41 protein-coding genes and 1 pseudogene are annotated in these 45,343 nt (G+C 72.8%); 20 read left to right on the top strand and 22 right to left on the bottom strand.

What is annotated here, in order from left to right; genetic code table 11:
* Positions 1-121: 121 nt before the first annotated feature.
* On the bottom strand, positions 122-970 hold the full coding sequence (locus ACI797_RS15855) for a patatin-like phospholipase family protein (RefSeq protein ID WP_456859670.1): 849 nt from the start codon (positions 968-970) through the stop codon (positions 122-124).
* A 71-nt stretch (positions 971-1,041) separates the two neighbouring features.
* On the opposite strand from ACI797_RS15855, the gene ACI797_RS15850 reads away from it, so the two are divergent.
* The gene (locus ACI797_RS15850; RefSeq protein ID WP_456859669.1) at positions 1,042-2,787 is read left to right on the top strand and encodes a class I adenylate-forming enzyme family protein; all 1,746 of its coding nucleotides are present in this window, start codon (positions 1,042-1,044) and stop codon (positions 2,785-2,787) included.
* Between the two features lies 1 nt (position 2,788).
* On the opposite strand, the gene ACI797_RS15845 is transcribed toward ACI797_RS15850, so the two are convergent.
* Both ACI797_RS15845 and ACI797_RS15840 read right to left on the bottom strand, forming a co-directional pair.
* The gene (locus ACI797_RS15845) at positions 2,789-3,274 is read right to left on the bottom strand and encodes a dirigent protein (protein WP_456859668.1); all 486 of its coding nucleotides are present in this window, start codon (positions 3,272-3,274) and stop codon (positions 2,789-2,791) included.
* 27 nt (positions 3,275-3,301) lie between these two features.
* The gene (locus tag ACI797_RS15840) at positions 3,302-3,775 is read right to left on the bottom strand and encodes a hypothetical protein (protein WP_456859667.1); all 474 of its coding nucleotides are present in this window, start codon (positions 3,773-3,775) and stop codon (positions 3,302-3,304) included.
* Positions 3,776-3,946: 171 nt separating this feature from the next.
* On the opposite strand from ACI797_RS15840, the gene ACI797_RS15835 reads away from it, so the two are divergent.
* Genes ACI797_RS15835 through ACI797_RS15820 form a run of 4 tightly spaced genes read left to right on the top strand, consistent with a single transcriptional unit; the run spans position 3,947 to position 7,641 of the window.
* On the top strand, positions 3,947-4,144 hold the full coding sequence (locus tag ACI797_RS15835) for a hypothetical protein (protein WP_456859666.1): 198 nt from the start codon (positions 3,947-3,949) through the stop codon (positions 4,142-4,144).
* Positions 4,145-4,147: 3 nt separating this feature from the next.
* Complete coding sequence (locus ACI797_RS15830; protein ID WP_456859665.1) at positions 4,148-5,899, top strand: histidine kinase; 1,752 nt, start codon at positions 4,148-4,150, stop codon at positions 5,897-5,899.
* A complete protein-coding gene (locus ACI797_RS15825) occupies positions 5,896-6,570 on the top strand; it encodes a response regulator (RefSeq protein WP_456859663.1) in 675 nt (224 codons plus the stop codon). The genes ACI797_RS15830 and ACI797_RS15825 overlap by 4 nt, the downstream gene beginning before the upstream one ends.
* A gap of 24 nt (positions 6,571-6,594) precedes the next feature.
* Positions 6,595-7,641, top strand: a complete 1,047-nt coding sequence (locus tag ACI797_RS15820) for a potassium channel family protein (RefSeq protein WP_456859673.1) — start codon at positions 6,595-6,597, stop codon at positions 7,639-7,641.
* Positions 7,642-7,699: 58 nt separating this feature from the next.
* On the opposite strand, the gene ACI797_RS15815 is transcribed toward ACI797_RS15820, so the two are convergent.
* Positions 7,700-9,196, bottom strand: a complete 1,497-nt coding sequence (locus tag ACI797_RS15815; protein WP_456859662.1) for an adenylate/guanylate cyclase domain-containing protein — start codon at positions 9,194-9,196, stop codon at positions 7,700-7,702.
* Positions 9,197-9,345: 149 nt separating this feature from the next.
* On the opposite strand from ACI797_RS15815, the gene ACI797_RS15810 reads away from it, so the two are divergent.
* Positions 9,346-11,085, top strand: a complete 1,740-nt coding sequence (locus tag ACI797_RS15810) for a DUF2207 domain-containing protein (protein WP_456859661.1) — start codon at positions 9,346-9,348, stop codon at positions 11,083-11,085.
* 4 nt (positions 11,086-11,089) lie between these two features.
* On the opposite strand, the gene ACI797_RS15805 is transcribed toward ACI797_RS15810, so the two are convergent.
* Positions 11,090-12,004 (bottom strand): diguanylate cyclase domain-containing protein, encoded by a 915-nt coding sequence (locus ACI797_RS15805; RefSeq protein WP_456859660.1) that lies wholly within the window; start codon positions 12,002-12,004, stop codon positions 11,090-11,092.
* Positions 12,005-12,367: 363 nt separating this feature from the next.
* On the opposite strand from ACI797_RS15805, the gene ACI797_RS15800 reads away from it, so the two are divergent.
* The 4 genes and pseudogenes from ACI797_RS15800 to ACI797_RS15785 all read left to right on the top strand — a co-directional run bounded on the left by ACI797_RS15800 (position 12,368) and on the right by ACI797_RS15785 (position 17,195).
* A complete protein-coding gene (locus tag ACI797_RS15800; protein WP_456859659.1) occupies positions 12,368-14,173 on the top strand; it encodes a BCCT family transporter in 1,806 nt (601 codons plus the stop codon).
* The gene (locus ACI797_RS15795) at positions 14,170-15,231 is read left to right on the top strand and encodes an FUSC family protein (protein WP_456859658.1); all 1,062 of its coding nucleotides are present in this window, start codon (positions 14,170-14,172) and stop codon (positions 15,229-15,231) included. Before ACI797_RS15800 ends, ACI797_RS15795 begins: the two co-directional genes overlap by 4 nt.
* A gap of 21 nt (positions 15,232-15,252) precedes the next feature.
* A complete protein-coding gene (locus ACI797_RS15790) occupies positions 15,253-16,692 on the top strand; it encodes a thioredoxin family protein (RefSeq protein WP_456859657.1) in 1,440 nt (479 codons plus the stop codon).
* Positions 16,677-17,195: pseudogene (locus ACI797_RS15785) on the top strand (UGSC family (seleno)protein). The gene ACI797_RS15790 and the pseudogene ACI797_RS15785 overlap by 16 nt, the downstream one beginning before the upstream one ends.
* A 28-nt stretch (positions 17,196-17,223) precedes the next feature.
* Here ACI797_RS15785 and ACI797_RS15780 read toward each other — a convergent pair.
* Positions 17,224-18,606, bottom strand: a complete 1,383-nt coding sequence (locus ACI797_RS15780) for a hypothetical protein (protein WP_456859656.1) — start codon at positions 18,604-18,606, stop codon at positions 17,224-17,226.
* Between the two features lie 38 nt (positions 18,607-18,644).
* Positions 18,645-19,439, bottom strand: coding sequence for a creatininase family protein (locus tag ACI797_RS15775; protein ID WP_456859655.1), 795 nt, complete (start codon positions 19,437-19,439; stop codon positions 18,645-18,647).
* A 181-nt stretch (positions 19,440-19,620) separates the two neighbouring features.
* Between ACI797_RS15775 and ACI797_RS15770 the strand changes: the two genes are divergently transcribed.
* Entirely contained in the window at positions 19,621-20,064 is a 444-nt protein-coding gene (locus ACI797_RS15770) for an Lrp/AsnC family transcriptional regulator (RefSeq protein WP_456859654.1), read from the top strand.
* Positions 20,065-20,074: 10 nt separating this feature from the next.
* On the opposite strand, the gene ACI797_RS15765 is transcribed toward ACI797_RS15770, so the two are convergent.
* Entirely contained in the window at positions 20,075-21,277 is a 1,203-nt protein-coding gene (locus ACI797_RS15765) for a 3-deoxy-7-phosphoheptulonate synthase (protein ID WP_456859653.1), read from the bottom strand.
* Positions 21,278-21,541: 264 nt separating this feature from the next.
* On the opposite strand from ACI797_RS15765, the gene ACI797_RS15760 reads away from it, so the two are divergent.
* Complete coding sequence (locus tag ACI797_RS15760) at positions 21,542-21,700, top strand: hypothetical protein (protein WP_456859652.1); 159 nt, start codon at positions 21,542-21,544, stop codon at positions 21,698-21,700.
* 264 nt (positions 21,701-21,964) lie between these two features.
* Here ACI797_RS15760 and ACI797_RS15755 read toward each other — a convergent pair whose 3' ends face one another.
* From ACI797_RS15755 to ACI797_RS15735, 5 genes are read right to left on the bottom strand one after another with little or no spacing between them, the layout of a single operon-like run.
* Complete coding sequence (locus ACI797_RS15755) at positions 21,965-22,825, bottom strand: ABC transporter permease subunit (RefSeq protein ID WP_456859650.1); 861 nt, start codon at positions 22,823-22,825, stop codon at positions 21,965-21,967.
* A complete protein-coding gene (locus tag ACI797_RS15750) occupies positions 22,822-23,784 on the bottom strand; it encodes an ABC transporter ATP-binding protein (protein ID WP_456859649.1) in 963 nt (320 codons plus the stop codon). The genes ACI797_RS15755 and ACI797_RS15750 overlap by 4 nt, the downstream gene beginning before the upstream one ends.
* Positions 23,781-24,806, bottom strand: a complete 1,026-nt coding sequence (locus ACI797_RS15745) for an NAD(P)-dependent alcohol dehydrogenase (protein ID WP_456859647.1) — start codon at positions 24,804-24,806, stop codon at positions 23,781-23,783. The genes ACI797_RS15750 and ACI797_RS15745 overlap by 4 nt, the downstream gene beginning before the upstream one ends.
* Complete coding sequence (locus ACI797_RS15740; RefSeq protein WP_456859645.1) at positions 24,803-25,555, bottom strand: DUF4386 domain-containing protein; 753 nt, start codon at positions 25,553-25,555, stop codon at positions 24,803-24,805. Before ACI797_RS15740 ends, ACI797_RS15745 begins: the two co-directional genes overlap by 4 nt.
* A gap of 29 nt (positions 25,556-25,584) precedes the next feature.
* Positions 25,585-25,845, bottom strand: coding sequence for a hypothetical protein (locus tag ACI797_RS15735; protein WP_456859644.1), 261 nt, complete (start codon positions 25,843-25,845; stop codon positions 25,585-25,587).
* 266 nt (positions 25,846-26,111) lie between these two features.
* Here ACI797_RS15735 and ACI797_RS15730 point away from each other — a divergent pair, with 266 nt between their 5' ends.
* On the top strand, positions 26,112-27,344 hold the full coding sequence (locus ACI797_RS15730) for an MFS transporter (RefSeq protein ID WP_456859643.1): 1,233 nt from the start codon (positions 26,112-26,114) through the stop codon (positions 27,342-27,344).
* An 8-nt stretch (positions 27,345-27,352) separates the two neighbouring features.
* Here the strand turns inward: ACI797_RS15730 and ACI797_RS15725 are convergent, their stop codons facing one another.
* Complete coding sequence (locus ACI797_RS15725; RefSeq protein ID WP_456859642.1) at positions 27,353-29,992, bottom strand: LuxR C-terminal-related transcriptional regulator; 2,640 nt, start codon at positions 29,990-29,992, stop codon at positions 27,353-27,355.
* A gap of 188 nt (positions 29,993-30,180) precedes the next feature.
* Entirely contained in the window at positions 30,181-30,774 is a 594-nt protein-coding gene (locus ACI797_RS15720; protein WP_456859640.1) for a helix-turn-helix domain-containing protein, read from the bottom strand.
* Between the two features lie 91 nt (positions 30,775-30,865).
* Here ACI797_RS15720 and ACI797_RS15715 point away from each other — a divergent pair, with 91 nt between their 5' ends.
* The 6 genes from ACI797_RS15715 to ACI797_RS15690 all read left to right on the top strand — a co-directional run bounded on the left by ACI797_RS15715 (position 30,866) and on the right by ACI797_RS15690 (position 34,417).
* Positions 30,866-31,159 (top strand): hypothetical protein, encoded by a 294-nt coding sequence (locus ACI797_RS15715; protein ID WP_456859639.1) that lies wholly within the window; start codon positions 30,866-30,868, stop codon positions 31,157-31,159.
* A gap of 70 nt (positions 31,160-31,229) precedes the next feature.
* Complete coding sequence (locus ACI797_RS15710; RefSeq protein WP_456859638.1) at positions 31,230-31,706, top strand: FAD-dependent oxidoreductase; 477 nt, start codon at positions 31,230-31,232, stop codon at positions 31,704-31,706.
* Positions 31,707-31,952: 246 nt separating this feature from the next.
* Complete coding sequence (locus tag ACI797_RS15705; RefSeq protein WP_456859637.1) at positions 31,953-32,153, top strand: hypothetical protein; 201 nt, start codon at positions 31,953-31,955, stop codon at positions 32,151-32,153.
* 144 nt (positions 32,154-32,297) lie between these two features.
* Positions 32,298-33,020: a hypothetical protein gene (locus ACI797_RS15700; protein WP_456859636.1), complete on the top strand. Its 723-nt coding sequence runs from the start codon at positions 32,298-32,300 to the stop codon at positions 33,018-33,020.
* On the top strand, positions 33,017-33,796 hold the full coding sequence (locus tag ACI797_RS15695; RefSeq protein WP_456859635.1) for a DUF2306 domain-containing protein: 780 nt from the start codon (positions 33,017-33,019) through the stop codon (positions 33,794-33,796). Before ACI797_RS15700 ends, ACI797_RS15695 begins: the two co-directional genes overlap by 4 nt.
* A gap of 159 nt (positions 33,797-33,955) precedes the next feature.
* Positions 33,956-34,417, top strand: coding sequence for a hypothetical protein (locus tag ACI797_RS15690; protein ID WP_456859634.1), 462 nt, complete (start codon positions 33,956-33,958; stop codon positions 34,415-34,417).
* A gap of 500 nt (positions 34,418-34,917) precedes the next feature.
* Here ACI797_RS15690 and ACI797_RS15685 read toward each other — a convergent pair whose 3' ends face one another.
* The 7 genes from ACI797_RS15685 to ACI797_RS15655 all read right to left on the bottom strand — a co-directional run bounded on the left by ACI797_RS15685 (position 34,918) and on the right by ACI797_RS15655 (position 44,356).
* Positions 34,918-35,976, bottom strand: coding sequence for a restriction system modified-DNA reader domain-containing protein (locus ACI797_RS15685; RefSeq protein WP_456859633.1), 1,059 nt, complete (start codon positions 35,974-35,976; stop codon positions 34,918-34,920).
* Positions 35,973-36,560: a hypothetical protein gene (locus ACI797_RS15680; protein WP_456859632.1), complete on the bottom strand. Its 588-nt coding sequence runs from the start codon at positions 36,558-36,560 to the stop codon at positions 35,973-35,975. The genes ACI797_RS15685 and ACI797_RS15680 overlap by 4 nt, the downstream gene beginning before the upstream one ends.
* Positions 36,553-37,143 (bottom strand): PD-(D/E)XK nuclease family protein, encoded by a 591-nt coding sequence (locus ACI797_RS15675; RefSeq protein WP_456859631.1) that lies wholly within the window; start codon positions 37,141-37,143, stop codon positions 36,553-36,555. The genes ACI797_RS15680 and ACI797_RS15675 overlap by 8 nt, the downstream gene beginning before the upstream one ends.
* Positions 37,144-37,268: 125 nt before the next feature.
* Positions 37,269-37,862: a hypothetical protein gene (locus tag ACI797_RS15670; protein WP_456859630.1), complete on the bottom strand. Its 594-nt coding sequence runs from the start codon at positions 37,860-37,862 to the stop codon at positions 37,269-37,271.
* Positions 37,863-38,229: 367 nt separating this feature from the next.
* Positions 38,230-41,649: a DEAD/DEAH box helicase family protein gene (locus tag ACI797_RS15665; protein WP_456859629.1), complete on the bottom strand. Its 3,420-nt coding sequence runs from the start codon at positions 41,647-41,649 to the stop codon at positions 38,230-38,232.
* Between the two features lie 65 nt (positions 41,650-41,714).
* Positions 41,715-42,824 (bottom strand): restriction endonuclease subunit S, encoded by a 1,110-nt coding sequence (locus ACI797_RS15660; protein ID WP_456859628.1) that lies wholly within the window; start codon positions 42,822-42,824, stop codon positions 41,715-41,717.
* On the bottom strand, positions 42,821-44,356 hold the full coding sequence (locus tag ACI797_RS15655) for a type I restriction-modification system subunit M (RefSeq protein WP_456859626.1): 1,536 nt from the start codon (positions 44,354-44,356) through the stop codon (positions 42,821-42,823). Before ACI797_RS15655 ends, ACI797_RS15660 begins: the two co-directional genes overlap by 4 nt.
* Positions 44,357-45,123: 767 nt before the next feature.
* On the opposite strand from ACI797_RS15655, the gene ACI797_RS15650 reads away from it, so the two are divergent.
* Positions 45,124-45,264 (top strand): hypothetical protein, encoded by a 141-nt coding sequence (locus tag ACI797_RS15650; protein WP_456859625.1) that lies wholly within the window; start codon positions 45,124-45,126, stop codon positions 45,262-45,264.
* The last annotated feature ends 79 nt before the right edge of the window (positions 45,265-45,343 follow it).

The raw sequence follows: 45,343 nt of genomic DNA, 5'->3' as shown, positions 1-45,343 counted from the left end.
GGCCCCACCACCCCCCCACCCCCCGCGCCCCCCCCCCCCCCCCCCCCCCCCCCCCCCCCCCCCCCCCCCCCCCCCCCCCCCCCCCCCCCCCCCCCCCCCCCCCCCCCCCCCCCCACTCCGCTCACGTCCAGACGGCGGCGACGCGGTCGGCGACCGTCTTCGCCTGGGCCCGGCCGGCCCGCGCCGAGGGTGCGCGGGCGGCCGGGTCGAGCACGTTGCGGCCGATCGCCGCGCGGCTGCCCTCGTCCGGCGTGACGACGGCGGCCTGCGCGCCCAGCGCGCCCACCTGCGCGTCGACGGCGGTCAGCGGCCCCACCCCGCGGGCGATGGGCGCCAGGACGACGACCCGCTCGTAGCCGCGCGCCAGGTCGGCGTTGGACGCCGAGCGCATGCCGCCGTCGACGTAGCGCCGGCCGTCGATGGTCACCGGCGGGTAGACGCCGGGCACGGCGCACGACGCCGCGACCGCCCGCGGCAGCGGGACGCCGGAGTCGCGGTCGAGCGGCCGGAACTCCCCGGTGAGGGCGTCGACCGCGGTCACGACCAGGCGCCGCTCCGGCCACTCCCTGCTGAGCAGCCGCGAGCCGATGACGTCGAGCCGCTCCTGCTCGGTCGGGGTCAGCCCGGCCGCCTCGGCCCTGAGCGCCAGCGCGCCGACCCGGCGGCGGAACTCGACGTCCCGGCCCCGGCTGGCCAGCATCGCCCAGCCGTAGCGGGCCAGGTTCGCCCGCGTCATGCGCGCGACCCGCTCCGCCGACGGCGGCTCGAGCTGCCGCTCGAACAGGAACTCCGGGGCGCCGCCGCAGGTCACCTGCGCGCCCACCACCGAGCCGGCCGACGTCCCGACGACGAGGTCGGCACCGGTCAGGTCGACGCCCGCCTCGGCCAGCCCGGCCAGCACGCCGATCTCCCACGCGATGCCGGTGATGCCCCCGCCGCCGAGGACCAGCGCGGTGCGCTGCGACGCCATCCCTCCCCCTCCCGCCCGTGAGCTGCGTCACGCTAACGTGCCGGTACCCGCCCGTATCGGAGAGGACCAGCATGACCGCCACGCAGCCCGCCCCCGCCACCGCCGCCAGCTGGCCGCCCGGGCTGCCCCGCACCCTGGACTACCCGCAGGTGCCGGTCGGGTCGATCCTGCGCGCCGCCGTACGCCGGTGGGGCGACCGGACGGCGTTCGTCGACCACGACGTCCCGCTGACGTACACCGAGCTGGGGCAGCGCGCGCACGCGGTGGCGAACTGGCTCGCCGAACACGGCGTCGGCCGCGGGGACGTCGTCGCCGTCCACATCCCGAACTGCCGCCAGTACCCGGCCGTCTACTACGGGATCCTGCTGGCCGGGGCCACCTTCTCCCCCACCAACCCGCTGCTGCCCGCCCCCGACCTGGCCGCGCAGCTCACCGACGCCGGCGCGACGGTCGTCGTCACCTGGGACAAGGTGCTCCCGTTCGTCCGCGAGGCCCTCGCCGCGACCCCGGTCGAGACCGTCCTGGTCACCGGCGAGGCGCACATCCTCGACTTCGCCGCCCGCCTGCCCGGGCTGGCCGACACCGACGTCGACCTGGCCGACCTGCTGGCCGCCGACCCCGCCGACCGGCACCTCGACGCCGGCGTCGACGTCGCCGCCGACCTCGCCCACCTGGCCTACACCGGCGGCACCACCGGCGTGAGCAAGGGCGTCGAGCTGCCGCACCGCAACGTCGTCACCAACGTGCTCCAGGCCCAGTGCTGGACGTCCGGCTCGCTGCCCGCCCTCGACGAGGCCGGCGACGTGACGCTGCAGCAGGTCGGCAGCGCCGAGGAGTTCCCCACCCGGCTGGGGACGGGCGTGCTGGTCAACCTCACGCCGTGGTTCCACGCGATGGGGGTGATCGGCTACCTCAACAGCCTGGTCATGAGCGGGACGACGGTCGTGATCCACATGCGCTTCGACCCGGCCGCCTACCTGGCCGACGCAGTGCGGCACCGGGTCACCGCCATCGGCGGGGCACCGCCGGTGTTCGTCGCGCTGCTGCAGGTGCCGGGCATCGAGACCGCCGACCTGTCCAGCGTGCGCGGCATCTCCAGCGGCGCCGCCCCGCTGCCGGTGCCGCTGATCGAGAAGCTGAAGGCGCTGCTGCCGGACGCCGTCATCGGCGAGGGCTACGGCCTCACCGAGGTGACCATGATCGCCACCGGCAATCCCTCGTTCGTCTCCGGCACCCGCAAGGCCGGCACCGTGGGCGTGCCGGTCTTCGACACCGAGATCTCGATCCAGCCGCTCGGCGGCGGCGCCCCGCTGCCGCCCGGCGAGCGCGGCGAGGTGTGCATCCGCGGCCCGCAGGTGATGCGCGGCTACGCCCGCCGCCCGGAGGCGACGGCCGAGGCGATCGACGCCGACGGCTGGTTCCACTCCGGCGACGTCGGGATCCTCGACGAGGACGGCTACCTGTCGATCGTCGACCGGACCAAGGACATGCTGCTCTACAAGGGCTACAACGTGTTCCCGCGCGAGCTCGAGGAGATCCTGTTCGGGCTGCCGGGGGTGGCCGGTGCGGCGGTGGTCGGGCGCCCCGACGAGGAGGCCGGGGAGCTGCCGGTCGCCTACGTCGTCCGCAAGGCCGACGACGCCGGCGCGGGGCTGACCGCCGAGTCGGTGATGGCCGCGGTCAACGAGCGGGTGGTGCCCTACAAGCGGTTGCGCGACGTCGTGTTCATCGACGCGATCCCCGTCTCGGCGGCCGGCAAGGTGCTCAAGCGCGAGCTCGCCGCCCGCGAGCGGGCGGCGAGCTCGGGAGTGCAGTAGGTCAGCGGAGCCGGATCTCCAGGTCGACGGCGTCGAACCCGTCGACCTGGTCGTCCCGGAAGGTGCCGGTCGCCTCACCGCTCGCGGCGCGGTAGCGACCGGTGCCGCCGGTGACCGCCCAGCGGAACTCGGTCGGGCCCACCGACGGGTCTTCGTCGAAGCCGCCCTGCAGGGTCAGCGACGAGCCGTTGTCGAAGAGCACGGTGGCGGAGCAGTACGCCGACAGGCTGGTCTCCGAGAAGCTGGTGATCGTGCACGCGCCCTCCGCGGTGCCGACGCGGCGGCCGTCGCGCTGCCGCACCTCGTCGTGGAACACCTGGGTGTCGCCGGGCCCCGGCTCCCCGGGGGCGAGGTCGAGGTCGGTGTTGCCCGAGGCGATGGTGGTGAGGCGCAGGGTCTGGTCGGCGGCGGCGGGCACGGTGCCGAGCACGGTGGCGCCGGCGACGACGGCGGCCAGGGCGAGGACGGTGCGGCGGGTGCGGGACATGGCGGTCTCCTGAGGGGGTCGGTGCGGTCAGCCGGTGACGGCGAGCCAGCCGGCGGACAGGACGGTGAGGACGGCGAGCGCGACGGCGACCGCCGCGGCGGGCGGGGTGCTGCCCCGGCGGGACCGGGCGTCGGCGGCGAGGCCCAGGGCGCCGGCGGCCAGGACGGCGGGCAGCGCCGTCCAGAAGACGACGAGGCTGAGCACCCCGACGACGGCGAGCCCGAGCGCGCGGCGGGCGGTCCGCCCCGGCTCGCGACCGCGGGCCGCGGCGGTGAAGGCCGTGGTGGCGAGGGCGCCGACGACCACGAAGCCGACCAGGGCGGCCAGCGCGGCCCAGCCACCGTTGTCGTGGAAGCCGACCTCCCAGCGGCCGGCGGTCTTCCACGGGGTGCCGACGTACTGGCCGACGAGGCCGAAGGCCAGGCCGGCGACGGCGCCGCCGGCGACGAACGGGTCGGGGCGCAGGCGGGTGGGGCGCTGGGTGACGGAGTCGACGGTCATGGTGGGCCTCCTCGGATCGGGATCGGCCGGTGTTCCCGGCCGGGCTCACCGTCCCGATCCCGGGCGTCCCCGCGCCTGAGCCGGGAGCAGGCACCCGGCCGGGACGGTTTCCCGGTCGATCCGGGACACGAGGAGGGCCACCCGGGACGTCCGCGGCCGCAGACTGTCGCCGTGCGCCTCCGCCGGTCCGGGACCGCCGCCGCCGTCGCGGCCACCGCGCTCTGCGTCGCGGCGCTGGGGCTGGCCGTGTGGGTGAACGCGCACGTCCCCGGGGCACCGCACTCCGTCGTCGGCGGGGTGTGGGCGGTGCTCACCGCGGCCGTGGGGGCGGGGGTCGTCGCGGCCCGGCCGGGCAACGCGGTCGGCTAGGTCGTGGTCGCCAGCGGGCTGCTGCAGGCCGGCAGCGTCGGGCTGGGCGCGTACGGCGGCTACGGCGTGGACGTCGCCGATCCGCAGTGGCCGCTGGCGCGGTACGCCGCGCAGGCCGGCTCGATGCTCTGGATCCCCTCGCTGCTGCTGCCGGCCACCGTCCTCGTCGCCCTCTACCCGACCGGCCGGCTGACCTCGCGCTGGACCCGCTGGCCGGCGTGGGCGGCCGGCGCCGGCCTGGCGGTGCTCACGGTCCTGGCCAGCTTCGACCCGGCCGCCTACGACGACTTCGTGTCCTCCGGTCCGCCCCCGCTCACGCTCCCCTCCTGGTGGCCCACGACCGCCGTCGCCGTCGTCGCGGCGGCAGCGCTGGCCGGCGGCGCGGTGGCGATCTGGATCGGCGCCGGCGTGCGGCTCGCCCGGGCCCGGCCGCCGGAGCGGCAGCAGCTGGCCTGGTTGGTGTGCGTGGTGCTGCCGCTGCTCGTGGTGATCTTCCTCGTGCCGGCTCCCGAGTGGCTGTTCGGGTTGAGCGCGGTGCTGGTCCCGGTCGCCCTCGCCGTCGGGGTGGTGCGGTACCGGCTGCTCGGCATCGTCGTCACCCGGGCGCTGGTCTACGGCGTGCTCACCGGCGCCGTCCTGCTGGCGTGGCTGGCGCTCGCGGCGGTCGCCGCCGCGGCCCTCGGCCGCACGCTCTCGCCGGTCCCCGGTGCCGTGGCCGCGGCCCTGGTGGCGGTGGCGCTGAGCCCGGCGCGGTCGCGGCTGCAGGTGGCGGCCGACCGCCTCGTCTACGGCGAACGGCGGGACCCGGTGGCCGCGGTGGCCCGGCTGGGCGACCGGGTGGCCGACGTCGAGGAGGCCGACCTGCTGCCCGCGGTCCTGGAGACCGTCACGGCGGCGCTGCGCGCGCCCGGCGCCGCGGTGCTGGACCCCGCCGGCCGGACGACGGCGGCGACCGGTGACCTCGTGCCCGACGACGCGGTCCGGCTGCCGCTGCGCGTCGGCGGCCGTGCGGTCGGCACCCTCGCCGTCGCGCGCCGGGGCAGCGGCGAGGCGTTCACCGCGGGCGACGAGCGGCTGCTCGCGGTGCTGGCGCCGCAGGTCGCGGCCGTCCTCCGGGCGCTGGAACTGGCCGACTCCCTCGAGCGCGAGCGCGACCGGGTGCTGACCGCGACGCACGCCGAGCGCGACCGCATCCGCCGGGACCTGCACGACGGGCTGGGTCCGTCGCTGGCCGGGATCAGCCTCGGCGTGCAGGCGCTGCAAGGACAGCAGGCCGCCTCCCCCCTGCTGGCGCGGCTGCGCGAGGAGGTCGACTCGGCGGTCGGCGAGGTGCGCCGCATCATCGACGGGCTGCGCCCCGCGGCGCTCGACGACGTCGGGCTGGTCCCGGCCATCGAGCGCCACGCGCAGGCCGTGTCGGCCTCGGTACCGGTGCGGGTCTCCGCCGGTGAGCTGCCGCCCCTGCCGCCGGACGTCGAGACCGCTGCGCTGCGCATCGCCCAGGAGGCGCTGACCAACGTCGCCCGCCACTCGGGCGCGGGTCGCGCCGAGGTCGGCCTGCGGGCCCGGGACGGCCGGCTGGAGCTGACGGTGTGCGACGACGGGGCCGGCATCTCCGGGAACGGCGGGCGCCCCGACGGGGTCGGGCTGGCGTCGATGCGGACGCGGGCCCGCGCCGTCGGCGGGGACCTCACGGTCACCAGCGGTCCCGAGGGCACCCGCGTGGTGGCGGCCCTGCCGGTGGGCACGCCGTGACGGCGGTGCGGGTCGTCGTCGCCGACGACCACCCGATGTACCGCTTCGGCCTGCGCGCGGTCCTGGACGCCGCCCCCGAGGTGGACGTCGTCGGTGAGGCCGCGGACGGGCAGGAGCTGCTCGCCGTGGTCGCCCGGCACGCCCCGGACGTCGTGCTCACCGACCTGTCGATGCCCCGGCTGTCGGGCACCGCGGCGATCGCCGAGCTGGCCCGGCTCGCCCCCGGCACCGGGGTCCTGGTGCTCACCATGCACGAGGACGACGCCTCGCTGTTCGCCGCCCTGCGGGCCGGGGCCCGCGGCTACCTGCTGAAGGGGGCGGACCAGGAGGAGATCGTCCGCGCCGTGCTCACCGTCGCCCGCGGGGACGCCGTCTACGGCGCGGCCGTCGCCCGGCGGATCGTCGACTTCTACACCGGGGTCGCCGCGGACTACCGCGTGACGGCGTTCCCGCAGCTCACCGAGCGGGAGCGCGAGGTGCTGGAGCTCCTCGCCGCGGGCCTGCGGAACGGGGAGATCGCCCGGCGGTTGGTCCTGTCGGAGAAGACGGTGCGCAACCACGTCTCCGCCGTCCTGGTGAAGCTGCAGGTCCCCGACCGGGCCGCGGCCGTCGCCCGTGCGCGTGACGCGGGACTCGGCGGTCCGGCGTCCACCGCGAAGCGGGACCGCTGACCGGTTATGGTCCCGCCCGTGTTCATGGGCAACCGGGCGGCCGAGCGCCGGGAGGACCCCCACACCGGGGTCCACCTCGCGCACGTCGAGGAGTCGCCGCTGCGCCAGGTGGGGCGGCGCGTGGTCCTGGCGGTCGTCGTCCTCGTGGTCACCGTCGCGATCATCTACCTCGACCGGGACGGTTACCGCGACGGCGACGCCGTCGGGCTCTCCCTGCTCGACTCCCTGTACTACGCGACCGTCACGCTCTCGACGACCGGGTACGGCGACATCACGCCGATCACGCCGGGCGCGCGCCTGGTCAACATCTTCGTGATCACGCCGCTGCGGATCGCGTTCCTGCTCATCCTCATCGGGACGACCCTCGAGGCGCTGACCGCGCGCTCGCAGGAGGAGTTCCGCATCCGTCGCTGGAGGTCACGCGTGCGCCAGCACGTCGTCGTGTGCGGGTACGGCACCAAGGGGCGCAGCGCGATCCGCTCGCTGCAGGCCACCGGGACGCCGCCGGAGCAGATCGTCGTCGTCGACCCGAACCCCGCCGCGGTCGAGGAGGCCACGGCCAGCGGGCTCACCGGCATCGTCGGCGACGCCGGCCGCACCGAGGTGCTGCGGCGGGCCGCGGTGGAGAAGGCGCGGTCGGTGATCGTGGCCGCCAACCGCGACGACGCCGCGGTGCTCATCACGCTCACCGTGCGCCAGCTCAACCCGGGCGTGCCGATCACCACCAGCGTCCGGGAGGAGGAGAACGCGCAGCTCCTCCGGCAGTCCGGCGCCGACACGGTCATCACCACCTCGGCCACCTCCGGGCGGCTGATGGGCCTGTCGACAGCGGCCCCGCGCGTGGTCTCGGTGGTCGAGGACCTGCTCACCTCCGGCCACGGCCTCGACCTCAACCAGCGGCAGGTCAAGTCCGGCGAGGTCGGGCTGGACCCGCGGCAGCTGCGCGACGTCGTCCTCACCGTGACCCGGGGCTCGCAGACGTTCCGCTTCGACGACCCGCTGATCGGCAACCTCGAGACCGGCGACGTCCTGGTCGTGGTCAAGGCGCACGGTCCGCAGTCCGCCGCCTGAGGAAGGACCCCGTCCTCCCCACCCCTCGCAAGCTCGGGGCGGTACCCGGGACGGGGCCTCAGCTGCGCACCCAGGTGCCGGTCGCCTCGCCGCGGCCGCGCAGCTCGACCTCGCCGTCGCGGACCCAGTGCTCGCGCTCGCCCGGCGCGGCGGCGAGCACCGTGGGCTCGCTGGCCACCACCCGGCCGGCGTGCTCCTTGGCCAGCTCGGTCAGCCGCGCCGCCTCGTTGACCGGGTCGCCGATGACCGTGTACTCCAGCCGGCTCGCCGCCCCGACCTGGCCGGCCCACGCCTGGCCGCAGGCGACGCCGACGCCGATGTCGACCTCGCCGGCCGCCTGCACCCCGTCGCAGATCCGCCGCGCCGCGCGCAGCGCCGCACCCGCCGGGTCGGGGTGCTCGGTGGGTGCGCCGAAGACGCACAGCGCCGCGTCGCCCTCGAACTTGTTCACCAGCCCGCCCTCGGCCTCGACGGTCTCGACGACGACCTCGAAGAAGCGGTTGAGCAGCCCGACCATGCGCTCGGGGCCGGTGCGGCGGACCAGCGAGGTCGAGCCGACGATGTCGACGAACAGCGCCGCGACCGTGCGCACCTCGCCGCCGAGCTCCACCCCCGCGTCCAGCGCCCGCTGCGCCACCGTCGTCCCCACGTGCCGGCCGAACAGGTCGCGCAGCCGCTCCCGCTCGGCCAGCCCGGCGGCCATGCTGTTGACCCCCTCCTGGAGCAGGCCGATCTCGCCGGCGTCGTCGACGACGACGCTGGCGGTGTAGTCCCCACCGCCCACCCGCTGCACCGCCCGGCGCAGGTCGCGCAACGGCTGGCCGACGTAGCGCGCGGTCAGCAGCGTGGCGAGCGCACCCACCAGCACGGCGACGACGGAGAGGAAGACGACGGCGGTGCGCCCCGGCCCGTCGGGGTTGCTGGGGTCGAGGAACAGCAGCACGAGGCCGAGCAGGGGCACCCCGCTGGTCAGCGCCCAGGTGAGCAGCAGCCGCGGGCGGACACCGAGGGTGAGCCGGCCGGCCGGGGGGTGCGCCGCCAGCGCCCGCGCGGTCACCGCCCGCGCGGCCCGCGCGACGAGCAGGTAGGTGACACCGGCGGTGACGACGCCGCCGAGCGCGGTGGCCACCCCGGTGCGGATGCCGACCCGGGCGTCGGGGAAGGCGACGGCCGAGACGACGCCGATGAGCACCGCCGCCACCAGCCAGGTCACCGCCGCGACCACGGCGGTGTCGACCGGCAGCCGCAGCGCGTGCGCCGCCTCCCCCGGAGTGGGCTCCCGGCCGGCCGTCAGCCAGGCGTTGGTGACCCGCTGGCGGCGCAGCCCCACGAGCGTGCCGACCGGCAGGGCGAGCACCGTGTACGCCAGCGCGGTCCGCAGGACGGCGGCCCGGCCGTCGCCGGAGTCCCCGCCGGAGACGCCGACCAGCAGCAGGACCACCGTGCCGACGCCGACCAGGTTGGCGACGTTGACCAGCAGGACGATCAGCGGCACGGCGCCCCGGCCGCTCGGCGCCCACGAGGCCAGGGCGTCGGCGCGGCGCAGGGTGCTCACGCCGGGGTCAACGAGCCCGCGGGCGGCCCGCAACGGCGCGTCGCCCGATCGTGATCACCCGGTCATGATCACGGACCCGCAGGGGCGGCGCGCGCCGGGAACCCCATGGTGTGACGCCGGTCCGGTAGAAGATCCGGCGGAGGTGGGGCATGGCGGGCACGGGTGGGCTCACGGGCAACCGGCGGCGCCGGCGGATCGACGCCGTCGTCCTGGTCGTGCTGCTCGGCCTGGTGGCGCTGGCGACGCTGCTGGCCACCCGGGTGGCGTCCGGGGAGCGCGTCGCCCGGCTCTGGGTGGGCGCGGTCGTGGCCGCCGACGGCAGCGCCCGGGTGGTCGAGGTCGTCGACTACGACTTCGGGGCGAACGACCGCCACGGCATCTACCGGTCGATCCCCGACCTGCGCGAGGAGGACCCGGTGGAGGTCTCCTCCCCCACCGCGCCCGACGAGTTCGAGCTGCGCACCACCTACGGCGCCTACCTGCAGATCGGCGACCCGTTCGAGACGGTCTCCGGCCAGCACCGGTACGTCGTCGAGTACACGCTCGAGAACGTGGTCTCCCCGGAGGGGGAGCTCGCGTGGGACGCGGTCGGCAGCGACTGGGACGTGCCGATCGTCGAGGCCGAGGTGCACGTGGTGGCCGCGACCGAGCTGACGGACGGGACGTGCGTGGCCGGGCGGTACGCCGCCACCGACCCGTGCCCGCTGATCGAGGAGGCACCCGGGCACCTCGTCGCGGAGGCCGCCGACCTCGACGCCGGCGAGGGGGTCACCGTCTCGGCGGTCCCCGGCGCCGCGCTGACCGGCGCGGCCGCCCTGCCCGGGGCACCGGCCGTGGTCGAGCCGGACGGCACCGGCGTGCTCGCCCCCGCCGCGCTGTTCACCGGGATCGTCCTGCTGTGCGGCGTGGTGGTGGCGTGGCTGCTCCGGCGGGCCGGCCGGGAGCACGTCCCCACCGTCGGCATCCCGTCCCTCGCCGGCCCCGGCGAGCAGGCGCGGGTCGACCTCGACGAGCTGGCGTCGTACGCCGGCCCGTCGTCGGCGGTGCCCGAGGGGCTCGGCCCCGCGCAGGGCGGCGTGCTGCGGGACGGGTACGTCTTCGGCCGGCACCAGGCGGCCTGGCTGGTGGAGGCGGCCGTCGACGGCGACCTCGAGATCCAGCCCGGGACGACGGAGAAGACGTCGGTGCTGGTGCGCCTGCGCGACGACGGCCCCCGCGCGCCGCTGCTCGACCTGGCCTTCCGCGGCCGGCGGCGGCTGACGCTGGGCACCTACGACCAGGACTTCGCCGCGTTCTGGAAGGCCCTCGCCCGGGACCTGCGCAGCTGGCAGCGCACCTCGGGACTCGTCGACGTCCGGGCCGAGCGCCGCGCCAGGGGGATCCGCTGGACCGCCTCCCTGGCCGCGCTGGCCGGCATCGGGATCACCTGGTGGGGCGCCGCGGTGGCCGCGCACGCGGCGGACCGCGGCCTGATGCTCACCGCGGTCGGCGGCGTGCTCGCCGGCGTCGGGCTGTCCACCGCCGTGCGCGGCTGGGAGCTGCGGGTGCTCACGCCGCAGGGCGCGACGGCCTGGCTGCGCACGGAGTCGCTGCGGCTGTTCCTCGCCTCGGGATCCGGCACGGCGGTCGACGAGGTGGGCGACGAGCTGGGCCGCTACACCGCCTGGGCGGTGGCGCTGGGCGTCTCCGACCGGTGGAAGCAGCTGGCGTCGCTCGTCGGCGCCCGCACCGGGGCCGGCCCCGACGTCCTGCACCTCACGACGCTGGGGCCGACGTTCGTCTCCGGCTGCTCGGCGGCGAGCACGGCGCCGTCGTCGTCCGGCGGCGGGAGCGGCGGTGGCGGCAGCGTCGGCGGCGGCTCCGGCGGAGGGGGCGGCGGCTCCTGGTGAGCGGCTACCCGCGGCGGCGCCGCCGCTTGCGCTCGTACATGGCGGCGTCGGCGGCGGCCAGCACCGCGGCGGCGGTGCGACCGGGCGCGTCGACGACGGTCATCCCGACGCTGACGCGCAGCGGCACGGTCAGGTCGGTGAGCGACAGGGGCTCGGCGCAGACGGCCTCGAGCCGGTCGCGCAGCCGCCGCGCGGCGGCCTCGTCGGGCAGGTGGGCCACGAGGGCGAACTCGTCGCCGCCGAGCCGGGCGACCGTGTCGGCCTCGCGCCGGACCTCGCGCAGCCGGCTGGCGAGCACGACCAGCAGCAGGTCACCGGCCTCGTGCCCGTGCTGGTCGTTGACGTCCTTGAAGTCGTCGACGTCGAGGTAGCAGACGGCGACGACGCCGCCGTCCCGGTCCCGCGCGCGCAGCGCCGCGTCGATGTCGTCGTCGAGCAGCGCCCGGTTGCGGACGCCGGTGAGCGGGTCGTGCAGGGCCAGGCGGGAGAGCTCCGCGTCGCGCAGCCGCCGGGCGTTGATGTCCTCGATGGCCGCGACCGCGCCCCACGGCAGGCCGTGCGAGTCGCGCAGCAGGTGGGCGGTGACCCGCACCCAGAGCAACCTGCCGTCGGCGTGCCGCAGCCGCTTCTCCACCGGCTGCCCCCGGCCCTCGGCGACCAGCGACCGGGTGGCGGCGTCGTCGAGGGCGAGGTCCTCGGGCAGGGTGAGCGCCCGGTAGCTCGTGCCCAGCAGCTGCTCGGCGGAGTAGCCGAGCAGCTCGCAGAGCATGCGGTTGACCCGGACCCAGTTGCCCGTGCCGTCGGTGACGGCGAGGGCGACCGGCGACTCCTCGAAGGCCGCCCCGGCCAGGGCGTCGCCGCCCGGTCCCTGCGCCTGCTCGGCCGGCTCGGCGGGGCGGGGGTGCGGGGCGGTGGTCACGGTCGGGCTCCGGGGTGCGGCGGACGGAGCGACAGCGTACGTCGCCGTTCCGGGACCTCCAGGAGCTGCGGCCGGTCGGATCACCCGGAGGGAGCACCTCCCGGGCCGCTGCCGGAGTGGTTCGGCCGCCCGGCACCGGGGAACCGATCCGGGGGCAGGAGCGGGTGCACCCCCGTTCCGCCACGCGGGCAGCAGCTCCCGCAGCCGAGCCGTGCCCCGGATGGCGGACGATCTCGTGTCGTTCGACCCTGTCCGCAGTGGACCGGGGCGCGCGCCCGGGAGCCGGACCGCCCTCACCCGAGGACCTGGTCCCCTGGACGACCGAACGGAGGAGCGGCCCCCGCGGGGGCGCCGCACCCGCCTGTGACGACGACCCCCACCGCCCCACCGGGCCGGCCCGCACCCCAGCCGGTGCTCCACGCCGACACCGACCAGCACCCGGCGATCGCCGAGCCGCCGCCCGCCGTGGCCGACGGGAAGGGCGCGCTCGACCGCGTGGTCTTCGCCGTCGCCGCCGTCCTCGCCCTCGCGTTCGTCGCGTGGGGGTTCCTCAGCCCCGCCGGCCTCGGCTCGGCGAGCGGCACGGCGCTGACCTGGATCGAGGAGAACCTCGGCTGGCTGTTCGTGACCCTGGCCTCGGCGTTCGTCGTGTACGTGCTGTGGCTGGCGGCCAGCCGGTACGGGCGCATCCCGCTCGGCCGCGACGGCGAGTCGCCGGAGTTCCGGACGGTGTCGTGGGTGGCGATGATGTTCAGCGCCGGGATGGGCATCGGTCTGATGTTCTACGGCGTCTCCGAGCCGCTGGCCCACTACGTCGCGCCCCCGCCGAGGACGGTCGCCGCGGAGACGCCGGAGGCGTTGCAGACCGCCATGGCGACGACGCTGTTCCACTGGACGCTCCACCCGTGGGCGATCTACGCCGTGGTGGGCCTGGCGATCGCGTACGGCACGTTCCGCCGCGGCCGCAAGCAGCTGTTCAGCGCGGCCTTCGAGCCGCTGTTCGGGCGGCGCCGCACCGAGGGCCCGGCCGGCAAGGTCGTCGACGTCCTCGCCATCTTCGCCACGCTGTTCGGGTCGGCGGCCTCGCTGGGCCTGGGCGCGCTGCAGATCGGCAGCGGCATGGAGATCCTGGGCTGGGCCGGGGACGTCGGCAACGCCGTCCTGGTCGCGATCATCGCCGTGCTGACCGCCGCGTTCGTCGCCTCGGCGGTCTCGGGGATCGCCAAGGGCATCCAGTGGCTGTCCAACACCAACATGGTGCTCGCCGTCGTCCTGGCCGTGTTCGTGTTCGTGGCCGGGCCCACCGTGCTGATCCTCAACCTGCTGCCCGGCGCCGTCGGGGGCTACTTCGCCGACGTCGCCCAGATGGCCGCCCGCACCGAGGCCAGCGGTGGCGACGCGACGGCCGAGTGGCTGCGCGGCTGGACGGTCTTCTACTGGGCGTGGTGGATCTCCTGGACGCCGTTCGTCGGCCTCTTCATCGCCCGGATCAGCCGCGGCCGCACGATCCGGCAGTTCGTCACCGGCGTCCTGCTCGTGCCCAGCGTGGTCAGCCTGCTGTGGTTCGCCGTCTTCGGCGGGGCCGGCATCGCCGCCCAGCGGGACGGCGCCGACGTCGCGGGGCAGGCCACCCCGGAAGGGCAGCTGTTCGGGGTGCTGGCCGGGTACCCGCTCGCCACCGTGCTGACGGTGCTCGTCGTCGTGCTGGTGGCCATCTTCTTCGTCTCCGGCGCCGACGCGGCCTCGATCGTGATGGGCTCGCTGTCCGAGGGCGGCACCCTCGCGCCGCGCCGCCGGATCGTCGTGTTCTGGGGCGTCGTGATGGGCGCGGTGGCGGCGGTGATGCTGCTGGTGGGCGGCGACGAGGCGCTCACCGGGCTGCAGAACCTGACGATCATCGCGGCGCTGCCGTTCGCCGTCGTCATGGTGGGACTGGCCGTCTCCCTCGCCAAGGACCTCCGGTCCGACCCCGCGGTGCTGCGCCGCACGGTGGCCACCGAGGCCGTCGAGCAGGCCGTGGTCGAGGGGCTCACCCGGCACGGCGACGACTTCGTGCTCGTGGTGGAGGCCTCCGGCGGGGACGGCCGGGCGGTGCAGTTCGAGGGCAACGCGGCCGCCGCGGTAACTGCGGACCCGGCCCCGGCGGACCCGGTGCGCCGGCCCGGGTGAGCCACCTCCGGGAGCTCCTGCGCGAGCCCTGGGTCCAGCGGGGGGTGCGGGCGGCGGTCGCGGCGGCGCTGGCGTGGCAGGTGGCGACCCTGCTGCCGGCGCCGCTGTCCTCGTACGCCTACTACGCGCCGCTGGGCGCGGTCATCGCGGTGCACCCCACGGTCGCCGACTCCGCCGCCGCGGCGTGGCGCACGTTCGTGGCGATCCTGCTCGGGTTCGCCCTCGCCGTGGTCGTGCACGAGCTGACCGAGCCGGTCCCGGACGCGCTGACCATCGCGCTGATCGTGGGGCTGGCGATCGCCGTCGAGCAGTGGCGCGCGCTGCAGGAGCACGCCAGCTGGGTCAGCTTCGCCGCCGTCCTCATGCTGACCGTGGGGACGGCGGCCGACCCGGCCCGCTACGCCCTGGCCTACGCCGGGCTGACGCTGCTGGGCGCGGCCATCGGTGTCCTGGTGACCACCCTGCTGTTCCCGCCGCTGCAGCTCACCACCGCCGTGCGCCGCATCGCCACCACCCGCGCGCTGCTGGCCCGGCACCTGCGCGACATCGCCGCCGCCCTCCGGCGCGGTGAGGTGCCGCCGCCCGACGAGTGGGCGCGCCGTGGCCGGGACCTCGAGGTGGCGCTGGAGGGGATGCGCTCCGCCGAGGCGGTGGTGGAGCGGGCGCGCCGGGCCAATCCCCGCGCGCGGCGCTGGGGCGGCACCGCGGCCGGCATCCGGGACCAGTCCCGGGCGCTGGACCGGGTCGCCGTCCTCGTCGACGACCTGACCACGCTCGTCGTCGAGTTCCAGCCGCACGACCGGGGGCTGGACCGGGTGGACGGCGGCACGGGGTGGGTGCTGGCCGACGCGCTCGACGGCCTGGCCGACGTGGTCTGCGCCCCCACCGGCGACGCCCGTCCGGCGGCGATCGACTCCGCCGGGACCGCGCTGCAGCGGCTGACGACGCTGCTGCGCACCTCCGAGGTCGCCGACGACGAGGGCTTCTTCGCCCTGGGGGCGGTCACCGTCGGCATGTACCGCTCGCTGGACGCGCTGGGAGCGCGGGCCACCCGTTGACGTGGCTGTCACACTGGCGCGGTGGCGACGGTGCCCGACGGCCTGGTGGCGGTCGTCAAGCGCGACTGCCCCACCTGCGCGCTGGTCGAGCCGGTGCTGCGCGACCTGGCCGGCGCCGTCCCGCTGACCGTGGTCAGCCAGGACGATCCCGGCTTCCCCGCCGGGATGCCCGTGGTCGACGACCGGCAGCTCGAGACGAGCTGGCGGCTGGGCATCGACACCGTGCCGACGCTGCTGCGGATGTCCGGCGGCCGCGAGACCGACCGCGTCGTCGGCTGGTTGCGCGCGCAGTGGGAGGCCCTCTCCGGGGTGGCCGGACTCGGCGACGGCCTGCCCGAGCACCGGCCCGGCTGCGGCTCGCTCAGCGTCGAGCGCGAGGACGAGCTCGCGCGCCGGTACGGCGGCCGGGTACTGGCCTCCCGCCGGGTCGAGCTCGCCGACCTCGAGGACGACGTCGAGGCGATGTACGACCGCGGCTGGACCGACGGGCTGCCCACCGTCCCACCCACGGAGGAGCGCGTGCTGCGCATGCTGGCCGGCACCCCCCGCGCGCCGGACGAGGTGGTCGCCGTCGTCCCGCCCGACCTCGTCGAGTGCACGGTGGAGAAGGTGGCGGTCAACGCCGTCCTCGCCGGGTGCCTGCCCGAGCACCTGCCCGTGGTGCTCGCCGCCGTCGAGGCCGCCTGCCGCGACGAGTTCGCCCTGCACGGCGTCCTGGCGACGACGTACTTCGCCGGGCCGGTGCTGGTGGTCAACGGGCCGGTGACCCGGCGGCTGCGGATGAACTCCGGCATCAACGCCCTCGGCCAGGGCAACCGGGCCGGCGCCACGATCGGCCGGGCGCTGCAGCTGGTCGTGCGCAACGTCGGCGGCGGCCGGCCAGGCGAGGTCGACCGCGCCACGCTGGGCACGCCCGGCAAGTTCACCTTCTGCTTCGCCGAGGCCGAGGACGGGCTGTCGCCGTTCGAGCCGCTCGCGGCCTCGCGCGGCGTGCCGGGTTCGGCGGTCACCGTGTTCGCCGGCTCCGGGCTGATCCCCGTCGTCGACCAGGCCAGCCGCACGCCGGAGTCGCTGGCCCGCACGTACGCGCTGGTGCTGCGCACCGTCGGGCACCCGAAGACGGCGCTAGGCATGGACGCGCTGGTCGTGGTCAGCCCCGAGCACGGTCGGGTGCTCCGGGAGGCCGGCTGGGACCGTGCCCGGCTGCTCGCCGAGCTCGAGCCGCTGCTGGTGCTGCAGCCGGAGGAGCTGCGCCGCGGCGCGCTCGGCATCGCCGAGGGGATGCCGCCGGGTCTCGACGACCGGCCGCTGCCGAAGTTCCGGCCCGGCGGCCTGCTGTTCGCCTACGCGGGCGGGCCGGCCGGCATGTTCTCGGCGGTCATCGGCGGCTGGGCCAGCGGCCCGACCGGCAGCACCCCCGTCACCGTCCCGATCGAGGAGGCCACGTGGCCCGCGTCCTGATCGACCCGACCTCCGAGCGCCGGCCGGCGGCGCGGCAGGTGAACGCGCGGCCGCCGTCGCTCGACGGCCGCACCGTCGGGCTGCTCGACATCTCCAAGAGCCGCGGCGACGTCGTCCTCGACGAGCTGGAGCGGCTGCTCGCCGCCGACGGCGTGCGCACCGCCCGCTACCGCAAGCCCACCTTCGCCCGGCCGGCGCCGGTCGACCTGCGGCACGAGATCGCCACCCGCTGCGAGGTGGTCATCGAGGCGCTGGCCGACTAGGGCTCCTGCACGTCGTGCAGTGTGCACGACATCGCCGACCTCGAGGGCCGGGGCGTGGTGGGGGTCTTCCTCGCCTCGTCCGAGTTCGCCGACGCCGCCGTGGCGCAGTCGGCCGCGCTCGGCCTGGCGGTGCCGCACGTCCTCGTGCCGCACCCGATCCAGGACCGCACCGACGACGAGCTGCGGCGGCTGGCCCGCGACGCCTACCCCGCCGTCCTGGCCGCCGTCACCGCCGGCTGAGCAGCCCCGCCGGCGGCGACGGCCGCCGTCAGAGGGCGAGCAGGTAGCGCTCGCGCTCCCAGGGGGTCACCTGGGCGTGGAACTGGTCCCACTCCGCGTACTTCATCGACACGTAGTCGTCGACGAAGCCGCCGGGGAAGACCTCGTGCACGAGGGGGTCGCGCTCGAAGGCCTCGACGGCCTCCAGCAGGGTCCGGGGCAGCCGCACCGAGTTGGTCCCGTCGTGCCGGCGGTCGTCGGTCAGCGCGGCGTCGACCGGGTCACCCGGGTCCATCCCCGAGAGCACGCCCTCCAGGCCGGCCGCGAGGAGGAAGGCGGCCGCGAGGTAGGTGTTGGCCGACGAGTCGACCACCCGGTTCTCGAGGGCCGGCCGGTTGGCCGGCAGCCGCAGCATGCACGAGCGGTTCTGGGTGCCGTACGCGGAGAAGACCGGCGCCCACGAGGCCGAGCCGTCGGACAGCCGCGGGTTGAGCCGCTTGTAGGAGTTCACGGTCGGCGTGGTGATCGCGGCGAGCGCGGCGGCGTGCTTCATCACGCCGGCGGTGAACCCGTAGGCCACCTTGCTCCAGCCGAGCCCCCGGGGGTCGCCGGCGTCGCGCATCAGGTTCTCGCCGGTCGCCGTGCTCGCCAGGCTCATGTTGTAGTGGTGACCGGAGCCCCAGGCCTCGGTGTAGGGCTTGGGCATGAACGTGGCCAGCAGCCCGCACTCCTTGGCGATCTGGCGGGCCATGAACCGGAAGAACGTGATCCGGTCGGCCATCTGCAGGGCCGGGGCGTAGGCGAAGTCGAACTCGAACTGCCCGTTGCCGCCCTCGTGGTCGAAGCTGTAGACCCCGAAGTCGGAGGTCTGCATCGCCTCGACCATGCGCCCGAGGAAGGGCATCGCGTCGATGGTGCTCTCCACGTCGTAGGCGGGCGTGGGCATCATCTGCCCGCTGCGGGCCGGGGGCACGAGGTAGCCGTCGGGCCGCTCCAGCGACTCCGGCCGGAAGGCGTAGAACTCCGTCTCGATGCCGAGGTTAAAGGTGAACCCCTCGCTCTCGGCCCGGGCCACCTGCCGCTTGAGGATGGAGCGGGGGCAGTGCACGAACGGCTCGGTCCCGGCGAACACCAGGTCCGCGGCCATCCAGGCGAAGCGCCGGTCCCACGGCAGCACCCGCAGGGTGGCGAGGTCCGGCATCGCCACCGACTCGTCCTCGTTCGGGGTCATCTCGCCCAGTCCGCTGATGCCGCGGGGGGTGTACCGCTCGGAGCCCGCCAGCAGGTTGGGCAGGTGGTCGATCGGGACCATCTTCGACTTGCTGCGGCCGTGCACGTCGGTCCAGCCGCCCATGGCGAACTCGACCCCCTGCCCAGCCAGCTCCGCGGCCAGCGCCCGGTGGGCGTCCTCCATGTCGTGCACGGTGTCCACGTGGTCGGTCTCCTCGTGTGTCGTCGGTCGGTGCGGGGTCAGCGGTGGAGCGAGGGAGGTGCGGCGGGCCCGAGCGGCGGTTCCTCGGTGCGCCCACGCTCGACGAGGCGGGCGAGCGCCGCGGCGACCTCGTCGAGCAGGCGCCGGCCGAGCTCCGGGGTGGCCTCCGACGGGCGCCCGGTCACACCGTTGCGGGACAGGGACGGCGCCGTGTACCGGAACACGAGGTCGCCGGTCCGGTCCTCGTCGTCGGCGTCGACCGCCCGGTCCAGGTGCACGAGCGAGGGGTCGATCGCCAGCACCATCGACGTCTCCGCGCGGTTGGCGTGGATGTCGGCGCCGTCGGCGGTGACCTCGGCGAGCACGGCGGGGGTGATCGACCACCAGTCGACGACGCCGGTGCGGAGGTCCGGCCGGAACAGGCGGAGGTGGTCGGTCGCCGTCCCGAGGGCCGCCGCGTTGCCGAAGTGCGCGTTGACGAACAGCAGCCGGGTCAGGCCCGAGCACGCCGCCCACTCCGCGTACGAGCGGGCCACCGCGGCGAGCAGCTCCGGGCTCAGCGAGAGCGTGCCCGGGAGCACGGTGCCGTGGCCGTAGCTGCAGCCGACCGGGATCGACGGGAGGACGACGGCCCCGCCGAGCGCCGCGGCCGCCTCGCAGATCCGCTCGGCGACGAGGGTGTCGGTGCCGGTGGGCAGGTGCGGGCCGTGCTGCTCGACCGCGCCGACCGGCACCAGCCCGACCTCCGCGGCGCCGGCGGGGCGCCCGGCCCAGCCCTCGAGCTCGGGCCAGGCCGCGGTGGACCAGCGGGTCACCCGCGCGGCTCGTCCCATGGTGGTTCTCCGATCGACCGGCGGGCGGCACCTGCCGCCTTCTTCGAGGTTCGGAGCGAGGCTATGGATGAAGTGGGTCGACCAGCGGTCGCGATATGTAAATTCTTCGATAAGAAGCTGTCAGCGGCTGCTGGCGGATCGAGAATCGAACTGGCGGCCAAGCCCCGTGCGGGAGGACGACGTGCTCGACGACATGGACCGGCGGATCGTGCGGCTGCTGCAGCGCAACGCCCGCGTGCCGAACACCGAGATCGCCCGGACGCTGAACGTCACGGAGACGACGGTCCGCAACCGGGTGAACCGACTGCTCGACGAGGACCTCATCGAGATCGTCGCCGTCCTGAGCCCCGAGGCGGTCGACGCGAGCATCTCCGCGTTCCTCAACCTGTCGGTCCACCTCGCCGACGTCGAGGCCGTCGCGTCGGCGCTGCGCGAGCGGCCGGAGGTGCGCTACGTCGGCAGCATCCTCGGGCGCACCCAGATCGTGGTGGAGGCGTTCTTCCGCGACCACGACCACCTGCTGGAGTTCCACACCGGGTTCCTCGGCACGCTGGAGCGGGTGACCTCGGTGGAGACGTCGGTGGTGCTGAAAGTGCACAAGCTGTCGTACGAGTGGGAGATCTGAGGCCCCCGGGCTACGCCGCGCGGCGGGCGCGGACCGCGGCGGCCAGCTCGTCCAGGAGCTCGGCCGTCGTCGCCGGGTCCACGCACGCGTCGGTGATGCTCTTGCCGTACTCCAGCGACGACGGGTCGCGCTGGTCGAGGTCCTGCCGACCGGCGACGAGGTTGCTCTCCACCATGACGCCGCGCAGGCCGCGCTCGCCGGCGGCGATCTGGCCGGCGAGGTCCCGCACGACGGCCGGCTGGCGGCGGTGGTCCTTGCGGCTGTTGCCGTGCGAGGCGTCGACGACGACCACCTCCGGCAGGCCGCGCTGCGCCAGCGCCGCCTTCGTCGCCGCGACGTGGGCGGCCGAGTAGTTGGGGCCGTCCTTGTCGCCGCGCAGGATCACGTGGCCCGAGTCGTTGCCCGTCGTCGACAGCTGCGCGGTGATGCCGTGGCGGTCGACGCCGAGGAACTCGTGCGGCGCGCGGGCGCTGACGACGGCGGAGACGGCGACGTCGACACTGCCCTCCGGCGAGTTCTTGAACCCGACGACGGAGGAGAAGCCGGACACCCGCTCGCGGGCGGTCTGGTCCATGACGTTGCGGGCCCCGACGCCGTTGTAGGTCACCAGCCCGTCGACGTACTGCGGCGTGAGGGCGTTCAGCGGCTCCGCGGCCACCGGCACGCCGAGGGCGGTGATGGCCAGCATGAGCATCCGTGTCGCGACCAGCCCGACGCTGATCCGGTTGGAGCCGTCCAGGTAGGGGTCGTAGGCGAAGCCCTTCCAGTCGACCTCCGTGCGCGGTTTCTCCGTGTACGTGCGCATGAGGATCTCGAGGTCGGCGCCGTGCCGCTCGCGCACGGTGCGCAGGAACCGCGCGTACTCGAGAGCGGCGGCCGGGTCGTGGATCGAGCAGGGGCCGGCGATGACGACGAGCCGGTCGTCGGTGCCGTCGAGGATGCCGGTGACGGCGCGGCGCCCGGCGCGCGTCGTGGCGGCGGAGGCGGCCGAGAGGGGCAGCACCCGGGCGACCGCCTCCGGCGTGACGACGACGCTCAGGCCGGCGATCCGGGTGTTGACCAGGTCGGAGATGTCGGCCGGCTCGGCGTCGGGCAGGCCGAGCTCGTGCCGGACGTCGGGCAGCAGCTCCGCCTGCAGCGCGTCGATCCGGTCGTTGACCTGCTGCTGCAGGGCCAGCAGGTGGTCGGCGATGCGCGCGGCGTCGTCCAGCACGGGCTCTCCTCGGGTCGCCACGAGACCCCCAGGAGGCTCGTGCGTCCGATTGTGGCGGGCCCCGACTTCGGCCCGGGGCGCACCCCTGCACCGGCCCCGTGCGATGACAGGGGTGAGCTGACCGCTCGACCGACGGGGGCGGGCGCGGTCATCTCGGTACCAGTGCCCCGCTCCGGGGTTCCTCCGCCGAGGAAGGCCTGCGATGCCCCGTCCGCCGTCCGCTCCCGTCGACCGACCGCTCGCCAGGAGGCCGCGGAGGTGTCCGTGAGCTGGAAGAAGGTCCTCACCTGGCTGTTCCTGGCGTTCGCGCTGTTCTACCTGATCCAGGCACCGGAGCGGTCGGCGCAGCTGGTGAGGAGCGTCGGGGAGGGGCTCGCCGGCGCGGCGTCGTCGCTGGCCGCGTTCATCGGCGGGCTGGTCTAGGTGCACTGACCAGCGACGTTGGTCGAGGGCGTGTGACCAGGGCACCCCGAGCCGCCGCTGCGCCGGGCACACGACACGCGCCCCCTCACGCCGCTGCCCGTCGATCGGTAGCGGCGCCGGTCGGCTACCGGGCCATGTCGTACGAGCGCCCCGGGGAGGACGTCGTCCTCGCCGGGGCTCTCGCATTCGAGGTGGGATCTCGGCGAGCACACGGATGACCGCAGGTTTGCACACGCCGCCACGCCGAGTCCGAGTCCCCGGTGGTCAGGCGTCCCTGCGGCGGAGGGCCACCGCGCCGGCGGCGAGCGGCACGACGGCGTAGGCGGCGATGACCAGCAGTCCCGTCGTCGCGGAGAGTTCGCTTCCGGCGGAGGACAGCGAGTCCTCGCCGCCGCCGAGGAAGGATCCGGACGCCGGCAGCGGCAGGTAGTCGACGATGCGCTGGACCCAGTCCAGGTTGATGAAGCTGAGCACGCCGGGCAGCAGCAGGAGCACGGCCAGCGCGACGGTGATGGCGCCGGCGCTGGAGCGCAGCAGGGTCCCGACGCCGAGGGCGAACAGCGCCGCGGCGACCAGGAAGTACACCGTGCCACCGAAGACCTGCCAGGTCCGCGCCTGGTCGAGCGGGGGGACCAGGTCGTGCTCGGCCAGCAGCGGCATCGTCACGACGTAGGCCAGGGCGATGCTGACCGTGGCGACCACGACGGTCACGGCGGCCAGGACGACGGCCTTGGCGACCAGCACGGGCACGCGGGTGGGCACCGCGGCCAAGGTGGAGCGGATCATCCCGGTGGAGTACTCGCCGGTGATCAGCAGCGCGCCGAGCACCGCCAGAGTGAGCATGCCGAGCTGGAAGCCGCCGGAGACCGCCTCGGCGCCGTTGGCGGTCGCGAGGCCGCCGGCCGTGGCCGGGTCGGCGGCCATGGCGTTGAGCGAGGCGGCCACGGCCAGGGAGACGCCGGTGATCAGGGCGATGGTGGCGGCCAGCACCCACCAGGTGGAGCGCAGGGAGAGCAGCTTGATCCACTCTCCGCGCAGGATGCCGCGGAAGGTCGCGTGGGCCGGGACGGCGGCTCGGAAGGCCGGCCCCCGGTCGGTTGCCGGGGCGGCGAAGGTCGTGCTCATCGGTTCGTCCCCTTCGATGGGGCGGCAGCGTTGACGGTGGAAGGCGTGGCGGTGGTGTCGGTGGAGCGGTACTCGACCGCGTCCTGGGTCAGGGCCATGTAGGCCTCCTCGAGGCTGGCGCTGCGCGGGCTGAGCTCGTGCAGGGCGATGCCGTGGGCGCAGGCGATGTCGCCGACCCGCGCGGCGTCGATGCCGCCCAGCTCGAGGGTGCCGGGCTCCGGGGAGCTGACGGTGGCGCCGTCGGCGGCGACGAGCGCGGCGAGGTCGGCCGCTTGCGGGCTGCGCACCCGCACCGCCGCCCCGGAGACGGAGTCGATCACCTGCTGCACCGGGCCGGCGGCCAGGATGCGGCCGCGGCCGATCACGAGCAGCTGGTCGGCGGTCTGTGCCATCTCGCTCATCAGGTGCGAGGACAGGAACACGGTGCGGCCCTCGTCGGCCAGCGAGCGCACCAGCCGGCGCACCCACTGCACGCCCTCGGGGTCCAGGCCGTTGACCGGCTCGTCGAGGATGAGCGTGCGCGGGTCGCCGAGCATCGCCGAGGCGATCCCGAGGCGCTGGCCCATGCCGAGGGAGAACCCGCCAACCCGCTTGCCGGCGACCGTGGCCAGGCCGGTCATCTCGATCACCTCGTTCACCCGGGAGGCCACGATGTGGTGGGTGGCGGCCATGGTGCGCAGGTGGGAGCGGGCGCTGCGGCCGGGGTGCACGGCCTTGGCGTCCAGCAGCGCTCCGGCCTCGCGCAGCGGGGTGCGGTGGGCGGCGTACGGCTTGCCGTTGACCGTCACCGTGCCCGAGGTCGGCCGGTCCAGGCCCATGACCATCCGCATGGTGGTGGACTTGCCCGCGCCGTTCGGCCCGAGGAACCCGGTGACCGAGCCGGGGGCGATGGTGAAGCTGATGCCGTCCACGGCGGTCTTGTCGCCGTAGCGCTTGGTCAGCTCGTGCGCCTCGATCATGACGATGCCTCCTCGGTCTGCTGGGCGGTGGACTTGGGCGCGGGCTCTCCGCCCGTGAGGCGGAGGACGACGTTGCCGCGCTTGCGGCCGGTGTCGACGTAGCGGTGGGCCTCGGCGATGTCGGCGAGGTCGTAGCTCCGGTCACGGATGGCCCGGTAGGAGCCGGTCTCGGCGAGGCCGACCAGGAAGGCCAGGTCCTCGGCGCTGGGCTTGCCGACGTCGGCGGTGACCAGGTGGCCGGTCCGCCGGCTGCGCAGCGGGGCGAGCAGCAGCCCGGGCAGATCGGTGATCACCAGCAGCAGCGCGCCACCGGGCTCGAGCAGGTGCCGGACCCGCTGGAACGGCGCGTTGCCGACGCAGTCGACGATCACGTCGTAGCGGTCCGCATCGGCCGTGAAGTCCTCGGCCGTGTAGTCGATCACCCGGTCGGCGCCCAGTGACGTGACCAGCTCCCGGTTCGCCCCGCTGCACACGGCCGTGACCTGCGCGCCGGCGTGCGCGGCGAGCTGCACCGCCGCGGTGCCCACCGCCCCCGACGCCCCGTTCACCAGGACCGCCCCGCCGGGCGCCAAATGGGCCTGCTGCAGGAAACCGCGGGCGGTGAGCCCGCCGAAGACCAGCGTCACCGCGTCGCCGAACGACATGTTCCGCGGCTTGCGTGCCATCGCGGCACCCTGTGGCAGCCGGGCGTACTCGGCGTGACCGCCGAAGTCGCCGCCCGTCATCGCGATCACCTCGTCGCCCGGGGCGAACCGGGTGACGTTCGCGCCGACCGTCTCGACGACGCCGGCGGCGTCGAAGCCCAGCACCGGGTGCTTCGGCCGGAACAGGCCGATCCCGGCGGCGGCCAGCAGGCCGAGTCCGCGGGGCACCTCGCGCGCGCGGGCGCGGTGGTCGGCGACACTGACGGTGCTCGCGTGCACCCGGACCAGGACGTCGTCCGGGCCGACCGTCGGCTGCGCCACCTGTTCGACGTGGACGGTGTCCGGTCCGCCGAAGCGGTGGTAGACCGCGGCCCTCATCGGGCGGACCCAGCAGGCGGCAGGGCGGCGACGGCGGCCGGCCGGAAGCCCTTGACGGTCAGGTAGACGCCCAGTGACAGCTCCCAGCAGAAGATCGGTGCCAGGGCGACCACCGACCACATCGTGGAGTCGTCGTTGACGCCGTAGACCGTCGCGATCTTGGCCGTGAGGAGCAGCGGGGCTCCGATGAGGCCCATCAGCGGGATCACCCGTGGCACGAGTCCCGACCGGTACATCAGGCTGCCCAGCAGCAATGCGTTGACGGCCGCCATGAAGCCCGGACCGATGTGGAACGTGAAGTCGCGGACCGCGACGAGTGCTGCGGCGGTGATGGACAGAGAGTCCGTGTCGGCGCCGGGCGCTCCGGCGAAGTCCTTTCGCAGCGTCACGATCGCGAGGAGGCTGACGACACCGATGATGATGATCGCGCCTTCGAGCAGGCGGGAGGTGACGAAGCCGAGCGCCAGAGTCCTGTTCTGCCGCCTGACCACGGGGAACAACACGACCGCGGCGCCGGCGCCGGCGAGGGCGGTGACCACGTCGAGCAGGCCGCCGGTGATGATGCGCGCGTCGGACCCGGAGCCCAGGACGTAGTCCGGGTTGTCGAGGACGGGGGCGAGGAAGTAGAAGGCGGCAGGGATCGAGGCGGCGAAGGTGATGACGTACAGCAGGCCGCCGAGGAATGCGGTCTGTCGCATCGGGTCCGTCGCGGGTCGGGTCGTCGCGGCGGGAGGTGCGCTGATGCTCATGGCGGGTTCCCTTCGGGGTTGATCGCGGGTCAGGTGGTAGCGGTGCGCGGGGGCTCCGCGTCGAGCGGGGTGACCGAGAGCAGCGGCACCCCGAGGTCGCGCACCTTCTGCAGCAGGCCGTGCAGCGCGGCCTGGTCGGTCACCGGGCCGCGCAGGGCGGTGCTGCCGTCGTCGGCAGTGGTGAGGGTCATCCCGTCGAACCAGGCGGCCCACCGCGGGTCGAGGCGGCCGCGCAGCCGGATCTCGTAGCGCGGGGAGTCGTCCGCCGGGCGGGTCGGGTGTGCGGTCATCGCGTGCTGCTCGCTCTCTCGTTGCTGCGCGAAAGCTAGGAGCCGGCGTGGGGAGCAGGGATCACCACTTGATGTGAGCGAGGTGGTGAATCCGTCACGCGCGAACGTGGTTGGCCCGACTCCCGTCTGGGCTACGGTGCGCGGACCGGAGCAGCACGGGGACACCACCGACCAGCACGTCGAGGGAGCGGCCCGTGTCCCGCACCGTTGCTCCCGGAGCCGGACCGGAGCCGCTGCTGCCACCGCTGCCCGGGGCGGATCCCGGGGTGCGCTCGGCTCCGACCCAGCGGGTCGGCCGGCGCTTCGTCTGGCTGTACGCGGCCGCGTTCACGGGCACGTGCCTGGTGCTGGTGGCGCCCCTCCTGGTCACCCTGGCTCTGAAGGTCAACTCGCTCGTCGGCGCCGAGCGGGCGCCGGAGGGCCTGGCGCTGGTCACCGGGGTCGGCGGCCTGGTGGCCATGGTGGCCAACCCGTTCTTCGGCAGGCTCAGCGACCGCACCTCGTCGCGCCTGGGCATGCGGCGGCCGTGGATGGTGATCGGCCTGCTGGGCGGCTCGCTCGGCGTCCTCGTGGTCGCGCTGGCGCCGAGCATCCCGGTGGTCCTCGTCGGCTGGTGCCTGGCCCAGATGCTCAACAACGCCCTGCTCGCCGCCATGGTGGCGGTGCTGCCGGACCAGGTGCCGACCGCGCAGCGCGGCTTGGTATCGGGGGTGCTGGGCGTGTGCCTTCCGGTCGCCTCCGTGGGCGGCACCTACCTGGTCCAGCTCTTCACCGGCAACCTGCTCGCGATGTTCCTCGTACCGTGCGCGGTCGGTGGGTTCTTCGTCCTGCTCTTCGCCCTTACGCTCGACGATCGCAGGCTCGCCCGGGCGGAGAAGCCGGCGTGGTCGCTGCGGGAACTGGCCGGCACGTTCTACGTCAGCCCCAGGAGGAACCCGGACTTCGCGTGGGCCTTCGTCAGCCGATTCCTGTTCGTCCTGGCCTACGCCTTCCTGACCACCTACCAGGCGTACTACCTGCTGCAGGAGGTCGGCACCGCCGAGGCCGATGTCCCCCGGCAGATCTTCCTGGGCACGCTCGCGCAGTCCGCACTCGTCGCCGTCGCCTCCGTCGTCGGCGGCCGGATGTCCGACCGCACCGGGCGGCGCAAGGCTTTCGTCTGCGCAGCGGCGCTCGTGTACGGCTCGGCGCTGTTCCTGCTCGCCATCGCCGCCGACTTCGACGGCTACCTCGTCGGCATGGCCGTCGGCGGCTTGGGCTTCGGCCTCTACACCGCCGTCGACCTCGCGCTCGTCGCCGAGGTGCTGCCGAGCGAGGACAACGCCAAGGACCTCGGCGTCCTGAACATCGCCGGCGCCCTGCCCTTCTCGGTCGCGCCCGCGCTGGCCCCGTTCGTCCTGTCGATCGCCGACGGCGACTACGGCGTGCTGTTCGGTGTCGCCGGCATCTGCGCCGTGCTGGCGGGCGCGGCGATCCTTCGTGTCCGGCGTGTGCGCTGACGCCCGCCCTACCGGCCCCGCACGAGATCCAGCTCCTGCCCCCGGCGGACGGCCGCACGCCGGTTGGTCACGCCGAGCTTGGCGTAGAGGTTCTTGGTGTGGGTCCGGAATGTGTTCAGGGACACGAACAGCTCGCTGGCGATCCGTGGGCCGTCGAGGTCGGTGGCCAGCAGCCGGAGGACGTCGAGCTCCCGGGCGCTCAGCGGCTCCACCAGACGCTGGGCGACGGGCTCGTCGTCGTGGACACCGCAGGCGGCCAGGAGCCGGCGGACGTAGCCCGAGGTCGATCCCGAGGCTCCGGCGGACCGCAGCAGGGCGGTCATCGGCGCCCCCTCGTCGACGAATGTCCGGACGTAGTCCTCCGGCTCGGCCAGGGACAGAGCGCGCCGCAACGCCGCGAGCGCCGCAGGCATGTCGCCGCGGGCCTGGGCGGCGAGCGCCCGCAGCACCAGGATCTCGATGACGCTGCCCGTCCGGTGCCCCGCATCCGCCGCGGACAGCAGCCGGTCGAGCAGCCCGGTCGCTGCACGGAGCGAGGACCCGGCGCCGTCTTCCATGGCGTGCCGGGCGAGCAGCACGCGCGCCAGAGTCACGTGCTCGTACTCGCGCAGGTAGCTCAGGTCGTCGTCGGCGGACACGCCTCGTTCGCCGACCCAGTCCAGCGCGTCCCCTAGCCGGCCGTGCGCAGCCTCCATCCGGGCTCGGAGCGCGGAGATTGGTCGGACGTCGGGTGAGTAGTCGTTGTTGAAGCAGCGCTCGGCCTCGTCCAGCAGGTCGAGGGCCCCATCCAGGTCACCGTCCACCTCGCGGAGGCGGGCCATGGCGAGACACCGCCGGTACCCGTTCTTGGGCAGGTCCGCGGACGGGCCCAGCTCCTGGCTGCGGACGAGGTGCCCCCGGGCCGCCTCGAGGTCGTCGCGCTCCCGGAACAGCTCGCTCATGCCGACGTGCATGTCGGCCGCGCCCTTGAGCGCCGGCACGCCCTGCTCGGCTCGGCGTAGTCCGCGCCGGTAGATGGTCATGGCGTCGCGGAGACGGCCCTGGGCGATCCGGATCTCGGCCAGGGTGACGGCGCCGCCGACCACGTCGGTGGTGTAGCCCGCCTCGTCGAGGCTCGCCATCCCCTGGGCGTACCAGCGGTAGCCCTCGTCGAGATCGCCCGTCGTCCAGAACGCCAGTCCCATCAGCGCCTCCGGGCCGCCCCGCGTGGCGAGATCGCCCGGAGCCGCGAGATCGAGCGCTCGCCGGGCGTGCCGCATGCTGGCGTCCACGTCACCGGAGGCCAGCGCCTGCGCGGACCGGTACATGGCGATCTGGCCGGGCAGGCGCCGCCGCGCCTCGTCCACGACGACGCCGTCCGTCCCGCCCGGTGGGCCGGCCAGCCACCGCTCGACCTCCTCCAGGCGCGCCTCCACGCCGCGTACCTCTCCAGTGGACATCAGGGCCCCCACGTAGCCGGCGCTCAGGAGCGGCCGGGCGTGGAGCACCTCGTCGGGCAGGGACTCCAGCCAGCGCCGGAGCGTGGCCTCCCCCCGGTGCCGGTTCAGGTCGGGGATCACGAGCTCGAGGAGGTCTGCCGCCCGGTCGAGGTCTCCCGCCGCCAGCGCGTGCTCGATCGCCTCGGCCCGCTCGCCGCTGCGCTCGAACCACTCCGCTGCCCGCCGGTGCAGGTCAGGGACGATGCCGGGTTGCTCGTCGAGCAGGTGCGCTTGAAGGACGTCGGCGAACAGGTGGTGGTAGCGGTACCAGGTGCGGCGGTCGTCCAGCGGGACCAGGAACAGGTTCGCCCGCTCGAGGCCCTCCAGCATCGGGCGGCCGCCATCCCGGCCGACCACGGCGTCGCAGAGCGGGCCGGTCAGCCGGGTGAGGATGGAGGTCCGCAGCAGGAAGTGGCGGACGTCGTCGGGCTGGCGCTGCAGGACCTCCTCGACCAGGTAGTCGACGATGTAGCGGTCGTCGCCGGCGAAGCCGGCGATGAAGCTGGCGGGGTCGTCGCGGCCCTGCATGGACAACGCGGCCAACTGCAGCGCGGCGATCCAGCCCTCGGTGCGCGCCTCCAGCGCCGCGATGTGTTCGGCGGTCAGGGCCAGCCCCATCGCCTCGTTGAGGTAGGCCGCGGCCTCCTCGGGGGTGAAGCGCAGCTCGTCGGCGCGGACCTCGACGAGCTCGCCGCGCGCCCGCCACCGGGCCACGGGCAGGGCCGGGTCGGCGCGGGTGGCGATCACCAGGTGCACGTGCGGGGGCAGGTGCTCCACGAGGAAGGCCATCCGCTCGTGGATCTCCGGCGTGGCGACGGCGTGGTAGTCGTCCAGCACCAGGACCAGGTCGTCGGGGGCCGCGTCGAGCTCGTTGACCAGGGTGGAGAGCACTTCGTCGAGCGACGCGTGCGGTTCCCGCAGCAGCGCGAACGCGCCGGCCCCCCCGCCGGGGACCGCCGTCTGCAGCGCGGCAATGAGGTAGGTCCAGAAGGTGTTCGGGTCGTTGTCCCGGTCGTCGAGGGACAGCCATGCTGTCGATCGCCGGTCGGCGGTGGCCAGCCAATCGGTGAGCAGGGTGGTCTTGCCGAACCCGGCCGGCGCGGACACGAGAGTCAGCGCCGCGTCGCCGCCCCTGTCGAGCCGCTCGCTGAGCCGGGGTCGGGCCACCACCAGGCCACGCCGCCGCCGCGGAACGTGCAGTTTGGTCGTGAGCAGGGGCCCCACGGCGACCGCCTCCCTGGAGGGGCCATGCCCCGGCGTCGACGACTCTGGTCACCGGCCACACCGTCGGCTCCGGAGACGCATCGTGGCAGTCGGAGACGAACGGTGTCGATGCTCTTCGCTCCGTCCCAGCACGATCAGGCGTCTTCGGCTCGCGGGGGTGCGGCGCGGACGTGGATGCGTTCGCCCTGCCGTCCGAGCAGGCTGAGGATCTCGACCGGTTGGTCGTCGGCGGGTCCGAACCAGTGCGGCAGCCGGGTGTCGAACTCGGCGACCTCGCCGGGGCCCAGGGTGAGGTCGTGGTCGGCCAGGATCAGCCGCACCCGCCCGGCCAGCACGTAGAGCCACTCGTAGCCCTCGTGGGTGCGCAGCTCGGGCTCGCCGGACTCGGGCGGGATGATCGTCTTCCACGCCTGCAGGCCGCCGGGGTTGCGGGTGAGCGGCACGACGATGCGGCCGTTGCGCCGCCGCGGGGTGAACCGCACCCGGGGGTCGCCGACCTCGGGGGCGCCGATCAGCTCCTCCAGCGGGATTCGGTGGGCCTGCGCGATCGGGAGAAGCAGCTCCAGGCTGGGCTTGCGCTGGCCGGACTCCAGCCGGGACAGGGTGCTCTTGGAGATGCCGGTGGCGGCGGCCAGCTCGGTCAGGGTGATGTCGCGCTGGTTGCGCACCCGCTTCAGCCGGGGCCCGACATCGGCCAGCGCCGCCGCGATCGCCGCCGAGTGCCGCATGCCGGCCAGCCCAGCAGTCCTTCCCGGAAATGGCAACGATCGTTGTCGCCGTCGGGCCGCCCGGCGAACCCTTCGACCGGAGGTGATCGCCATGGCGGCGAAGGTTCACGACGTGGTGGTGGTCGGCGGCGGTGCTCCGCGCAACGCCCCCGCGGCGCACATCCACAGCTTCCTGTCCCGCGACGGGATGCCCCCGGCCGAGCTGCTGGCCGCCGGCCGGGCGGAGGTCGCGGGCTACGGCGTCGAACTGGTGGCCGACCAAGTGGTCGGCATCGAGCCGGGCTTCGTCGTCCGACTCGCCGGCGGCCGGGTGCTCCAGGGCCGGCGGATCCTGGTGACCACAGGCGTCCGCGACGAGCTGCCGGACATCCCCGGGGTCCCGTGAGCGGTGGGGCCGGGATCTGCTGCACTGCCCGTACTGCCACGGCTGGGAGGTCCGCGACTCCCCGCTCGGCGTGCTCAACACCGGCCCGGGCGCGGTCGCGCACGCGCAGCAGATCCGCCAGTGGTCCGACAACGTGGTCTTCTTCGCCCACACCCACCCGCTGACCGCCACCGAGCGAGGGCAGCTGCGGGCCCGCGGCATCCAGGTGGTCCTCGGCGAGGTGACGCAGCTGGTCGTGGAGGACGACCAGTTGACCGGCGTCCAGCTGTCCGACGGCCGGGTGGCGCCGCGGAGCGCCGTGTTCATCCGGCCGGGCAACGCCCCGTACCCCGACGGCCCGCTGACCGCCCTCGGCTGCCGTACCGACGAGGCGGGGTCTGTCACCGTCGACGCCACCGGCCGGACCAGCACCGCAGGAGTCGGGGCGGCCGGCAACGTCGTCGACCCGCTCGGGCAGGTCATCGCCGCGGCCGGCGCAGGGGAACACCGCGGGGATCGCGATCAACGCCGACCTGATCGCCGAAGACATCGACCGCGCGGTCGATGAGCACCACACGGCCGGCGGCGTCTTCTCCGCCGCGGGAGAGGCCCGCCTCACCGCCGCCGTGCCCGCCGAACGCCGGCACGGCCTGTAGCCCCCAGTGCTCCAGCCACACCCCGACGGCCGCCCACGGGCCGGCCACCCACATGCGCCGCGGCCAGACGGACCGCGACACCTCACGAGGAGAACACCATGCCAACCCACCCCGCGTACCGCCCACCCACGCCGGTCCCACCGCCGTCGAAGCACCAGATGGCGCTGATGATCTGGCTCGCCGTGCTGCCGACCCTGATCGTGCTCAACCTCGCGTTGGGCAGCCTCCTCGCCGACGCGCCGGTCGTCCTGCGCACCGTCGTAGTCGCGACAATCGCGGTGCCGATCGTCATGTACGGCCTCATGCCGCGCCTGCATCGGCTCCACGCCCGGCTGCTGGCCCGCCAACCCGCCCACTGATCCCGGCAGCCGCGGCCGAGATCACCACGACTTCTCACATCATGTGGTGATCCGCGCTCACCGCGACCGCTCCTAGCTTCAGCGACGCCCGCGGCAGTCGCCGCGACACCCCGAGGACGAGCCTCTCGAGCACAGGAGCCTCAGATGTACGCACCACGCCAGCGCCATCACCAGGAGCGCGAGTCGGCGGTCAGCCCGGCCCTGCTCATTCGGGCAGCCGGGGCCGCGGCGGTCGCCGCGGGCGTGCTCTTCATCGGGATCCAGATCGGTCATCCGCAGCTGGACGTCGACTTCATCACCACGACCGAAGCGGCGGTCCGCAACACCGCGAAGGTCCTGATGGCCGCGCTGGCGTTGGCCGGGATCACCGGCATGTACCTCAGCCAGGTGCGCCGGAACGGGGTCCTCGGGCTCGTCGGCTACCTGATCCTGGCAGCAGGCTATCTGCTGATCGTGAGCTCCACCTACGGCTTGGCGTACGTCCTGCCCCCGGTTGCCGACACCGCTCCGTCCTACGTCACCGATGTCCTCCACACGTTCAGCGCCCGGACGACCGCGGGCGACGTCGGCGTCCTGGGCACGCTGTTCCAGGTTCAGAGCGCCTTCTACCTGGTGGGTGGCCTCGTCTTCGGTGTTGCCCTGTACCGGGCGGGGGTCCTCGCCCGCTGGGCCTGTGCCCTGCTCGCGGTCGGTGGCCTGGTCAGCATCGCCCTCGCCGTGCTGCCGGACGCCTTCTACCGGCTGATCGCCTTCCCGAACGGCATCGCGCTCATCGGCCTCGGGTTCTCGCTGTGGCGATCCCAGCGGCAGTCCGACGACCAGCCCGCCGCCGCTGAGGGTCAACCCGAGCTCCCCGCAGTTCGATGAGGATCTGGCGCTCGACGTGGCGGGTGCCGATCGCCCTGGTGGCGCTCGGCGCGGTCCCGGTGACCGCCGGCGCGCTGCGCCTGGTCGAGTTGTCCGGCGGGACGACGGCGATGACCTCCGACGCCCGGTTCGACGCGACGCCGCTGCCGGTCGCGCTGCACATCGCCTGTGCCGCCGTGTTCGCGATCGTCGGGGCCTTCCAATTCGCCCCGCGTCTGCGGCGGCGCCGGCCCGGCTGGCACCGCCGGGCCGGGCGGGTGCTGGTCGTCGCCGGGCTGGGGGTGGCGGTGTCCGCGCTCTGGCTGAACCAGTACTTCCCCCGCGCGGGTGCCACCCGTGAGGTGCTGTACCCGCTCCGACTCGTGTTCGGCGTGGCGATGGTGGTCACCCTCGTCCTCGGGTTCCGCGCGGCCCGGCGCCGCAACTTCCTCCGCCACCGCGCGTGGATGATCCGCAGCTACGCCATCGGCCTGGTCGCCGGCACCCAGGTCTTCACCCTGGGCATCGGCGGCGCGATCTTCGGTACCGGCGAGCTGACCACCGCGCTCCTGCTCGCCGCGGCCTGGGCGGTCAACCTGGCGGTCGCCGAGCGCGCGATCCGCCGACGGCCCCGCCGGCACATCCCCGCGACCACCGGCCGGACGGCGCCCGCAGATCCGGCCACGCCCGGCAGCGGCACGGACGCCGCTCCCCGCCGACCCGGCGACGACCTCGGTGTTCCGGCGCCGCGCCCGGGCACCGGACCCGTAGCGGCGCGCCCGCCGGGCCACCCCTAGCAGCGCCGCGCGGCCGCCGGGCACCCCGCTCCAGGGGCCGCGCCACCGGGGGTTCCACCACGCGTTTCACATCCTGTGGTGATCCGCGCTCAACCCACCCGTTCCTAGCTTCAGCGACCCTCGCGGCAGCCGCCGCAACCCCGACCGGAGGAGACCGCCGTGTCTGTCGCCCGCACCGCCCTCAATCCCACGGGCAATGCCGCCACCCCCGCGGACCTTCCGATCTGGCGGCTGAACCTGATGCGGATCGGCTACCTGGTGATGGGCGTCGGTCTGGCCCTGGTGAAGTGGCCGATCGTCATCGGCTACGACCGGGACTTCCCGCTGTACGAGGGGGTCGTCGCCGTCCTGCTCACCGCCATGTCGCTGCTGGCGTTCCTCGGACTGCGCTACCCGGTGCGGCTACTGCCGATCCTGGTGTTCGAGACCCTGTGGAAGGTCATCTGGCTGTCCGTCGTGGCGCTGCCCGCGGTGCTCGCCGACCAGGTCGACCCGGCCATGAGCAAGATCATCGTCAGCTTCGCGCCCGAGGTCATCATCGTGGCCGTCACCCCCTGGCGCTACGTCTGGCAGCGGTACGTCGTGGCCAAGGGCGACCCGTGGCGCGGCGCGCGCGCCTGATCCCGCCTGCCCCGCCGAGCGCACACGGCGAGGCCCGACTGAGGCGACTCCTGTTAGCGCGACCCCGCGAGACCCAGCTGATTGCACTGCATGCGCGGTCAGGGACCGTCCTCCCTCAGCCGGGACCTCCCGGGGCTGAGAAGGAAGTCATGTCCGCGCGCAAGCTGAGGATCACGCAGACCCGTCGCCAGCTACACGCCACCGCGGTACCCCGGCAGCAAGTCCAGGTCCGCGGTGCCGTCGCCGACCGAGGCGACGGCTAGAGCGGCACCTACCGCAACGTGTGGCTGCGGATCGAAACCGCCGGAGGCAGTGTCAGGGTGACCGCCAGCCCAACTCGCCGCCTGGATGACCGGCATGGTCGACGTCGCAGACAGCGTCTACTACGCCAGCCATGCGCAACTGCTTGCGTGGGATGCCAGCGCCCCGCCGACGGCAGGCGCCTGAACCGTGCGGCATCAGTGTTGGGTCGGTGGGCAAGTGTGGGGTGCGCCAGCCGTTCACGCGACGGGACGCCCCGGAATGCGAAGGAGCCGGCGGCCACCGCTGTGAGCGGTGGCCGCCGGCTCTTTTCGCCAACTAGGGTCCCGGCTTTTCGCCAAGACCCCTGGGTGGGGTCTTCGTAGATCAGTGAACGGAGAGGTCAGGGCATCCGCTTCTACGAACGCGCCGCGGGCTCCGCACCCATCGGGGCCGAAATCAGCACCCGTCGCGAGCTCGCAGGTCTCGAGGAAGCGGGCGCGCAGGGTCGCCAGGGCGACTCGACCGGTGGCCCGCTCGACTGCCCAGAACTCCCAGCCGTTGGTGTGGAGGCCGGCTCTGACGGCCCTCGCCGCGTTGCTGGGGCTCGGGTGCGGTGAGCCGTTGTACTGGACTTCACCGTTTAGTCCGAGCACCGCGGTGGCGGGGTAGACGCTGTTGGTCGAGGTGAGCGTCTCCCCCGCAGTGAGCAAGCCGGCGTCGAGCAGCTGCTTGACGGTGATGCCGTAGAAGCGGTTGCTGCGGGTCCTCGCCGCCGGCCTGGCTACCACCTGGTCGTCGGGGGTCTCGGTGTCGTAGCCGAGGAGGCGGAGGACGCGCCGGATCGGCGGCACGATGCTCTCCAACGCCGCGCGCTCGTAGGGCGGCAAGGTCTCGTCGCTGGGCCGGTTGCCGTTGTGCAGGCGGGTGTCGGCCGCGGCGTCGAGCAGGTCGTACAGCCGACCCTCCAGCCACCCGACGTGGGCGCTGTTGAACCCGAACGTGGTGTCGCGCCGGATGAGCAGCGCCCGGCACCAGTGGTCCCTGGCCTTCAGATGCTGCCCCAGCCGTGCTCGGACGCCAGCCGGCGCCTTGCCGACGTAGCAGCCCCACGTGCCGTCGGGGTCGTGTCGGTCGAGTAGGACGTAGGTTCCCGGCACGTCCCAGCTTGGGGCCAACGCGGCGACAGCTCCGCGGTCGACGACGGCCATCGCCAGCGCAGCGGTGGTGTCGTAGATCAGCGCGGGAGCTCCCGCGTCCTCCGGCAGCAGTACGGACAGCGGCAACTGGTCGGCGCTCTCGGCCACCGGTGCGCTCATCGGTGCAGCGCGTCCAGCGCTGGCGCGGCCGCGTCCCACAGTTCTCGGAAGCTGGCAACGAGGCTGGTGAGGTAGGCCGCCAGGTCGAGCGCCGGGGCGTCGGCCGGTGGCAGGACGTACCGGTAGTACGGCCAGACGATCTCCTTGCGACCGCCCTTCAGCTCGGCGTGGATCGGCGCGACGGCCTCGGTGATCTGGCGACGCCGCAGCGGGTCCTCCTGACCGCGCGGCAGGCGGACGGCCACGAACGGCCACGTGTTGCGCCCGGGCTTGAGCAGCCGAGGGCGTTCCCACTCGAGGACCACGCTGAGGTCCGCGACGCCGTGGTGGTGCCAGTTCGCCCGCCGCAGCCCCAGCGTCGGCCACTGCCCGGACTCGAACTCGTCGCCGAACTCAGGTTCGGCGTCGAGCTCCACCGCCAGCTTCTCGAGCGTCGGCGCCAGGTCGACCAGATAGCGGTCCAGCAGCTGGGCGGCGTCGTCCCGAAGCGCGGCCCAGGTCTCGATGTCCTGACGGTGATCGAGGTAGAACCACGCCTTCGCGTCGGCGTCCTCGCGCTCCGGCACGGTGATCGGGTCAAGCACGGTGGTAGGCCTCCAGGGTGGCGATGTAGTCGTGGACGCCGGGAGCGACCCCGGCGATAGGCCCGGCGACGGTGCGGGCGATCTCGGCTACCTTGCGCCAGGTCAGCCCGCGCCAGGCGGCGCGGCTGGCTACGGCGGTCAGCGGCAGCCGCTCGCCGCGGGTGAGGAAGACGAAGCAGGGCGTCGGCTCGTCGGACCAGTGCGCGTGCAGCCGGTCTAGCTGCCGCTCCTGCTCGACGGCGAAGGTCTTGGCCTCCACCACGATCGTCCAACTGGGGCCGTAGACGACCAGGTCGGCCCGGGTCTCCTCCCGCTGCTCCTCCAGCACCACCCGCACACCGGAGTGCGCGCCGGAACCGTCGGCCTCCAGGTAGTCCAGCAGCCCGTCAAGCACAGCGGGACCGAGACCGTGGTGGCCGTCCGGGCGCAGTAGCCACGCCAGCCCGGCTGTCATGGCGAGTTCCCGGTTCTGCTGGTCGAGGGCCGCTAGCAGTGTGCGCGGGCCGGCCCTCCAGCGGCCGGTCCGCACGAGCTCCCGCTGGGTGGCCTGCAGCCGTCCCAGGCGGCTCGTCCACTGCGTCACCACACCAGCGGCGTGCGTCCGTTCGGCGACGCTGAGGGCGCGCCACGCGCCGGCCAGCGCCGCGTGGCGCTCTCGCCATCCCTGCACATCATCGACGGGCGCTGCCGGAGCCGGAGGTCGCGCCGTCACTGATCGGGGGCGAACGTCGCGTCCACCGTGAACGCGAGGTCCTCGTAGCGCTTGTAGTCGCCGCCAAGATTGAAGCCAACGTCCTTCAGCTTCGCAGCCGCGCTGGCATTCACCGACGTCGATTGCTCCGTCTGGATGCCGAAGTGGAACCGTTCAGCCCCTGCCTCCGCGGAGGTGCGCATCAGCTTGAACGTCGGATCCCGGTCGGGCCAGGTGAGGTCATCCAGCACGGGCCTCGCCTTGCCCGCGCCGGTGATGCGGATGGCGAGCTTGCCGGTGTCGTCGCGGCCGAACCCCATCGTCAGCGAGAGGTCTTCTGCGTTGGGCAGTCTGATGCCACCTTCAGCCTTCGCCGGCTTGCCGATCGACTCTCGCCAGGTGATCTCGATGTCACGCGCGCCCAGCGACAACAGGTAGCGGGCGGTCTCGATCGACTTCTCGTTCAACACGAGGCGGTGGAAACCCGCGTAGGGCACGTAGTCGCGGCGACGCACTGGATGTCTGGCGTAGACGTGTCCGATGCTCGGCCCACCCTCCGGGAAGGAGAGGAGCTCGCGCTGCACCAGGCGCCGTGCGTCCTCGATCGCCATCAGCGCCGCGTGTGATGGTGGCGCTGACTCCGTGCGGCGTCCCTTCACACTGAGCAAGACGAGAGGCACAGCCACAAGCCCAAGTCCAAGCCCGACCCGGTTTGGGACCGCGCCGACTGTCGCGGTGACAACATCCGTAGCGATCGATAACGAGGACCGGTCTTCTTTCGTGAAGGTGTTGGGCGTCTCGACGATGGCGAGTACGTCGCCCAAATCCGAGCTGTCCAGGTCCACCCTGCGCTCAGGCGGAGGAGTCGCGCTCACGCTGTGACTACCTCCCTGGCGAATAGCTCTGCCTGCTGCATGACCATCGAAGACGACGCCTTCCTGCTCGTACGGCGGTAGCGATACTTCATCAGCCGTGTCGTCAGGCGACCGTGACGTCCGGAAGGGCACGCTCTCTGACCTGATGAAGAACGGTCACGATGCCGTCGACCTCATCCTCGGTGAAGATTGAGTCCGGGCCGTGCGGCGCGCTGTCAGTGAACGGCGACTCGTAGAGACGCTCTACGTCCATGACCCCGTTGGCGGTCAGGTGCTCGACGATGAGCTGGATGAATCGGATCTGGTTGGCCGAGTACGCGCCGTCGGACAGGTAGCGGTCGAACGCGGCGGTCGCGGCCTCGCGGTCGAGGCCGACCAGGGAGCGGATGAACAGCCCGAGCCCGTGGGACTCCTCGCGGGCGCGGGCGATGTCGGCCTCGCTGCCGGCGCCGGACTCCACCAGCATCGCCTCCAGCGACGCCAGATCCTCCGGTGTCAGCTGAAGGTTGCGGCGAAGACGCTGCAGGGCCAGGTGGTCTTCGTGGTCGCGAAGGTAAGCCCGGGCCTTCGCGCGGAACCGATCCCAGTTGGTGCCGGGGGTGACGCCCGGGAGTTCGACGATGCTGCTCTCGCCGAGCTCGTCGGCGAAGTTGGAGTAGACGACGGCGCGCCGGGACTTCTCCACGAAGCGCACGAGCCCGCGGATTCGGCGCCGGGCGAGCTCGAGCATCGGGAGGGTGACGTCGACCCGCCACTCGTCGCCGGACAGCTCCTCGAGCAGCTGCTCCTGCGCCTTGACCGAGGGGATCGTGGTCTGGCCGAGCAGTGCGGCGGTGATGTCCTGCACCTGCGTGCGCAGCCGCTCGAACAGGACGGCATCGCCGTCGAGTCGGGCCAGTTGCAGCCGCAGCAGGATCAGGTCGAAGCGCTTGGCGTCCTCGTCGTCGTCCCGCTTGGTGGAGGGCAAGCCGGCGAGGTGGTGCGCGATGTCGCCGGCCTTCTCCGGGGTCAACTGGTGCCAGGCATCCCAGTCGGAGTACGTCTCGACCCATTGCCGAGCCGGGCGGACCAGGAAGTTGTCGACGTTCATGCCGACCACGACCTCGTGCAGCGTCCAGGCCACGTCGACGCGCAGGCCGCGCTCGCTGACCTCACCCTGGCCGACCGCGGGCTGGCCGTCCGCGCCGGCGCCAGCGGCGGTCTGGTCCAGTGCGGCGAGCAGTCCCAGGCGGGCCTCGAACAGCCGCTCGGCGAGCGACTTCTGCAGCGACCCGCCGGAGTCGGGCAGGTTCTGGCTGAAGAACTCGAGGTTGCCGCAGAAGTCGAAGACGTAGAAGTTCTTCTTGTCCTCGCCTGGGCCGTAAAGGTCGAGGCACAGGCGGGTGCCGCGGCCGATCATCTGCCAGAACTTGCTCTTGGCGCGCACCAGCTTGAAGAAGACGAGGTTGACGACCTCGGGCACGTCGATGCCCGTGTCGAGCATGTCGACGGAGATCGCGATGTGCGGCGCCTTGTCCTTGCTCGAGAAGTCGTCGATGAGGCTCTGGGCGTAGGTCACCGAGTGGGTGATGACGCGGGCGAAGTGACCGGCGTACTCGGGGTAGTTGGCGTCGAAGCGCTTCCGGATGAACTCGGCGTGGGCCTGGTTCTTGGCGAAGACGATGGTCTTCCCGAGCCGGTCGCCTCCGGCGACCTTGTGGCCGTCCTTCATGAGAGTGGCGAGGACCTTGTCGACGGTGTCGGCGTTGAAGAGGAACTTGTTGAGCTCCTCGGCCGAGACGGCGTCGGGGATGTCGCCGTCTTCGCTCCACTCGAGGGAGTCCCAGTCGTCCTTCTCCGCCTCGCTGAGCTCGTCGTAGCGGATGCCTTCGCGGAGGAACTTGGTGGGCACCGATACCGCCACCGGGGGCACGAGGTAGCCCTCGGCGACGGCCTCATCGAGGCTGTAGGCGTCCGTGGGAACACCGTCTTCAAGGTTGAACAGCGTGTAGGTGTTGCGGTCCACCTCGTCCTTCGGCGTGGCCGTCAGGCCCACCAGCAGCGAGTCGAACCAGGAAAAGATGGAGCGGTACTTCTGGTAGACCGATCGGTGGGCCTCGTCGATGACGATGAGGTCGAAGTAGCCCGGTCCGAACAGCCTCTGACCGGCGTCGGTCTCGTTGATCAGGTTCATCATCGTGGGGTACGTCGAGACGTACACCCGGCCGTCGGCGACCTTCTCGGTCACCAGGTTGACCGTGGTTGCGTTCGGCAGGTGCGTCTTGAACGCCCCGACGGCCTGGTTGACCAGCGCGGTGCGGTCGGCGAGGAACAGCACCCGCTTGACCCAGCCCGCCTTCATGAGCTGGTCGACCAGCGCGATGACGGTGCGGGTCTTACCGGACCCCGTCGCCATCACCAGCAGCGAAGCTCGCTGCTTGGCGGTGAACGACTCCCCTACTGCCCGGATCGCGCGCTGTTGGTAGTGCCGGCCGACGATCGCCTTGTCGATGCCCGCGTCGGCCAGCGGAAGACGGCCGGTACGGCGTTGCACCATCAGTTCGAGCTCGTCGGCGGTGAAGAAGCCCTCGACCCGGCGCGGCGGGTAGCCGGCGGCGTCGTCCCATAGCCAGGTCTGGTAGCCGTTGGTGTAGAAGATCACCGGCCGGCGGCCGGTCATCTGCTGCAGGCAGTCGGCGTACTGCTTAGCCTGCTGTTGGCCTACTGCCGGCTCGACGGTGGTCTTCTTCGCCTCCACGACCGCGAGCGGCAGCCCGTCGCTGCCCCACAGCACGTAGTCGACGTAGCCCTTGCCCTCAGCGTTGGGCATGCCGGTGACCTCGAACTCGCGGTCCCGGGCGTCGGTGAGCTGCCAGCCCGCCTCGCGGAGAAGCTCGTCGATGATGAGGTCGCGGGTCTGGGCCTCTGAGTAGTCGTGCGTGTCGGTCAGCGTGTTCGCGGCCTGCGCAGCCTTGATCTGCTGGCGCAACTCCTCGATCTCGGCGTCCTTCGCCGCAGCGAGCTCGTCGCGCTCCTGCAGCGCGCGGGTGTGCGCCTCGTCCTGCTGGCGGAACTTCTCCGCGAGCTTGACGACGTCGGCCCGGCTCAGCGGAGCCTGACTGCCCGCGAGCTTCGGGTCGAACACAGCCCCGGTCGGCACTACCGCGGGGGTGGCGGAGTAGCGGAATGCCGTCCACACCACCACGTGGTGCAGCTCCCGCAGCACGTCAACCGCAGCCCGAGCCGGAATGGGGTGCACGTCATGTACCGCACGGTTGCCGAGCTTGCGGATCAGGTTGAGCTTCTGCCCGATGCCCACCCCGACCCGCCGCTGGAAAGCCGCTTCGTTGATGCGGGCAGACAAGTCGTCCTTGTACGGGACGGGCAGCCCGTCGACGTCGTAGATCAACCCGACCAGGTGCTCCGCCGCACGACGAGCGTAGAAGCATGCCGACCGCGGGTCCGAGGCGAGATAGCCCTCAGCGCTAGCGCAGTCGGCGTGTACCGCTGGCCACGTAGTCTTGATGAACTCGAAGTTGCTCACATTTCCTCGTCAGTCCACTTCCGAGGACGTCTCATCTGGGCGCGCACGCAGTTGTCCGCACAAACTCAAAGTCTCCCAGAGAACGCCCGAGACCGGAGAGAAGCCATCATAGATGACTCCACGTTCTGCGCCTGTAGCATCAGGCCCTTCATCACGTTGAGACGCCCTATTCTGGATGCAAATACCTCTTGCGCCGCCGGAGTGGGCACCACGATAGGTACATCCTTGATCCGGCCACCCGAAATGAGTGGCTGGCCGGACCGGCTAGCAAACTGATTCAAATTCGCCACGGTTAGAGCGTGGAGTAGATATTCGAGAGAGAACTCTCGCCTCATCTCAGACACATACAGAGCATTGTCGGTGACCCATGACCGCTCGGGTGTCAGATGCACTACACCGCAGTAGGCCCCCACTCGCCCAACGACAAGCCTCGGCTCCTCAAACATGTAGGTCTCGTGATACCCGTTGATACCGTTCCCCCCGTAGACTGGATAGGGCCCGGGCTTTTGATCCTTTGCCGGCAGAAACGCGCCACTTCTCAGCTTGAGCGCGTCTCCTAACGGAACCCTTTCCGAACCCTGCAAATGCGAGCCGTAGGATCCGAACATCGACGAATAGACCGATCGCGAGAGCTCATCTAGGTGAGCTAGGGATCGACTCCGACAGGCGCGGAGCGCTTCTGCGCGATCCAGGATTTCTGCGATACGGCGCTGCTCAGGAGTGGCGGGCAAGGGGATGCGGACCGTTGGGAGAGCCTGCTTCACGGACAAGTTCTTCATTGTCGTGCCACGAATGAAGGGCTGGAGAGCTCTGCGAAAGCCGGCTGTCTGCATGTAGTGGAACAGGTATCGCGGATGCGCTTTATCGCGGTCCACCCGTAAGACCCGAATGAAGTTGCTCGCGCACGTTGTCTGCTCCGGCGATTCCTCAACCATCGCAACAACGCCACAGTCGCCCGACGTGGTGAGCAAGAGATCTTCCTTGAGGAGTTTGCTCTTGGCCGCCTCAGCCTCGCGAAAACCGCGCTGGGGGAGGTCAAGCCATCTCACACCACGCCCCGGCTTGATGTCACCATTTCGCACGACAAGTACGTCAACGTCGCTGCCGTTCGGCTCTACACCCCAGTAGCCCGCGTTCGCGGAGATGAGCAGCTCGTCAAGTGACTCGGAAATCATGAGAGCTCCGCCTTCAGCTCGGCGAGGCCTTGCTGGATCTCAAGCTCGAGCCGCTCCAGGTCGGCGATTATCTCGAGCGGCGCCCGGTATTCGACTTCGTCGAGAACCGTATCCTTATAGCGGTTGAGTGAAAGGTCGTACCCTTGCTCGATGATGTCTGACTTGGGGACGCAGAAGCTCTGCTCGCTTCGCTCGCGCTTGCGCTCGTTCCCGTCTCTTTCACTCCATCGAACGAGAACATCAGGGAGGTTGTTGCTCTGGTGGTTCGTCGGATCGAAGGGGACTGCAACGCCGTGGTTGTCCCGTGGTGCGGGACCGAGTTGGTCTACCGGCAATAGCGGGGTTCGCTTGTCGTCGAGGCTGAAGCCGTCCGCCTCAACGTCGTAGAACCAAACACCCTCAGTGCCACCACTGTTCGTCTTGGTGAAGAACAAGATCGCAGTGGAAACCCCGGCGTACGGCCTGAACACCCCGGCGGGGAGTTTGACGACGGCGTCCAACTTCTGATCCTCGACGAGGATACGGCGCAGGGCCCTGTGTGCTGTCGAGGACCCGAAGAGCACTCCGTCGGGCACGATGACCGCCGCCCGTCCGCCAGGCTTGAGCAGACGCAGAAACAGCGCCAAGAAGAGCAACTCGGTCTTCTTTGTCTTGACGACCCGCTGCAAGTCCTTCGACGTGGACTCGTAGTCAAGACTGCCCGCGAACGGCGGGTTCGCAAGAATCAGCGAGTAAAGTCCCTCGTCCCCCGCCGCGCCCTCCGAGAGAGAGTCGCGGTAGCGAATGTCCGGCTGCTCGACCCCGTGCAACAGCATGTTCATGCTGCCGATGCGCAGCATGGTCGAGTCGAAGTCGTAGCCGTGGAACATGCTGCGGTGGTAGTGCCGCCGCTGCTGCTCATCAGTCATGACCGTGGGGTGCTCGCGGCGCACGAACTCAGAGGCGGCAACGAGGAAGCCAGCAGTGCCGCAGGCCGGGTCGCAGATCTCGTCCGTCGGCTGCGGGGTGGTCATCGCCACCATGAGCTGGATGATGTGCCGCGGCGTGCGGAACTGGCCGTTCTGACCAGCTGTAGCGATCTTGCTGAGCATGTACTCGTACAGGTCGCCGTTGGTGTCCCGGTCCTGCATGGGCACCTTGTCGAGCATGTCGACTACGCGCGAGAGCAGCGCCGGGGTCGGGATGGTGAACCGGGCGTCCTTCATGTGCTCGGAGTAGGTGGACCCGTCACCGCCCAGCTGACGCAGGAACGGGAAGACGCCTTCGCCGATGACCTGGTGCATTACGCCGGGCTCGAGGTCCTTGAACCGCGACCAGCGGAGGTCCGCCTCGCCTGGCCGGAAGATCGGATCCTCGATCGGCTTGCCGGTGCGGTGGGCCTTCCGCTCTTGCAGCGTCTGCAGATCGTCGAGCCTACGGATGAACAGCAGGTAGGTGATCTGCTCGATGACCTCGAGGGGATTGGAGATGCCCCCAGACCAGAAGGCGTCCCAGACTCTGTCGATCTTGCCCTTGAGCTCGCCAGTGATCATGCTGGTGTGCCAGTCCCCCGTGTCGTCGGCCCCATCGAGCCAAAGGCCTTGTCAGCTGCGTTCTTCAGCACGTCGTCGAACCCCAGCGGTTCAGACCCGTTCATTTTCGCGCGCGGTCGCACTTGCAACCCCCTCGGTTGTTCAGCACAGGCACGGTAGCCCGGCAGCCGCCGGAGGATGGACAACCGGACACGGTCGGTCACGCCACGAGCGGTTCACCTCCTCTCGGCGTTGGCCTGACCCGACGTGTGTCCTGTCGCGATCCTTTCGGCTTCGGACACCGGTTGGCCGCGGGGGGCTACGCCGTCGGGATCCCTCCTTCGGTGACGGCCGCCGGCGACCCGGCGTCTGTTGATCTCTGTGGAGTTGTCAAGCTGCGATCGGCGGCACCTCCGGGCGCCGCCGCCGGGCACGGTCACGGGGCGCTTTCCTTCGTCAATCGGCTGCCAAGTCGAATGCCCCGACGGACCCAGCCGGCACAGCTGAGGGCGCGGATCGTCCGCCGCGGCCCATTGGGTCGCCAGCAACTGGAGGTGCCGGCATGTCCGTGCTCCCCTTCCCGTCCGTCGGCAACGGCCACTAGCCGTGGCCGGCGGATCGTGTCGCCACAGCCTCGGACCAGGCTGTGCTCGCCCGCGTCGCTGACCTGGTGGGCATCCCCACCCATCTGCTGCCGCTTCCGCTGCGCTGGGGTCCCGGCCCCGCGCAGCTCGCGGTCCTACGGGTCACCGCGGAAGTGCTCGTGTCACGGCTCGAAGAGACCTCCGGTGCGTGCTCCGACTGCGCCGGCTCCGACCCGGGCGATGGACTGCGCCCGTGAGCTCGGGAAGCCGGAGGCGCGGCTGGACGCACTGGTGCACGACGCGGAGCTGGTGCTGGGCTGGATGGCGGCTCCGACGGAGCGGTGACCGGGGCTTGTGCCCTGAGAAGCCGCGCGGAGGGGTGATGCGGACGGGCCTCGGCCCGTTCGCATCACCCGCACCGCCG

It is taken from the genome of Geodermatophilus sp. SYSU D00691 (genome assembly GCF_054050275.1).
Note: the sequence above shows the minus strand (reverse complement) of the source record. Positions and strands in the feature narration are given on the sequence as shown.

Excerpts from the sequence above, each read along its gene's own strand:
- ACI797_RS15855 (WP_456859670.1), bottom strand. The coding sequence starts at position 970 with ATGGCGTCGCAGCGCACCGCGCTGGTCCTCGGCGGCGGGGGCATCACC.
- ACI797_RS15850 (WP_456859669.1), top strand. The coding sequence starts at position 1,042 with ATGACCGCCACGCAGCCCGCCCCCGCCACCGCCGCCAGCTGGCCGCCC.
- ACI797_RS15845 (WP_456859668.1), bottom strand. The coding sequence starts at position 3,274 with ATGTCCCGCACCCGCCGCACCGTCCTCGCCCTGGCCGCCGTCGTCGCC.
- ACI797_RS15840 (WP_456859667.1), bottom strand. The coding sequence starts at position 3,775 with ATGACCGTCGACTCCGTCACCCAGCGCCCCACCCGCCTGCGCCCCGAC.
- ACI797_RS15820 (WP_456859673.1), top strand. The coding sequence starts at position 6,595 with ATGGGCAACCGGGCGGCCGAGCGCCGGGAGGACCCCCACACCGGGGTC.
- ACI797_RS15810 (WP_456859661.1), top strand. The coding sequence starts at position 9,346 with ATGGCGGGCACGGGTGGGCTCACGGGCAACCGGCGGCGCCGGCGGATC.
- ACI797_RS15775 (WP_456859655.1), bottom strand. The coding sequence starts at position 19,439 with ATGGGACGAGCCGCGCGGGTGACCCGCTGGTCCACCGCGGCCTGGCCC.
- ACI797_RS15755 (WP_456859650.1), bottom strand. The coding sequence starts at position 22,825 with ATGAGCACGACCTTCGCCGCCCCGGCAACCGACCGGGGGCCGGCCTTC.
- ACI797_RS15750 (WP_456859649.1), bottom strand. The coding sequence starts at position 23,784 with ATGATCGAGGCGCACGAGCTGACCAAGCGCTACGGCGACAAGACCGCC.
- ACI797_RS15745 (WP_456859647.1), bottom strand. The coding sequence starts at position 24,806 with ATGAGGGCCGCGGTCTACCACCGCTTCGGCGGACCGGACACCGTCCAC.
- ACI797_RS15740 (WP_456859645.1), bottom strand. The coding sequence starts at position 25,555 with ATGAGCATCAGCGCACCTCCCGCCGCGACGACCCGACCCGCGACGGAC.
- ACI797_RS15735 (WP_456859644.1), bottom strand. The coding sequence starts at position 25,845 with ATGACCGCACACCCGACCCGCCCGGCGGACGACTCCCCGCGCTACGAG.
- ACI797_RS15720 (WP_456859640.1), bottom strand. The coding sequence starts at position 30,774 with ATGCGGCACTCGGCGGCGATCGCGGCGGCGCTGGCCGATGTCGGGCCC.
- ACI797_RS15715 (WP_456859639.1), top strand. The coding sequence starts at position 30,866 with ATGGCGGCGAAGGTTCACGACGTGGTGGTGGTCGGCGGCGGTGCTCCG.
- ACI797_RS15705 (WP_456859637.1), top strand. The coding sequence starts at position 31,953 with ATGGCGCTGATGATCTGGCTCGCCGTGCTGCCGACCCTGATCGTGCTC.
- ACI797_RS15700 (WP_456859636.1), top strand. The coding sequence starts at position 32,298 with ATGTACGCACCACGCCAGCGCCATCACCAGGAGCGCGAGTCGGCGGTC.
- ACI797_RS15695 (WP_456859635.1), top strand. The coding sequence starts at position 33,017 with ATGAGGATCTGGCGCTCGACGTGGCGGGTGCCGATCGCCCTGGTGGCG.
- ACI797_RS15685 (WP_456859633.1), bottom strand. The coding sequence starts at position 35,976 with ATGAGCGCACCGGTGGCCGAGAGCGCCGACCAGTTGCCGCTGTCCGTA.
- ACI797_RS15670 (WP_456859630.1), bottom strand. The coding sequence starts at position 37,862 with ATGGCGATCGAGGACGCACGGCGCCTGGTGCAGCGCGAGCTCCTCTCC.
- ACI797_RS15660 (WP_456859628.1), bottom strand. The coding sequence starts at position 42,824 with ATGATTTCCGAGTCACTTGACGAGCTGCTCATCTCCGCGAACGCGGGC.
- ACI797_RS15655 (WP_456859626.1), bottom strand. The coding sequence starts at position 44,356 with ATGATCACTGGCGAGCTCAAGGGCAAGATCGACAGAGTCTGGGACGCC.